At 35.7% G+C, this 41,282-nt stretch carries 34 protein-coding genes and 1 tRNA gene; 16 read left to right on the top strand and 19 right to left on the bottom strand.

What is annotated here, in order from left to right:
* Positions 1 to 260 (top strand): transposase (locus ACNQGX_RS16370; RefSeq protein WP_417978031.1); only part of this gene is annotated, 260 nt, incomplete at its 5' end.
* A gap of 37 nt (positions 261 to 297) precedes the next feature.
* Here the strand turns inward: ACNQGX_RS16370 and ACNQGX_RS16365 are convergent.
* Together ACNQGX_RS16365 and ACNQGX_RS16360 are read right to left on the bottom strand one after the other, a co-directional pair.
* Positions 298 to 423, bottom strand: a complete 126-nt coding sequence (locus tag ACNQGX_RS16365) for a hypothetical protein (protein WP_417978029.1) — start codon at positions 421 to 423, stop codon at positions 298 to 300.
* Positions 387 to 466 (bottom strand) — tRNA-Leu (locus ACNQGX_RS16360). The genes ACNQGX_RS16365 and ACNQGX_RS16360 overlap by 37 nt, the downstream gene beginning before the upstream one ends.
* A gap of 218 nt (positions 467 to 684) precedes the next feature.
* Here ACNQGX_RS16360 and ACNQGX_RS16355 point away from each other — a divergent pair.
* The 8 genes from ACNQGX_RS16355 (at position 685) to bioB (ending at position 8,948) form a co-directional block, all read left to right on the top strand.
* Complete coding sequence (locus tag ACNQGX_RS16355) at positions 685 to 1,626, top strand: ribose-phosphate pyrophosphokinase (RefSeq protein WP_417978027.1); 942 nt, start codon at positions 685 to 687, stop codon at positions 1,624 to 1,626.
* A 106-nt stretch (positions 1,627 to 1,732) separates the two neighbouring features.
* Positions 1,733 to 2,344, top strand: a complete 612-nt coding sequence (locus ACNQGX_RS16350; protein ID WP_417978025.1) for a 50S ribosomal protein L25/general stress protein Ctc — start codon at positions 1,733 to 1,735, stop codon at positions 2,342 to 2,344.
* A gap of 452 nt (positions 2,345 to 2,796) precedes the next feature.
* The gene (gene pth / locus ACNQGX_RS16345) at positions 2,797 to 3,363 is read left to right on the top strand and encodes an aminoacyl-tRNA hydrolase (protein ID WP_417978023.1); all 567 of its coding nucleotides are present in this window, start codon (positions 2,797 to 2,799) and stop codon (positions 3,361 to 3,363) included.
* A gap of 114 nt (positions 3,364 to 3,477) precedes the next feature.
* The gene (locus ACNQGX_RS16340; RefSeq protein WP_417978021.1) at positions 3,478 to 5,514 is read left to right on the top strand and encodes a T9SS type A sorting domain-containing protein; all 2,037 of its coding nucleotides are present in this window, start codon (positions 3,478 to 3,480) and stop codon (positions 5,512 to 5,514) included.
* Between the two features lie 99 nt (positions 5,515 to 5,613).
* The gene (locus ACNQGX_RS16335; protein WP_417978020.1) at positions 5,614 to 6,543 is read left to right on the top strand and encodes a bifunctional riboflavin kinase/FAD synthetase; all 930 of its coding nucleotides are present in this window, start codon (positions 5,614 to 5,616) and stop codon (positions 6,541 to 6,543) included.
* 117 nt (positions 6,544 to 6,660) lie between these two features.
* Complete coding sequence (locus ACNQGX_RS16330) at positions 6,661 to 7,110, top strand: hypothetical protein (RefSeq protein ID WP_131991085.1); 450 nt, start codon at positions 6,661 to 6,663, stop codon at positions 7,108 to 7,110.
* Positions 7,111 to 7,360: 250 nt separating this feature from the next.
* A complete protein-coding gene (locus ACNQGX_RS16325; RefSeq protein WP_417978018.1) occupies positions 7,361 to 7,696 on the top strand; it encodes a hypothetical protein in 336 nt (111 codons plus the stop codon).
* 166 nt (positions 7,697 to 7,862) lie between these two features.
* Positions 7,863 to 8,948, top strand: a complete 1,086-nt coding sequence (gene bioB, locus ACNQGX_RS16320; protein WP_417978016.1) for a biotin synthase BioB — start codon at positions 7,863 to 7,865, stop codon at positions 8,946 to 8,948.
* A 64-nt stretch (positions 8,949 to 9,012) separates the two neighbouring features.
* Here the strand turns inward: bioB and ACNQGX_RS16315 are convergent, their stop codons facing one another.
* Entirely contained in the window at positions 9,013 to 12,216 is a 3,204-nt protein-coding gene (locus tag ACNQGX_RS16315) for a T9SS sorting signal type C domain-containing protein (RefSeq protein WP_417978014.1), read from the bottom strand.
* 247 nt (positions 12,217 to 12,463) lie between these two features.
* Positions 12,464 to 16,498, bottom strand: coding sequence for a LamG-like jellyroll fold domain-containing protein (locus ACNQGX_RS16310; protein ID WP_417978012.1), 4,035 nt, complete (start codon positions 16,496 to 16,498; stop codon positions 12,464 to 12,466).
* Between the two features lie 395 nt (positions 16,499 to 16,893).
* On the opposite strand from ACNQGX_RS16310, the gene ACNQGX_RS16305 reads away from it, so the two are divergent.
* A complete protein-coding gene (locus ACNQGX_RS16305) occupies positions 16,894 to 17,361 on the top strand; it encodes a regulatory protein RecX (RefSeq protein WP_417978010.1) in 468 nt (155 codons plus the stop codon).
* A gap of 46 nt (positions 17,362 to 17,407) precedes the next feature.
* Here the strand turns inward: ACNQGX_RS16305 and ACNQGX_RS16300 are convergent, their stop codons facing one another.
* The 15 genes from ACNQGX_RS16300 to ACNQGX_RS16230 form a co-directional block, all read right to left on the bottom strand.
* The gene (locus ACNQGX_RS16300; protein ID WP_417978008.1) at positions 17,408 to 18,583 is read right to left on the bottom strand and encodes a beta-ketoacyl synthase N-terminal-like domain-containing protein; all 1,176 of its coding nucleotides are present in this window, start codon (positions 18,581 to 18,583) and stop codon (positions 17,408 to 17,410) included.
* Between the two features lie 134 nt (positions 18,584 to 18,717).
* Positions 18,718 to 19,989, bottom strand: coding sequence for an adenosylmethionine--8-amino-7-oxononanoate transaminase (bioA, locus tag ACNQGX_RS16295; protein WP_417978006.1), 1,272 nt, complete (start codon positions 19,987 to 19,989; stop codon positions 18,718 to 18,720).
* Between the two features lie 59 nt (positions 19,990 to 20,048).
* The gene (gene bioD / locus ACNQGX_RS16290) at positions 20,049 to 20,669 is read right to left on the bottom strand and encodes a dethiobiotin synthase (protein WP_417978004.1); all 621 of its coding nucleotides are present in this window, start codon (positions 20,667 to 20,669) and stop codon (positions 20,049 to 20,051) included.
* Positions 20,670 to 20,759: 90 nt separating this feature from the next.
* Positions 20,760 to 21,368 carry a hypothetical protein gene (locus ACNQGX_RS16285; protein ID WP_417978002.1) on the bottom strand — a complete coding sequence of 203 codons (609 nt, stop codon included), beginning with the start codon at positions 21,366 to 21,368 and terminating at the stop codon, positions 20,760 to 20,762.
* The gene (locus ACNQGX_RS16280) at positions 21,358 to 21,789 is read right to left on the bottom strand and encodes an RNA polymerase sigma factor (RefSeq protein WP_417978001.1); all 432 of its coding nucleotides are present in this window, start codon (positions 21,787 to 21,789) and stop codon (positions 21,358 to 21,360) included. Before ACNQGX_RS16280 ends, ACNQGX_RS16285 begins: the two co-directional genes overlap by 11 nt.
* Positions 21,790 to 21,868: 79 nt before the next feature.
* A complete protein-coding gene (locus ACNQGX_RS16275) occupies positions 21,869 to 22,732 on the bottom strand; it encodes a TraB/GumN family protein (RefSeq protein WP_417977999.1) in 864 nt (287 codons plus the stop codon).
* A gap of 61 nt (positions 22,733 to 22,793) precedes the next feature.
* Positions 22,794 to 22,988, bottom strand: a complete 195-nt coding sequence (locus ACNQGX_RS16270) for a hypothetical protein (RefSeq protein WP_417977997.1) — start codon at positions 22,986 to 22,988, stop codon at positions 22,794 to 22,796.
* 74 nt (positions 22,989 to 23,062) lie between these two features.
* On the bottom strand, positions 23,063 to 24,244 hold the full coding sequence (locus ACNQGX_RS16265; RefSeq protein WP_417977996.1) for an aminotransferase class I/II-fold pyridoxal phosphate-dependent enzyme: 1,182 nt from the start codon (positions 24,242 to 24,244) through the stop codon (positions 23,063 to 23,065).
* A gap of 123 nt (positions 24,245 to 24,367) precedes the next feature.
* Entirely contained in the window at positions 24,368 to 24,649 is a 282-nt protein-coding gene (locus ACNQGX_RS16260) for a FoF1 ATP synthase subunit delta/epsilon (RefSeq protein WP_131915684.1), read from the bottom strand.
* A gap of 160 nt (positions 24,650 to 24,809) precedes the next feature.
* Positions 24,810 to 26,321: a F0F1 ATP synthase subunit beta gene (gene atpD / locus ACNQGX_RS16255; RefSeq protein ID WP_035668832.1), complete on the bottom strand. Its 1,512-nt coding sequence runs from the start codon at positions 26,319 to 26,321 to the stop codon at positions 24,810 to 24,812.
* Between the two features lie 258 nt (positions 26,322 to 26,579).
* Complete coding sequence (locus tag ACNQGX_RS16250) at positions 26,580 to 28,037, bottom strand: G-D-S-L family lipolytic protein (RefSeq protein WP_417977994.1); 1,458 nt, start codon at positions 28,035 to 28,037, stop codon at positions 26,580 to 26,582.
* 95 nt (positions 28,038 to 28,132) lie between these two features.
* Complete coding sequence (locus ACNQGX_RS16245) at positions 28,133 to 31,003, bottom strand: TonB-dependent receptor domain-containing protein (protein WP_417977992.1); 2,871 nt, start codon at positions 31,001 to 31,003, stop codon at positions 28,133 to 28,135.
* A gap of 397 nt (positions 31,004 to 31,400) precedes the next feature.
* The gene (glmS, locus tag ACNQGX_RS16240; RefSeq protein WP_417977990.1) at positions 31,401 to 33,248 is read right to left on the bottom strand and encodes a glutamine--fructose-6-phosphate transaminase (isomerizing); all 1,848 of its coding nucleotides are present in this window, start codon (positions 33,246 to 33,248) and stop codon (positions 31,401 to 31,403) included.
* Positions 33,249 to 33,257: 9 nt separating this feature from the next.
* Positions 33,258 to 34,859, bottom strand: coding sequence for a DUF4270 domain-containing protein (locus ACNQGX_RS16235; protein WP_417977988.1), 1,602 nt, complete (start codon positions 34,857 to 34,859; stop codon positions 33,258 to 33,260).
* A 20-nt stretch (positions 34,860 to 34,879) separates the two neighbouring features.
* Positions 34,880 to 35,686, bottom strand: a complete 807-nt coding sequence (locus ACNQGX_RS16230; protein ID WP_417977987.1) for a glycogen/starch synthase — start codon at positions 35,684 to 35,686, stop codon at positions 34,880 to 34,882.
* 108 nt (positions 35,687 to 35,794) lie between these two features.
* Between ACNQGX_RS16230 and panC the strand changes: the two genes are divergently transcribed.
* The 6 genes from panC (at position 35,795) to ACNQGX_RS16200 (ending at position 40,960) form a co-directional block, all read left to right on the top strand.
* A complete protein-coding gene (gene panC / locus ACNQGX_RS16225) occupies positions 35,795 to 36,643 on the top strand; it encodes a pantoate--beta-alanine ligase (RefSeq protein WP_417977985.1) in 849 nt (282 codons plus the stop codon).
* 14 nt (positions 36,644 to 36,657) lie between these two features.
* Positions 36,658 to 37,008: an aspartate 1-decarboxylase gene (gene panD / locus ACNQGX_RS16220; protein WP_131991043.1), complete on the top strand. Its 351-nt coding sequence runs from the start codon at positions 36,658 to 36,660 to the stop codon at positions 37,006 to 37,008.
* Between the two features lie 301 nt (positions 37,009 to 37,309).
* Positions 37,310 to 38,458, top strand: coding sequence for an alpha/beta hydrolase (locus ACNQGX_RS16215; RefSeq protein WP_417977982.1), 1,149 nt, complete (start codon positions 37,310 to 37,312; stop codon positions 38,456 to 38,458).
* Positions 38,458 to 39,819, top strand: a complete 1,362-nt coding sequence (gene radA / locus ACNQGX_RS16210; RefSeq protein ID WP_417977980.1) for a DNA repair protein RadA — start codon at positions 38,458 to 38,460, stop codon at positions 39,817 to 39,819. Before ACNQGX_RS16215 ends, radA begins: the two co-directional genes overlap by 1 nt.
* A gap of 11 nt (positions 39,820 to 39,830) precedes the next feature.
* A complete protein-coding gene (locus tag ACNQGX_RS16205; RefSeq protein WP_417977978.1) occupies positions 39,831 to 40,436 on the top strand; it encodes a WG repeat-containing protein in 606 nt (201 codons plus the stop codon).
* Positions 40,436 to 40,960, top strand: a complete 525-nt coding sequence (locus ACNQGX_RS16200; protein WP_417977976.1) for a hypothetical protein — start codon at positions 40,436 to 40,438, stop codon at positions 40,958 to 40,960. Before ACNQGX_RS16205 ends, ACNQGX_RS16200 begins: the two co-directional genes overlap by 1 nt.
* Positions 40,961 to 41,282: the final 322 nt, after the last annotated feature.

Genomic DNA, 41,282 nt, shown 5'->3' with positions numbered 1-41,282 from the left:
ATAACAATGATAAACAGATTGCCATGACTAAATTGGCTCATTGGTACAGAAAAATTGAAGAATCTGGCTTTAAAAACTTCAACATCCTCCTCAATACCATAACTTTTAATTACCAATCAATTTTAAACTTTTTTGACAATCGAAGTACAAATGCATCGGCAGAATCTTTTAACGCCAAGATAAAAGCATTTAGAAGTCAATTTAGAGGTGTAAGAAAGATAGATTTCTTCTTATTCAGATTATCCAACCTTTTTGCGTAATCCCCAACTTTTGAACTTGATCCAAAACAAGTGTGAATTAATTATCAGGAATTCGTTGTGAATTAATTATCAGGAATTCGTTGTGAATTAAAACCAAAAAAACCGCTTCTTTCGAAGCGGTTTTTGTACCCGGAGCCGGAGTCGAACCGGCACGGTTTCCCACAGGTGTTTGAGACCAGCGCGTCTACCAATTCCGCCATCCGGGCTTAGCAGACATGAAATAACGACAGTTATCTCAACGCAATAAAAGATGTGATTGTGTTTAAATCAACCATCAATTCCTTTAACACGGTGCAAATGTAAAAAATAATATTAAATGTTCAACTAAAAATACTTAATTTTTTCCTTTCAGAGTTGAATAAATTTTATAAATTTGCACCTCGGTAAAATGAAACACACTAACTAACTACAAAACAACAAATTAATGTCACACCTAGAACCTGAAGCTAAAATTTTTGCTTGTTCACAAAGTGTCTATCTTGCAGAAAAAATTGCTGAGAAATACGGAATTCCGTTAGGAAAAGTTACCATGTCTAAATATAGCGATGGTGAATTTCAACCTTCTTACGAAGAGTCCATCAGAGGATTACGCGTTTTTATCGTTTGCTCCACTTTTCCGAATGCAGATAATTTGATGGAATTGTTATTAATGATTGACGCTGCAAAACGTGCTTCAGCAAGACACATTACCGCAGTAATTCCTTACTTTGGTTGGGCAAGACAAGATAGAAAAGACAAGCCAAGAGTTCCGATAGGAGCAAAATTGACAGCAAAATTGTTAGAAAGCGCTGGAGCAACAAGAATCATGACTATGGATTTGCATGCTGATCAAATTCAAGGATTCTTTGAAAAACCGGTAGACCATCTTTTTGCATCAACCATATTTTTGCCTTACGTTAAAAGTTTAGGCTTAGATAATTTGACAATCGCATCTCCAGACATGGGAGGTTCAAAAAGAGCGTATGCGTATTCTAAGTTTTTAGAATCGGATGTAGTGATTTGTTACAAACAAAGAAAAATTGCCAATATCATCGACACGATGGAATTAATTGGCGAGGTTAAAGGTAGAAATGTAATCTTAGTAGACGACATGATTGATACCGGAGGCACTTTGGCGAAAGCCGCAGATTTAATGATCGAAAAAGGAGCATTGAGCGTAAGAGCGATTTGTACCCACGCTATTTTATCTGGTGACGCTTACGAAAAAATAGAAAATTCTAAATTATTAGAATTAATAGTTACCGATTCTATTCCTCTAAAGAAAGAATCAAACAAAATAAGAGTGTTGAGTTGTGCACCACTTTTTGCTGAAGTTATGCACATGGTGCACCACAACAATTCCATTAGTGGAAAGTTCATAATGTAAGACATAAGTCGTAAAGTCAAATGTCTTAAAGTTATAAAGTCATGCCGATAGTCAAAAGCTAAAAGCCAAACAAGTAATATTATTTAATAACTATATTTTTTTTACAATGAAATCGATTACAATTAAAGGATCAGAAAGAGAAAGCGTGGGTAAAGTAGCAACTAAAGCCCTACGTAATGCTGGATTGGTTCCTTGCGTATTATACGGAGGAAATCAGGCAGTTCATTTCTCAGCAGAAGTTATGGCTTTCAAAAACTTGGTTTACACTCCAAACGCTCACACAGTTGAGATCGATCTTGGAAAAGGAAAATCATTTAACGCGATTTTACAAGACATTCAGGTTCACCCGGTGTCTGACAAGATTTTACATATTGACTTCTTTCAATTATTTGATGACAAAGAAATCACTATGGAAGTTCCTGTAAAAATCGTTGGTAACTCTAAAGGAGTTATGGCTGGTGGAGATTTACGTTTGAACACTCGTAAATTAAAAGTAAAAGCTTTACCGAAAAATCTTCCAGATTTTATCGAAGCTGACATTACTCCACTTGACATGGGTAACAAGTTATACGTTACTAAAGTGGCTTCTCCAAACTACAAAATCATGCACCCAGACAACACAGTTATTTGTCAAGTGAAGATTTCTCGTGCGGCTATGAAAGCGGCTCAAGAAGCAGCAAAAGCAGCAAAAGCTCCTGCAAAAGGAAAGAAAAAATAATATTTTTTCAATCATTCAAGAAAGCGTCAGTTACACAACTGGCGCTTTTTTTATGCATAGAAGCGAAAGATTAGGCATTCTACAAAATAGGTTTCCCGCTGTCATTCCAATCTTTTTTGAGTCGAAAAAAAATCGCCTCAAAAAAGGATTTTCCCTTCCATCGGGGCTAATTGGGTTTTACAGTTTTGTTCTTGAGATTATCGCAAGATTGGCAAAAAAACCACCCCGCCTTCCAGGCACCCCTCCAGAGGAGGGGAATACGCGCGACTTCCCCTCCTCTGGAGGGGTGCCTAACGGGCGGGGTGGCCTCTGCGCTACCCGCAAAACATTTTCCAACACACAAGTTTCCTTAATTAACAGATTAAGTCTATTTTTACAGCATGATAAAATGTCCCGACAGCTTATCGGGATTAAACATTTGAACAACAAAAACAGAAGACAATACGGATTGTATGAAGAAATTTTTAATAGTTGGACTCGGCAACATTGGCGCCGAATATGTAAACACACGTCACAACATCGGTTTTAAAATAGTTGATTTCTTGGCCCGAAAAGAAGGAGTCAACTTCGAAACCGTAAAACTGGGTTCGCTTGCCGAATATAAATTCAAAGGAAGAACCTTCTTACTGCTAAAACCAAATACCTATATGAATTTGAGCGGTAAAGCGGTACAATACTGGATGGATAAGGAAAATATCCCTTTGGAAAACATTCTGGTAATTACCGATGATTTGAATCTTTCTTTTGGAACCATCCGCATCAAACCAAAAGGCAGTGATGGCGGACACAACGGACTCAAAAACATCAATCTTATCCTGAATACGCAAAACTACACCCGGTTTCGTTTTGGCATAAGCGACGAATTCAAAAAAGGAAAACAAGTGGATTATGTTCTTGGAGACTGGGATGATGCTGAAAAAGCAGCACTTCCGGAACGACTGGAGTTGGCTTCCGAGATTATAAAATCATTTGGAACCGCAGGTTTAGAAAACACCATGACCGCATTTAATGGAAAATAAAACTGCAACATTCTTAGCCGTTAACAAATAGATTTTGAATTAACTTGTATTAGACGATAATAATAATTAATTTTAATGCATATTAATTGACCTAAAAATTGACAAACTTACAATATGAAAAAAATTACTTTTATTTTCTTACTATCCCTTTTTTTTTCAGTCAATTGTTCGTTTGCCCAAGTAAACAATACAACTGAGGTTATACTTTTTGGTAAAAAGCAAATCATTAAAAAAGGCTCTTTCATTCGATGCGCAACCACAGAATACGAAGAATATTTGAAGTCCAAAAATCCAAATAGATTATCTACAACCGAATTTGAACAATGGATAGCGCCAAAAATTACAATTGAAAAACAAAAAATAAAAAACACATCTAAAGGATTAAAACAAACTGCGATCATAACAATTCCTGTTGTAGTGCATATTATCCATAATGGGGACATCATAGGAGTTGATGAAAACATATTTGATCAACAAGTGACCTCCCAAATACAGGTACTGAATGAAGATTTTAGAAGAAAAATGAACACTCCAGGTTTTAATACTAATCCCGTCGGAGCCGATGTTGAAATTGAATTCGCTCTTGCAAAACGTGATCCTTACGGAGTTTTATCAAATGGAATAAACCGAGTAAACTTAGGACAGGAAAGCTGGTCAACTGACGGAATTAATAGTACTGTAAGACCTCAAACGCAATGGGATCCTGAAAAATATCTTAACATTTGGGTCGTCAAATTCACAACTAACGAACTTTTGGGATATGCACAATTTCCAAGTGCATCCGGCTTGCCAGGAATAAACGCAGATGAAGGCCCAGCTAATACTGATGGTGTAGTGATTGGTTATGCCTTTTTTGGTTCATCAAGCTACTTTCCCGGAGGGACATATGTAACAGATTACGACAAAGGAAGAACAACCTCACATGAAGTGGGACATTGGCTCGGATTAAGACATATCTGGGGAGATGGAGGGTGTGACGTAGATGATTTTTGCGAAGATACGCCTAATGCGGGGCATAAAAATGAAGGATGTCCAACAGGTGTTGATTCCTGCCCGACATCTCCAGGGTTAGATATGGTTGAAAATTACATGGACTATACTAATGATGCCTGCATGAACATATTTACAGCGAATCAAAAAACGCGTATGATAACCGTTATGAATAATTCAATTCGAAGAGTTTCATTAAAAACTTCTGATGCACTTGATCCTGGAGTAACTTTCGTCAATGACGCTACAGTGATGGTTGTAAATCTAAACATTGTTTCCTGCAGTAAAAACTTCACCCCTGTTATCAGAATTGTAAATAAAGGAAGCTCCGCATTGACGCAGGCTTCTATTAATTATGGCATTGACAATCAAAATTTACAAACTTATAATTGGACAGGTAATCTGGCTAATAATGAATCGCAAGACATTACTTTAAATAGTTTAACTACAACCGGAGGGAATCATAATTTCAGCAGTACAATAACCGGTACGAATGGAACAACGGATCAAAACATCTCTAACAATACCAGCACGGCGAATTTTGACATTACAAAAAACTACTCGTCTAATACAGTAAACTTCTCACTACAACTAGACCGCTTCGGCACAGAAACTACGTGGAAACTAACAAACACTGCAGGAACCATATTGCATGAAGGCGGACCTTATACTGATACCGTGGAGACCGCACCACTTCCCGACCCAATAAATAGCAGTTTTGATCTTGACAGTAATGATTGCTATACATTTACTATTTTAGACACTCAGGACGATGGAATCTGTTGTGATTATGGAAACGGATCTTACACCTTAAAAACACCTACAGGTGAAATTATCGCTTCTGGCGGGACTTTTGGAGGAACAGAATCAAAAGATTTCAGCATCAATTTACTATCAACCCATGAAGTCAAAAACTTAAATTCGGTTTATCTTTACCCAAATCCCACATCAAATATATTGAATATCGTTGTTGAAAATAAATCAGAGACTCCAGACACTTACAGCGTTATCAACAGTTCGGGTCAAATTATAAAATCTAAAAAAATCAAATCAGAAGATGATCTTCATATAAACGTCTCAAATTTAACACAAGGTATTTATTTTTTAAAATTATCGAAAAATAAATCCGAAACGACCACCATTCGATTTATTAAGAAATAAAAAATTATAAAATCAACTAAAAAAGGATTGAAGTTTTCAATCCTTTTTTAGTTATATCAATTGGATACCTTAAATTTGCACTTTCATAAAACACTTGCTTTGAAGATTTTTCATTCTATAAACGATTTTAGCTCCACAAAAAAAACGATTCTAACCTTAGGAACCTTTGACGGAGTACATATTGGTCATAAAAAAATTCTAAAAAAAATAACCAAAAATACGGAGAGCGAGAAATACGAAAGTTTAGTCCTTACTTTTTTCCCGCATCCCAGAATGGTGTTACAAGAACACTCTGATATAAAATTGCTCAACACCATAGATGAAAAAATCGAATTGCTCGAAAAAATCGGCATTGAAAACCTTGTCATCCATCCTTTTGACGAAGCGTTTTCGAGATTAACTGCCGAAGAATTTGTGAGTACCATTCTTGTTGATCGATTTCATATCCAAAAAATAATTATTGGTCACGACCATCGATTTGGAAGAAATCGAACAGCTAACATTGACGATCTTATCGCTTTTGGTAAAGAATATGATTTTGAAGTGGAACAAATATCAGTTCAGGAAATTAATGACATTTCCGTGAGCTCTACCAAAATCAGAAACGCCCTATTACAAGGAGATATGGCTTTGGCCAACAATTATTTAGGATACGATTACTTCCTAACCGGAATTATTGTCAAAGGAAAACAGTTAGGACGAACCATTGGTTTTCCAACGGCCAACTTAAAAATCGAAGAAAACTACAAACTGATTCCGCAAAACGGAGTTTATATTGTAAAAAGCATAATTAAGGGACAAGCCGTTTTTGGAATGATGAACATTGGATTCAATCCTACTGTTGGCGGACAAAATCAGTCTATTGAAATTCATTATTTTGATTTTAATGCTGATTTATACAATCAAAAAATCAGTGTTTCAATACTTCAGAGGATTCGTTCAGAACAGAAATTTGAATCTGTCGACCTCCTAAAAGAACAACTTGAGAAAGACAAAAAAACGGCACTCAGCTACTTGAATAAATTTTAATTCGGAACCAAAATCTTTTATATTTTTCATAAAACATTGCTATTTTTTCTGTAAATTTGATTGTAATATACCTTTTTTCTCATAAAGGTGTGATTTTTAAATTTTAAAACTAGCCGTATGAAACTACCGAAAGAATTATTAAACGGATTTATTATTTTCATTGGAATTGGACTTTATTTCTTATTAATGGAGGCTTTAGGTCTTGCCGATTTATATTATTTACGTCTGCTTAACGTACTGTTTGTGTTTTATGGGACCCAAAAAACTTTAAAATCAAATTTTGCCGAAGGTAAAATTATCTTGGTTTCTAATGCTGTTTCAGCATTGATCACATCACTCACAGGAATATTCTTAAGCACCATTGGACTGATAATTTATAGCTTTTCAAAAGGAGGTGATGCCTATGTAGGCTCATTGTCTAAAACCTTTTTATTTGGCGGAGACCCATCCGTGATGACCTATTCCATTTCCATATTATTTGAAGGAATCGTATCGGCCGTAATTGTTACATTCATGCTAATGTTATATTGGGACACCCGCTACGTTTCAGACAAACATCAAAATTGATCAAATCCATTTTACTTATAAGACCTTTCAAGAAGAAATGATTTATTCTGTTAAAACAGAACATAGAATAACTATTTCATCGAAAATACCTTCAAAATTATGTCCCGAAAAACGATAAATGAGATAATTAAAAAGTAATATATTTTTCGTACTGCAGCATTAGATTTCAAAAAAGAATATTGTTTTTCACTTCAAACATCTATTCTATTGCGTAGTGAAACTTGTTTTTTAATTATTAAAAAGGAATCTTATGAAACTACCGAAAGAATTATTAAACGGCGGAATTATTTTCATTGGAATTGGAGTGTATTTTTTACTCATGAATGTACTCGGCTATTCTAATTTATTTCATTTGCGTCTTTTGAACGTGTTTTTTGTTTTTTATGGCGTCAACAGAACAATCGAAATGAATCTCAATGAAGGTAAAAAAAACTTTGTTAACAATACCATCTCAGCAATGATTACTTCATTAATAGGAGTGTTTTTAAGTATCACAGGATTAGTGGCTTACAGCTACATGAACGGAGGAGATTCCTATGTAAAATCCTTGCCAAAGACTTTTTATTTGGCGGAAACCCATCAGTAAACACCTATTCCATCAGCTTGCTTTTTGAAGGAATAGCCTCTTCAGTAATTGTTACCATGTTACTGATGCTATATTGGAACAACCGTCATATAACTGATTAACTTAGCTATTGCATTGCTTCTTTAGAACAATTTAACTACTTTTGATCCATCAAAAAATCGCATCGATGAGTATTACAAAACACAATTGGACGAAAGACGAAATTATCGCAATATATAATAAACCTATGATGGATTTGCTTTTTGAAGCAGCTTCTATCCATAGAGAACACCATGATCCAAACGTGGTGCAGGTTTCAACCCTATTATCTATAAAAACTGGTGGATGTCCTGAGGATTGTGGCTATTGCCCACAAGCAGCCCGTTACCATACTGAAATTGAAGGCAATGATTTAATGTCAGTAAGCCAAGTAAAAGCACAAGCTTTACGCGCAAAATCAAGCGGATCCTCTCGTGTATGTATGGGAGCAGCTTGGAGAAACGTAAAAGATGGTCCTGAATTTGACCAAGTACTTGAAATGGTTCGTACCATAAACAAATTGGATATGGAAGTGTGCTGCACCCTTGGAATGATCACTGAAAACCAGGCACACCGGTTGGCAGAAGCAGGTTTATACGCATACAACCACAATTTAGACACCTCCGAAGAATATTATAAAGAAGTGATTTCAACACGCGGATTTGAAGACCGTTTGCAAACCATAAAGAATGTTCGTAAAACGAATGTTACTGTTTGTAGTGGCGGAATAATTGGGATGGGAGAAAGCATCGAAGACAGAGCAGGAATGCTTGTAGCACTTTCTACATTGAACCCACAACCAGAATCAGTACCCATAAATGCATTGGTTGCTGTTGAAGGAACCCCGATGGAAGAAGAAAAACCGGTAGAAATCTGGGAAATGATTCGAATGGTAGCCACTACCAGAATCATCATGCCGGAAACTCAAGTACGTTTATCAGCCGGAAGAATGAATATGAGCCGTGAAGGTCAAGCCATGTGTTTCTTTGCCGGTGCCAATTCTATTTTTGCTGGAGATAAACTGCTTACTACACCAAATCCTGATGTAAATGAAGACATGAAAATGTTCGAAATGTTAGGTTTAAATCCGCAAAAACCATTTACAAAGGTTTCCCAACCACAAACCGTTGAGGCTGAAGATTCTCAATTTGCACCATTAGGTGAAAAACCAAAATGGTCAAGACCAGGACATACCATTGACAGAAATCTTGAAGCATCTGGTAAAGAAAAATAACTATCTTTTCAGATTAACATACAAACCATCTGTTCAAACCAGATGGTTTTTTTATGCATTTACTTTAATAAACAATCTTTCTCACAACTGAACGACCATTTTGAAAAACTATATTAATCAATACTACTTGATGATTTGAAACCAAATTAAGTACCGAAAAATTAACATCGTTTATACTACTTCTTTTGTACATTTTTCTTCCTGACAAATCATATATGGTAACCTCATCAATCAATTCTTCAGTAGAATTTATTTGTAATTGTTTGTTTTTATGGAATACTGAAACTGATTCTTTTTCTTTTTGAAATTTATTCGCAGACAAAGTTCTATTAGCGTACCGCAATACAAATCTGTCATTGAAAGTCCCTATTTTAGTGGTAAAACTATAGGCCCCATCTTTCAGATTATGAATCACTTTAATCTCTTTGTCTTCAATAAAAACAGCTTGATCCACTAGCAATCCGTCAACGGCATCAATATTTATTGTAAAAACACCTTCAATAGCGGTACTGAAACCCAATGGCACGGTATCGGTTTCTTCAAAAGGCAGCGACCTCCCCTGAATTACTAAATTTTTATCTTGATTGACACTATAAAAATCAACGTATTCATTTCCGTCAAAACTTTCCCCATCAAAAGGACTATCATGCCCATTGGTAGCACCTGTTACATAACCAAGCAAGGTTTGCTTGAAAGCGCCACGGTCGTTCGACAAATTTAACCAAATGCGATGTTTTTCGATTACATTGACAGATTTTACTTTAGTGTTGCCTATTTTAAAAAATTGGGAATTATCTCCTGTTATGGCCCCAACACCCACTCGCATACTGTTATTAAACACAACTGTGGTAGAAAGAGGTGCAACTTTACTCGACACAAAGAATCCTTGCCCAGATGCAATTTTACCCGACGGTTTTTCACCACCACTTGGAGCTGCAACTGTTTCTACTCCGCCAACCCCATTATAAGAAGCATAATCATCGGAAGTATATTCATTGTCAGCAATAGCCGTATTGTGTGTCCAGAAATAAATGGTTCCATCCAGAACTCCTGCATTATCAGTCAGAAATTTATCTGCATCTAAAGCAGAAGGATATGGATTTCCTAAAAGATACGATTTATCCGGATTGACACCCGTAAGAGAGTGCCCTCCATTATTTGGAACACCTGCAAAAACGGCTGAAAAAGGGATTGCAGTAACTGGGTCATAATCTTGAGGTGCACGAATAAGAAATCCTTGACCAACAGTCATTGTTGTCGCTGATGATTCCTGTGCCCAATCATCTGTATCGGGATCAAAAGAATAAAACTTATCCCCTAGTGTGCTTGGAGAAACCTCACCTAAAGTATATCCCGCTGCTGGGGATGACCAATACGTATAATCGAATTTCCTAATCGGCTTGGTTGTTCGTTTATAAATTATATCCCCTGTGTTTACCGCAGCGTCATTTATTTGCACTAAGCTGGCATTGTTTTCAAATGTCAATGATCCTCCAGAAACAGTTACCGCATTCGTAATCGTCATTGTTTTACCCATCGAAATAATAACCGCTCCTGATTGTACTTTACAAGAACAACCCGACAAATCTACATTTTCGTTATAATCGCCATTAAATTCAATACTTTGATTGATGGTTGGCGTGCCATTTGTCCAAGTACCGACACCCCCAATAACATTCCATTTATTAGTCACAACAGGATTTATAACCACATTTGCCGAGGGCGAAGAAATACATGCCCCTAAAGTAGCTGTTATGGTGTAATTCCCTGTGGGTGCGATTATTGTAGCTCCTGATTGGCTAACTCCTGTATTTGGACTCACCGTATAAATATAAGAAGCATTATAGTTGGTTATGGTAAAACTTCCTGTTGCCACAGTACAATTGGGTTGCGTTACTGTCGCCTCAGGAGTTAGTAACAAAGGAAGAAAAGTCAGTTTTCGAGTTCTGGAATCGCTACTCACATTACAATCGGCACCCGATGAATCAAACGTGATATAAACTCTGTATTCTGCCGATTCAGCTGGCGTACCATTAGTAATATTTAACGTGGCAGTTGTAGCACCCGAAAAATGAGCCCCATCAACTACAGTATTCCACACCCCCGAAGTAACGGAACTCTTCCATTGGTACGAAACAACGTTTGATGGATAAGAAGTCAAAACCGTATAAGAATAATTAGTACCATTACAAAGCGTTACATCCATTACCGATTGGGATGGCGTTAGGGATAGCGATGTTATATTAGTTATTTCATTTACTGAAAGTGTAGCGACACTAGAAGCAACACTACAAGTACCATTTGAAACAACAACTTGGTATTGTGTGCCATTAGGAGACAATGATCCACCAACATTCTGAAGTCGGATTTCTCCTGTTGAAGGATATGTCACGTTCGCCTCTACGGGAATCGCAATAAAGCCAGCATCTACAGGTCTTTTACGCTGCCAAGTATAGGTCAGCCCAGTTCCCCCTGCAACCACTTTAAAACTGACAATACTTCCCTCACAATCTAACTGATTTATGGGTTGAGTTGTGATGGCTGGAAACGCATTGACTGTCACAGTAGCATTAGCAACAATAATTAAATTATCAGAAGCTCTTTTCATTGACACACTGTAAACACCTCCAGTAACGGGAATTGTTGTAGCTGTGAAAGTATAATTTGAACTACTACTATATGAAGTAGCTGCAAGTCCTGGGCCAGACCAAGAATAAGTAAATGTCCCGTTTGGTGGTGGAGTTGCATATAGATTTATAGAATTTCCAGCACAAACTGGAGAATTTGATGTAGCACGCCCCGTTCCTCCTAAAGCGATTAAATCATCAAATCCCAATAAACCTGCACCACCTTGACATGTTGCTAATAATACGCCGCCTATATATACCCTATCATTCCCTGTACAACCTCCGCCATTACCTCCACTAGGATTTAAAGTCCCTCCATTAATAAATACAATCGAAGAACCTTCAGAAAGATACAACCGTTTATTGGCAGTTGAAAAATCTAGAGTAGCATTATTAACAATTAGCTGAATAACACCACAAGCAGTAAGATTTAAATCATTGTCCATTATCAAAGAGATGGGATTTGTTCCGTTTCCAATATTTATAATCCCACCACATGAACTTAATGCACCGCTTCCACATGTTAAAGCGCTCGCATTTGTTGTAGTTGTGATTGTACACTGTGCTCCCACATTTCCAGAAAAAGCAAACAACAAAAACACAACAGCAAAAATAGTAGACTTTGGTAAAAGTATTTTCATATCTCGTTACGTATTATTCTTTAAAAAAACCTATATTTCATTGTAAAACAAGGCTCTAAAGCAAAAAAAGTAAACTAAAACAGAAGAATAAAATTAAGTCGATTAAGTACGTTTTTATCTGTTATATTGCTCATTTAGATACGTTTGTAAATTATACATTTAGAAACCGAGACGCCAAACTATAAATAGAAAAAATCCCAACTTGATTGAACAAGATGGGATTTTTTAGATTTCATTTTAATTCGTTTTAATAGATAATTTTCCTCGAGACCGTTTGACCGTTTTGTAAAACCACTTTTACAACTAAAGCTTGTTCACTTGAAGCTAAATTAGGTATTATATGCTCGTTATTTCCGATGCTTATCTTCTTATAGATTTGTTTCCCCAGTAGGTCAAAAATTAAAACTTTATCAATTGTTTCCTTTGGAGAATCAACTTTTATCTGACTATTTTTAACAGAAATCATAATTTGAGTATCCGCTGTTTCAAAATCCCCTGTTCCTAAAGTTTTATCTTTATAGTGCAGAACAAAACGATCGTTAAAAGTTCCCGCCACCGTTGAAAAACTATACGCTCCCAGTTTCAGATTTTTAATACTGTTCGTAATTTTATCCTCAATAAAAACATTCTTATTCGACAGTAAACCATCTACGGTATCAATACCTATTGAAAAAATACCAGCTATCGTAGAACTATACCCCAAAAGCACTTCGTCATTTTCATCAAAAGGCAAAGCTCTCCCCTGTATTGTTAAGCTTTTATCCTCATTAACACTATAAAAATCTACAAACTCATTTCCATCAAAACTCTGTCCATCAAAAGCATTATCATATCCATTAGTCGCATTTGTAACATAACCAACCAAAGTTTGCTTAAAAGCGCCCTGGTCATTGGTTAGATTAAGCCAAATACGATGTTTTTCAATACCGTTTGTCGTTTTAGAACTTTTATTTACTTTAAAAAACTGAGAATTATTTACTCCCAATGCTCCGCCAGAAACACGCATACTATTGTTGAAACTAGCATTACCCGCAGCTATACCTGTTGCAAAAAACGCTTGTCCTGCGGCAATTTTACCGCTTGGTTTATTGTCATTTGGATTTCCTGGTGTTGGATCACTAATCGCTTCTGCAGTTCCAGTTCCTCCAGTAAGATTATAAGAAGCATAATCATCTGATGAATAGGCATAAATTCCCGAACCTGGATTAGAAATGTTTCCTGCTAAATCAATATTTGTATTGTGTGTCCAAAAATAAAGAGTCCCATCTAAAATGAGATTATTAGCTGCTAAAAATAAGTCTGCATCTAAAGCCGAAGGATATGGATTCCCTATAAGATTCGAAGTCTCAGATCCTGTAAATGGAATTGCAATAGAAATACCTCCATTATTCGGAGTACCTTTGAAAGAAGCTTCATAAAGACCCGGCGGCATAGGCGCACCATAATTTTGGGGACCTCGAATGATATAACCTATTCCTTTTACCATCACAGTTGCTGGATTCTCTTGTTTCCAATCATCTGCATCTGCATCAAAAGAAAAATACTTATCCGAAAGTGTATTAGGAGAAACATCATACAAGGTTTGGAGCGAAACCGGAGAAGACCAATAGATATAATCAAATTTATCAATTGAAGTTGTTTGACGTTTATAAGTTATATTTCCTGAATTAGTTACATCATTAGTTTGCACTAAGCTGGCATTGTTCTCAAAGATTAATGTTCCTGTACCTAATACATCGAGTCCATTCTCTAATTTTAAGGTGTCTCCAGAACCAATTGTTACTGTAACTCCAGAATTTACCTGACAGGAACAGGCTGCTAGGCTACCACTGCCTGAATAATTATTGGCGAAAATTACTTTTTTAGAACTATCAGGAACACTAGACCATGTTCCGGTATAAGTTGCAATAGACGCCGAAACAGTTATCACATTCGAATTTACACTCGTACCACAAGTATTAAGGGCACGCAATCTTACATAATACGTTGCTCCTGGCGTTAATCCTGTAACATTATCCGAAACAACATTACCCAATAATTTATCTTGATATCCAGTTACAAAACTTGTAAAACCAGCATCCGTAGCCACATCCAATCTATACCCTGTAGCATTCGAAATAGCTGTCCAATTTACAGTAAAAGCTGTATCTGTACATAAAATTATAAATGTTGGTAATGTTGGAGCTACTGGGGTTGAAGACACAGTAACTGTTACTGGACTTGATGTTACAGCTGGTGTACAAGTACCACTTACTATTACATCATAACTGCCTGCATTGGCTACAAGCGGGCTAGTTAATGTAAGTGTAGCCGTTCCTTGTCCACTTATAACTCCTCCATCTACAACTGGTACGCTATCTTTTCTCCAAGAATAAGCTAATCCTGATCCTGTAGCAACTACTGTCATAGTTTGTATTCCACTTCCGGAGCAAGTTGCTGCTGGAGCTACTGGCTGTGTTGTAATTGCTGGTACTGTATTTATTGCGTTTACGGTCCAAGAACCACTTTGGGTACATCCCTTTAAAGAAGTTGTCAAATTATAAGTTCTAGGTGACAAACCTGTTAAGTTTTTAGTACTTGAAGTAAAACCAGCTGGTGTTGATGTCCAACTATACACATAAGGATCTGTCCAGACTGGAGAACTATTGAACGTCCCCGATGGCGCCACACTACCTACACTTGATACTGTTGTACCTGCTCCTTCATTAAAATTATAGCCTGCTAATAAGCCCGTTTGTGATGCGTCATAAACAATAAATCCAGAAGCCATGTTAGTAATTTCTGTAGGAGAAAGCGCTTTACTCCAAAATCCCAATTTAAAAACTTCGCCCGTTAACCCAACACCACCAACATCCATTACACCCCAACCAATTTTTGTAGTATAAGCACTAGACCCATAATTTGCTGTAAATGAACCACCACTTGCCACTTGAACACCATCCAGATAGAATAAGAGATTAGTTCCGTTTGCCACAACTGCGATGTGATGCCATGCATTATCCGAAGGATATAACGTTAAAGGCAAATCCACAGTTCCTCCTCCAGCAGTCCAACATCTTAAGTTATTACTTTCAAAGCCAAATTCAACCACATCGTTTTGACCAAACAAAGACATTCTATCAACATACTTAGTTTTATCAAATTTTATCCAGGCTTCTGCGGTAAAAGCACTTCTGTTAGAAAGCAAAGTAGTTCCAAAATCGATATAGTCATTATCGGCATTCAAAAATGTTAAAGAAGCCGGACTTAAAGGAGAATTTGTAATCGTAATGGCACCAGTAGTATCCGAAGGGCAAGTTACGGCTGTAGTCGTAGCAGTAGGAACAGGAGGTGTGCTCCAAGTATTTACCTGAACATTTCCGCTCATCGTAGCTGTACATCCTCCAGTATTTCTTGTTGCTAAAACAGTATAAGTACCCGTAGTATTGAAAATGCCAAAACTTATTGCACTCCCAGTAGCTCCTGCAATAGCAGAACCAACTGCAACACTACCTCTTAATAACTGATAACTAACTCCTGTTTCAGAATTCGCTAACCCTATTGGAGAGCCTGCGAGTGTACTGCAGAAACTCCCTCCTGCTCCTGTCATTGCATAAACAATTGGTAATGTACAAGGAGTCCAAGTATAAACCTGACCACTTTGTGGTTTAGTAGAAATATTGGTTGTAAAAGTTGAGGATTGGGCTGTTGGCGAAGCTGTTGAATTGTTTAATGTTAAGTATTTATCATTAGCATCATAAATACCTATAGAGGCAGACCCATTGTTTACTACTGATGCTCCTTGATTGTAAACATATTCAATCACATTTGTGGTCTCATACAACCATACTTGAAATGAAATGACATCCGCATTTGAATTATAATCCCATTCTTGTTGAGACCATTCTACTTTAAAAATTCTGTTAGGCGCTGTACCTGTAACAATATATCTCGGTATTACTCTATTTTGCAAATCATCCCACAAAGAGAACAAGAAAGGTTTTTGACCCGCAGCATTTGCTAATGAATTTAAAAATTGAGTGCCTGGAGCGCCAAAAGAAATAAAACCATTGCTAGACACTTTTATTTGCGTATAAGCTGTTGCCGCAAAAGTAAAAGAAAATGGCAAAGTTATGGCTGAAGATATTGCATCATCATCGTTTGTTCCCAATGATGTATCTGTGCCTGACAATGCATTATAGCTTCTTGTTGACGCGGAAAAACTATAAGTATCAGCACCTTGACCATAAGACAGTATGGGTAATAAAATAAATAAAGAAACTGAAAGTAAAATTTGTTTCATAAAGTGTGGCATTTGATAATTTAGCATTTAAAAAGAGGAAAAATCGTCAGTTTTAAAAGAGTTAGTTATTTTATAAGTTTAAATTTGTCTGTTTTTCTTGAAACAATTTATTAAAAAAATATTCTTTTGTTTTGTCTAATCTGCTGATTTACCACTTGTTTTACACGCAAATCGCGTGCGAAAATAAACATTATAAATTACTTTTGACGAAAATGAAAACAAATTTCATGAATATTGTTATTTACTGGTTAAGCCCGAGTTAAACACTGGGGCTCTGTGGTCAATTAGCGATCATAAAACCCCAAACATTAACCATAGATCACTAAAATCTGAAACCAATGTTCTATTTTTGCTTTTGAATAAGTGCCTTGACATGCTTTTCAAAAAATTACCTTATGAAAGAAGTTTTTTCCATAAAAGAAGCCACTAATAAGATCGAACATTTTTGCGCGTATCAGGAACGCTGTCATGAAGAAGTAGTTTCAAAATTACGGAGCATGAAAATGGAATCAGGAGAAATTGATGCCATTATTGTACATCTTATTGGTTCCAATTTTCTAAATGAAAGCCGTTTTGCCTGTAGTTTCGCAAGAGGAAAACACCGCATAAAGTTTTGGGGGAAAATAAGAATTGTAAATGAATTAAAATTTCGAAAAATTACTCAATACAATATTAATCTGGCACTCAAAGAAATCACACTCGAAGAATATACCGCAACATTTGATACGCTAGCCGAAAGAAATTGGGAAACCATCAAAGAAACCAACGAGCAAAAAAAACGAAAAAAATTTTGTGATTACTTATTACGCAAAGGGTATGAAAGTAATTTGGTTTATGAAAAACTTAAAGAATTTAAGACTTAAAGTACTTCAAACAAACTCTGATTTTCATCAAAAACCTTTTATATTTTTATACCGATAACAAAACACTTACCGCATTCCCTCCAAAACCAACGGCGTTAATCAGTACTTTTCTAATAGGTTTTGTTTGTATTTGTGCTTCCGCAAAAGGAACTCCGATAAACCTATTGTGTTGCATCATCAAAATAGCGAGTTCCATACTCAATATTCCCGATGCGCCAAAAGTGTGGCCTATTTTCCATTTATTGGTAGTCAAAAGCGGAAGTGATGCCCCAAAAATTTTCTCGACAGCTCTATATTCCGTCAAATCACCTTTTATGGTTCCCGGAGCATGCATCACAATAACATCCACTTCGGATAAATCGGTATTTTGCAACGCCATTTTCATTGATTTCTGAAAACAAGTCGCTTCCGCAGAAATAGAAATGTTATGTTCCAGAATTTCTGTAGCATATCCAATTCCTTCTATAAAAGCCAATGCATTTTCTTTTTTACCAATTTCGAGGCAACAAACTCCGGCGCCTTCACCAAGAACCATGGTGTTTTGTTTTTTGTCTAAATCAAGTGCACGATTCGGCCATTCGGCAAGCTCAGGCTGACAGTCTTTGTTATTCGAATAAATTTTTAAAGCGCGCATTTGGGCAATCGTAAAATCAGTTAATGGCGCTTCACTTCCACCAACTAAAAACTTATCCGCCATTCCCGCACGAAGCCAAGCCACTCCGTTTAATACCGCATGCAAAGCCGTAGAACACGTTATGGAATGTGAAATTTCAGGACCTGAACTCTGCAAATCATGGGCAACCCAAGAAGAAATATTTCCCAAAGTCGTCGTTGGAGAAGCCAGAGTTTGCGCTTTACCTGTTTCTAAATAGTCCTGATAATGTTTTTCGAATAAATCTGTTGCACCTCGAGACGAACCAATGTTAATTCCAAAAATATCTTTTGGAGTCCAACCCGCATTTTGCATTGCTTTTCGGGAAGCCACCATAGCATACAAAACCGATTTGTCTAAGGATTTATATTTGTTATCTGACTCTCGCAAGGCCTCAACAACGTCATCTAAATTAGTGTCCAGCTTAGCAACGTATGTTTTTTTATGGTCTAAATCATGCTCCGTAAAACAATGATTTTCATTGAGATAATTTTCCCAAATAGACTCAGGTGTATTTCCTAAAGGCGAAATGGAAGCAATGGCTGTTATAGAGATTGTTTGTTGTTGCAAGTGGATAATTTTTTATTTTGTTTCACGAAGATTTACAAAGAAAGCTCGAAGATGCGCTACGTTTTACTATTGTTAAAGAAAATTTTTAATCCTATTTCTTTGTGAATCTTTGTGTAATCACTTTGGAGGCAAAATTAAACTATTTCTAAAGCATTTTCGACAACTTGATATACTTTTTGTAATTGCTCATCGGTAATAATATATGGAGGCAGAATGTACACAATATTTCCTACTGGACGCAGAATTACTCCGTTTTCGATAAAAAATTCATAGAGTTTATTGCGCAATGTTCCATAGTAACTGGCAGAACTTTCGGTTTTTATTTCTAATGCAAAAATAACACCCAGCACTCGTGTTGTGACTACTTTTGGATGATTTTTAACACGCTTCTGAAAATCCAAATGACTTTGATTGACACGGACTATATTCGCTTGCATTTCATTGGTTTGCAATAACTCTAAACTGGCCAAAGCCGCCGCACAGCCCGTTGGATTTGCTGTAAAAGTATGTCCGTGAAACAAGGCTTTATTGATATCATCGTTATAAAAAGCGTCAAATATGTCTTGTGTAAAAGTGGTAATCGCCATGGGAATAGTTCCTCCGGTCAACGCTTTGGACAAACACATCATATCTGGTTTTTCTACCAGATAATCCGTTGCAAAAGTTTTACCCGTTTTTCCAAAACCGGTCATCACTTCATCTGCAATAGTAAGGACATTATTCTCTTGACAAATTCGCATCAATATATCTAACGATTCCGACTCATACATCACCATTCCTGCGGCCCCTTGAACCAATGGTTCAAAAATAAAACCAGCGCAGTTATTATCTTTTATTACTTTACTCAGCGCATCGTAACTTTCCTGCTCCAGTCCTTTAACCGGAACCGGAATCCGAACCACATCAATGAACATCCCTTGAAAAGCTTGGGTGTAAAAAGAAATTCCGCTCGCTGCCATAGCCGCAAAAGTATCTCCGTGAAAAGCATTTTCGAAAGCGATTATTGTCGTTTTCTTTTCTCCTTTATTGAAAAAATACTGCAAAGCGACTTTAATCGCGACTTCAACAGCCGTAGAACCATTATCAGAAAAGAATATTTTTTGTTGGTTTTTTGGTAAAATTCCCATCAACTTCTCTGCTACCAAAATAGCAGGTTCATGTGTAAATCCACCAAACAATACATGCTCTAATGTTGTGAGTTGTTTGTAAATGGCATCGGCAATAAATTTATTGGAATGTCCGTAAGGATTGACCCACCACGAGGCGATTGCATCAATATATTCTCTGTTATTTTCGTCCCAAAGCAGTGCATCTTTCCCTTTTTTAATAGCAATTGGTAACGCTGCGGTTTTGTGTTGTGTATACGGATGCCAAAGATATTGACTGTCTCTTTCAGTTAAGTTCATTTTAATTTTAGATTAACGATTGCTGATTTCAGATTTTTTGAAATTGATTTTTGAAATTGCTATTGCAATTGCAAAAGATCTTCTCGAAACAAATCGGCATATTCTTTTATTACATTTTGATCAAAATAAGGTTCTTGCACGATTCTTCCAATGCATTTCAAACCTGTTTTATTCAAAATAATTAATTCCGTTGATTTGTTTTCTTCACCTGAAAAAACAATTCCTCCAATAGTAATTTTTCGATTCTGCAAAGCTTCAACCGTCAATAAGGTATGATTAATACTTCCCAAATAATGGCGGGAAACTACGATCACTTTATAATCCGGTTGAATCAAATCAATCACACAATCATTCGCGTTTAACGGAACAAAAACACCTCCCGCACCTTCAACGACCAAATGATTCTCTGTTTTAGGTTCGATAATTTTATTTAAATCAATAGTAATACCGTCCAATTCAGCAGCGAGATGTGGACTTGCAGCAATATTCAAAGCATAACTATTGGAATGAACTACCGTCTTTTCATTAGATAAAAAACATTTGATTTTATGACTATCCGAATTTTCTAAATCGCCGGCTTGGATGGGTTTCCAGTAATCAGCTTCCAAAGCTTCTGTTATAATGGCTGATGCAATGGTTTTACCTACATCGGTTCCAATTCCTGTGATGAATAGTTTCATAAATTGATTTTAACCGCAAAGTTCGCAAAGTATTCACAAAGTTCACTATGATTGTAAAACAAAAAAACAACCCGAAAGTTGCTTTTTTATTTATTCTTCTTTTAGTTCATCTAATACTTTCCTGATTTCTTTGGCATACTTTCCATAAAAATGATGTATCCACCATTCGAGAGCTAACCCCATAAATAAAATTGAAAATATAATAATTGAAAATGTAGTTGCCAAAAAGGGAGTGCTGCTAAGTCCTTTAGTAACAAAATCTGGCGTTTCATAATACATGAATCCCAATAAAAACAATATAAGAAACGGGATTAAAGCAAATCCGAAGGTTTTATACAATTCCATATTCAGCCGAATGTCAAAATAGGTTTCATATAAACTGTCCTTAGTACTTAATGTGGTTTTGCCCAATCTTCTGTAAAACAAATATAATTTTACCAAATAATAAATACAAACCGCCACAAACATGGAAAACAGCAAATAAAATGGCACAAATGCATTGGCAGGAATGCTATAGAAAAAAGGAACAAATCCGATGAGTATAATAGAAACTATTTGATAGAAAAATTCATTTCTCAAATTCTTTTTGATTTTTTCCAAAGGCATATTAGCCGAATTTATTTTGTCTAAATTGGTTGGAAGCACGACATCCTCTGATTTGTCATTGTTCCATGCTGATTGTATATCGTTAAAATCCATATCCTTGTTTTTCTATAATTTCTTTTAATTTATTTTTTGTCCTATTTAATTTCACTCTTGCATTGCCTTCGGAAATCCCCATATTGTCTCCAATTTCTTTATGTGAATAGCCTTCCAGGTGGTAAAAGACAAGTGCTTTTTCGATTTTCTCCAATTTATTTATAGCACGATAGAAATGGTCGAGTTGTGATTCTTTTATTTCCGAATCACCCAACTCGTCTTTAATATCGTCTGAAGAGAGTGCGTGATTATCGACTTTTCGTTTCTCCTTTTTAAAGAAAACAATTGCCGTATTGACCGCCACACGATACATCCAGGTAGAGAATTGACTTTCGCATCTAAAAGTGTCATACGATTTCCAGAGTTGACAGACTATTTCCTGAAACAGATCCTGTTGATCGTCCCGATTGTCCATATACATCTTGGAAACTTTGTACAAAATCCCTTTATGTTTCTCAATTCACGCTAAAAATTCTTGTTCTTTTACCTTCAAAATACAATTAGTTCAATACAGGTTTTACAGTATAGCCAGCTTTTTTCAACAAATTAATTACTCCCAATTCTCCACCTAAATGGGCAGCGCCAACAGCAAAGAAAACGCTTTCTTTTTGCATCATTCCAGGTATTTGCTGAACCCAATTTGCATTTCTTTCATCAAGTAAGTATTTTTTTGCTTTTGCATTCATTACTTTTTCATCAGCATTGCTTTTATACATGGCATCGATGTCTTCATTTTTATAATCTATTACTAATTGTGCCGTTTCCTCTTTAGTTGAATATTGAAGCATATCAATCAATTCTGAATTTGAAAATGCTTTATCTATTGACTCTAATTGAGACTTAAACGTTTCAAAACCTGAGATTCCGATATTTTTTTTGGTCGCCATCTCCATAAAAATACTTTCGTATTGTTTCAAATCATCACATCCAAAACTTCTAACCGAAATTAAACTCATTACCGTCATCATGCTAAAAGCATCCACTTGTTTTGCTGTTACTTTTGCATTTTTTATTAATATTTCGTCTAATTTAGTTAATTCTTCTGAACTTAAAGTTGCGCTTAGAGGCTTTTTGCCCATTGCCATTTGTTCGGCATATTTTACTTCGTTTGGGTCTGACAAATTCACCTCTAAAACTAATTTATCCGACGTTTCAAATGCTTTTTTTGTTTTTTCAGAAAGAAAATAATCTCCTGAACAAATCATATGAATGGTTCCGTACACATAAGATGGTTTTGATAATCCTTTTCCTGATACTTCCCACAAAAGAGAATTTTCTAGTTTTGGAGATTTTTTTTGCGCTTGAGTTGTTACACTAAAAACAATTGCGATTACTGCTACTAATGATTTGACTAGATTTTTCATTTTGTTGGTTGATTAAGTTGATGATTATTTTGATGATTATTTTGATGATTGAAACTTCTTGTTATTGGTTATTGTATTGTTCTCTTTTTAAAGAAGCGAAAGTCGCTATAAGCAAACAACCGATAATAATAAAAAGATGAGGATACGGTTTACCATATTCATAATGGTTTACCAAAGAATAGGTTACTTGTACTGACGTTAAAAAAAGTAGTACATCACAGATGATTTTTTTCGCTGAAGTTGTTTTCGTTTTCATAATGGTTTTGTTTATTTGATTACGACTCGTAAGTAATCAGAAAAATAAAACGTTACAAAAAAATTTAAACTTTTTTACAGAAGTGAGTAAATACAATGCATCACAGCCGAAATTTCTTCAGGCGAATTATAACTGTGGAGACAAAATCGCAGACGTTCTTGACCTTCTGGAACTGTTGGAGACAAAATTGCTTTCACATCAAATCCTTTTTCCTGCAGTTGGTTGGCGATTGTTTTTACTTTTTCATTTCCTGGAATTATAGCCGACTGTATAGCCGATTTGCTTCGAACAAAAATCTGCTTTAATCCTAACATATTCTTTTCCTGATTGAAATGAATGATGTTTTCTCGAAGTATTTCTATGTTTTTTCTCTCTTTGTCTAAATAATTATAAGCAACTAAAATCGTTGCAACGGAATGTGGCGAAAGTCCCGTAGTATAAATAAAACTTCGGGCGAAATTGACCAAGTAGCTTCTCAATGCAAAAGAACCTAAAATCGCGGCTCCATGACATCCCAATCCTTTTCCAAAAGTCATGATTCGGGCAAAAACGTGGTCTTGCAATCCCAGCATTTGAACGAATCCTTCCCCTTTTGAACCAAAAACTCCCAAAGCATGCGCTTCATCAACAACTAAATGACAATGGTGTTTATCTGAAATTTGAACTAATTCTTCTAGATTAGGACAATCTCCGTCCATTGAGAAGACACTTTCGGTAACGATATAAATTTCGTTTAGCACAGTGCCTCGTCCCTCGACTGCGCTCGGGATGACACGCTCGGCGTGACAACGTAAAATCAATCTTTCTAAATCCTCAAAATCATTATGACTGAATTTATACGCTTTGGCATTTGACAGTTGAATTCCGTCCCGAATAGAGGCATGACACAACTCATCGTATAAAATTAAATCCCCTTTTTGTGGAACTGAACTAAAAAAGCCAACATTGGCATCATAACCCGAATTGAAAATTAAAGCCGTTTCTGATTGATGGAACTTAGCAATAAAATCTTCTGTTTCTTGATACAGTTTATGATTTCCAGATAATAATCGGGATCCTGTAGCTCCGTTTTGAATGATTTTATTGTTAATTAAATACTCATGCGTTTCATTAAAAATAATTTCCGATTGAGACAAACCCAAGTAATCATTGGAAGAAAAATCAATCATTTTACTTGGCAAAGGCAATCGTCGTAAAGCATTATTCTGCTTTCGAGTTTCAAGTTTAGCGGATAGAGAAGATGGAAATCGTTTCATAGTTAACAAAAATACTAAAGTTAAATAAATTTAGCCCAGATAGTTCTGGAAAGCAGAAAATAGCTCCAAAAAAAAAGCCAAACATTACTGTTTGGCTTTTCCATTTTATTAATCGAAATTACTTTAGTCAGCTAAAATAATAACTTTATTGTCTTTCATTTCAATTGTCCCTGAATTGATAGCCAGCGTATAATTTTGAGCATCTAACTTCGTGAATTTACCTGCCACTTCTTTTGCAAAAGTAAAAGAAGAAGCTGTAATTTTCACGACACCTTTTCCTAAAATAGAAACGATTGGTGCGTGGTTATTCAAAATTTGAAAGCTTCCATCAACCCCTGGCAATGTAACCGAAGTCACTTCTGCTGAAAATAATTTTGCTTCTGGTGATACTATTTCTAATAACATAATTTTTGAGTTAGAAGTTAGGAGTTAGAAGTTAGGAGTTAGAAGTTGGGAGTTAGAAGTCGGGAGTTAGAAGTTGAAATCCTCGTAAAAGAATTTTAATCTAAAACATAAAATCTACTGCACCAAACTTTTAACCTATAACCTATAACCTATAACTTTATTAAGCTTCCGCTAACATTTTTTCTCCAGCTTCGATAGCTTCTTCGATAGTACCTTTAAGGTTAAAAGCTGATTCTGGCAAGTGATCTAATTCACCGTCAATAATCATGTTAAATCCTTTGATGGTATCTTTAATGTCAACTAATACCCCTTTTAATCCTGTAAATTGCTCAGCAACGTGGAAAGGTTGAGATAAGAAACGTTGTACACGACGCGCTCTTGAAACGGCTAATTTATCATCTTCTGATAACTCTTCCATACCAAGGATTGCGATGATATCTTGTAATTGTTTGTATTTTTGTAAAATCTCTTTCACTCTTTGAGCACAGTCATAATGCTCATCACCTAAAATTTGAGGAGTAAGGATTCTTGAAGTTGAATCCAATGGATCCACCGCAGGATAAATACCTAACTCAGCAATTTTACGAGACAATACCGTTGTTGCATCTAAGTGAGCAAAAGTTGTAGCCGGAGCCGGATCCGTTAAATCATCCGCAGGAACGTAAACCGCTTGTACAGATGTAATAGAACCTTTGTTTGTTGATGTAATACGCTCTTGCATCGCACCCATTTCAGTAGCCAATGTTGGTTGGTACCCTACTGCAGATGGCATACGACCTAAAAGTGCCGAAACCTCAGAACCTGCTTGTGTAAAACGGAAGATATTATCCACGAAGAACAATACATCTTTACCTTGATCAGTTCCTGCACCATCACGGAAATACTCTGCAATAGATAGTCCAGAAAGTGCCACACGAGCACGAGCTCCTGGAGGCTCATTCATTTGACCGAAAACGAAAGTAGCTTTAGACTCTCTCATTCCTGGCATATCCACTTTAGATAAATCCCATCCTCCATTTTCCATAGAGTGCATGAACTCATCCCCGTATTTTATAATTCCTGACTCTAACATCTCACGAAGTAAGTCATTTCCTTCACGTGTTCTTTCTCCTACTCCTGCGAATACTGAAAGTCCACCGTGACCTTTTGCGATATTGTTAATCAACTCTTGAATCAATACTGTTTTACCAACACCTGCACCACCGAACAATCCAATTTTACCCCCTTTTGAGTAAGGCTCAATTAAATCGATTACTTTAATACCTGTGAATAAAACTTCAGAAGAAGTTGATAAATCTTCGAATTTTGGTGCTTGTCTGTGAATAGACATCCCGTTTTCTCCTGTTTTTGGCAAGTTTCCTAAACCATCAATGGCATCTCCAATTACGTTGAACAAACGACCGTAAACATCGGCTCCAATTGGCATTTGGATAGGGTTTCCTGTTCCAACTACTTCATAACCTCTACTCAAGCCATCTGTTGAGTCCATCGAAATGGTACGAACTGTATTTTCACCAATGTGAGATTGCACTTCAAGTACTAATAAAGTACCATCTTTTTTTGTGATTTCTAATGAATCATAAATTTTTGGAAGTTCAACATCCTTACCGTTGAAAACAACGTCAACTACTGGGCCAATGATCTGGGCAACTTTTCCTATTACTTTAGACATTACTTATGTATTTATTAAATAGCTATTTAGGTTTATGAAACAGAACCAATCGAAACTTATCGATTAGACACTTTTTTCAGTGCGCAAAGATAATTTTTTAAAATATAAAATCAATAATTTTTTTTATAAAAAACAGGATAATTTTAACGGATTGTCTCAAACCCGTTCATAAACAAACAAAAACGCTAGATTTTAATGAAATAAAAAACCACCGCGTCATCAAACGGGTGGCTTTTTACTTAAAACAATATCATTAAATTAAAGTGTGCTTGGAAATAAAATTCTATAGTTACTTAGATCTACTCCCTTTAAATTTGACCCATAAGTCGTATTAATAGCCTCAATAAATTTATTTGCAATCAACGCATATCCTCTTGGACTAGGGTGAACACCGTCAAGGGAAAAACCACCACCTGTAACAAAAGCAGCTGTTACCGTAAATCCATTTCCTGAAATCCCACCATTTACAAGTTGATTCATTATCGCTTTGGTATCTACAAATGCCAATCCTTTTGCATCAGCCACTGCTTTAATCGTTAAATTGTAAGCATCCGTTGCTGTTACAATTTCAGATAACTCATTTTTTGACAAAACCCATTTATCAGATAATGGGGCTGCCGTTCCGTTTCCTCCAGCCAAATGAACTTGGGCGCTAACTCCACCAGAACTTAAAAGAATATAATCCATTGCGGTAGCTTGTCTCATTTTTATCAACCCTGGATTCACCATAGTTATATCAGTTAAATATTCATCTACAATCACGACAGGATTTTGACCTACAATAAAATTAATTGTTCTTTGTAATCTTTCCGCTTCTGTTATAATATTCAAATTTTTTGCAGCCATTAGACCACCATTATACGCAGCATACCCGCTATTTAATGCTGCTACTTGTGCTGCAGCCAAGGGTACTGCGTTATATTTAACAGTTGTAAAATAAGGAAGGTTGCTTACATAAGGAAGATTAGCCACAACTCCCTTAGCTCCTTTTTCTGTTAATTTTGTAATCAATGTTGAATAGACAAAATCAAACGTAGCTGCTGGAGTAATATCATCTCCATTAACTGGATCTTGAGATTTAGGAACACCTCCCGCAAGCGCATAACCCAAAACATCATTTCCACCAATCCATAAAGAGAAAAAAGTAGGCAACTGTGTTGCCACATCAGCCAACACCGTAGTCGTCGCTGAAGAAGCAAAACGAGCAAAATACGGATTTGCCGTTTTCAGAGGAACTCCTGCAACAGCACCGTAATTTGGGGCTATTAAATGAAAACTCTTAGCTCCCGGAATCCCCATATTATTAAATGTCCCTGTCAAACGAGTTGTTATTTCAGTTGTCGGCCTTCCCGAAACAGGCACTGGCCCACTACCGTTGAAATACAACCTTGGACTAGCCGCCACATTACCCATAAACAAAAAACCTCCAATATTATCAGCCATAAGCGGAGTGGTAAACGCTCCTCCACCCACTAATGCAAATTGTTGCGCCAAAACATTTGGATAAGCACCTTCCTGACCTTTAACAAACAAAGCTCCATCACTATAACCCGCAGCAAAGGAATCCCCCAATGCAACATATTTAGCAAAATCGGCCGAACCCGCCGTTAGAGGCAATCCATCGGATGAATCTGGAACCGTTGTAATTTCATCATTGTTATCACAAGCCACAAAGGTTAACGAAACCAATAAAAGCCATTTAAAATTTTTTATCATAGTAGTATATTTTTGAAATTATCTCTCTCCTTCCCTCCTTTTCAGAAAGAGGAAAGAAAAAAGCAAATACTTTTGTTTTATTTATATAACTTTAATTACGGATTGATTGTCCAAGAAGCAAAATACTGTTGTCCTATTAATCCAGCACCTAATACTTGAGTATATTCCTTTCCACCAATATTTGAAGCTCCTAATTTTAGTGTTGATTTTAGTTTTGGTATATTATAATTGATTTGAGCATCAATTACCGTAGCAGCATCAATCATTCCATCTGCCATTGTAGACTGCCATAGATATTCATTATTCCATCTTCCACTTATGTTAAATCCAAAATTATTGAACAACTTTTCATTTCCTAATGACGCCTTCACTCTGTGTTTAGGAGTATTGAAACCAGCTTCAAAACTTGGATCTTTAGCCTGGTCGAATTTAAATTCAGCATAATTATAATTAACGCCCACCTCAAAATCGTTATATACTTTCTTAGAAAGACCAAGTCCAAAACCAAGTGATTTGATTTCCACATCAGTATTCGTATACAATTGGTACACACGATAATCACCCCCTTTAAGAGCGGCTAACGTTTGAAATCCTGGATCTGCAGGATTAACAGCTGGATTAGGAGAGTCTTGCGTTGTACCGTAATAAGGAGCCACGACATTTAAATTCCCAATAAAATCGTTATAAATATTATAATACCCATTAATATCAATAGACACATCATTCACAAACGAACGATAGCCTAATTCAAATGCTTTAACCTGTTCTGGCTTTACATAATCTACATTCGTTTTTCTCAACAATGCCGCATTTCCAGTTGCACTAAACTGACCTACTGATGTTGCTGTATAAGAATTATTATAAGCTCTTAAGCCATTCATAACTACTGTATTAGAACCTAATACAGATTGCCCAAAAGCAGAAATCGTACCACTTCCATCAATATCATTTCCTCTCACTTCTGAAAATCTTGTTAAATTATCCGGAGCCGAACCAAGCAACAAAGCACTTCCAACATTAAAACCAATGTATTGGTCTTGTGTAGATGGATTTCTAAAACCTGTCTGGAAAGATCCTCTAAAATTATGCCTTCTACTTTCTCCTCCAGTATACACTAGAGAAAGCCTTGGAGAAATGTTACCATCGAAATTTTTTGACTTATCATAACGAACTGAACCCGTGAACTTCAATCTGTCGTCTATGAATTTTTTTGACAACTGAGTGTACGCCCCATAATCATTATAGAATATAGGACCATCTTTATCCGTATATATTCTACCATGAGAATTCAGTTGATATTGCCTATAAGAACCTCCTACTTGTATTTCAGCAAACTTCACAAGATCTTTAAAATTATAATTCGCATCCGAATGGTATATCTTAGAATTGTCTACCAATTTTGATCCCGTAAGAACGCTTGGCTCAGCAATAACAGTATTAAATGCATTTTTAAACTGTGGAGAACCCGGCAAAAAACGCGATCCATTTGGCGCAGTTGGTTTCGCAGGATCCACATAAGACATCAACACTGTTCCTCCTATTAAGCCTGTTGGCGAAATATTATAATCCGCAAAATTTCTGGCTCCTGCATGTGCTTGTTCAGGAAATTGACCCGCCAAAGTTGCCTGAGCATAAGCAGTTGCATAATCCGTAAACCAGTTTTTATCCGCTTTCCACATTCTATTAATATTAATTCCCGTAAAAAGCATATCATACGATCTCCCCCCATCTTCACTAGTAGTATAACCTCTTATAAAGAAATTCTTCCCTTTTATCTCTAACTTATGCTGTTGCATGAAAAAATCATTCAGATAATACCTATTCGCTCCTTGATAAACAGCATTTCCAAAACCAAATTTACTTTGCCAAATAACTTCTATATTTTCGTTTCCAAAAGGCCTGTAGTGAAGTGAAAAATCAATTTTAGTGTTACTTGCTTTATTATCCGTCAGATCTACTTCATTATAACCTGTTCTTGAAATTTTATCACTAGGCAAAGTTGGAGCCGATATTACCGTCGCAACCTCATCTCCATACACATTGATTCCGTCATAACCATAATGACTTCTAGTCTTTCCAGGAGTAAGCTTGTCATCATAGTTTGTCGCATACCAATCTGTACCTTTCATATAAGTAAAATTAACCTTACCTGCTAATTTAGGACTAAACGCATGTGCCATTCTAACTCCATAATCAATATAGTCATTGTTCCCTGCCGCTTTTTGACTAGTTTGTCCAAACTTTGCATAAGCTGTAATTCCTTGACTTGTAAATGGACTTTTACTATTCATAAACAAAATACCATTAAAAGCGTTTGCTCCATATAAAGCAGATGATGCTCCCGGCAACAACTCAACACTCTGAACATCAATTTCAGAAACACCAATCATATTTCCTAACACAAAATTTAATAATGGCGAAGAGTTATCCATTCCATCAACCAACTGCATAAAACGTGTATTGGCAACCGTAGCAAAACCACGTGTATTTATTGATTTAAAAGACAAACTACTTGTATTCATTTGAACTTCTTTCAAATTCTCTAAACCATCATAAAAAGTTGGAGATGCCGATTTTTTAATATCAGCTATACCCATTCTTTCAATTGTCACTGGCGATTCTAACACTCTCTCTGGAGTTCTTGAAGCCGAAACTACTATCTCGTTTAGTTTAGTCTCTTCATCCTGAAGCTTTACAACTAACTTCTGAGTATTAGAAGAAACACTAATCTTTTGAGAACTATACCCTACACTCGTAACCTCAATTGTAAAAGGCGGTTTTCTAGACGATTGTAAAGTAAAAGAACCATCAAAATCGGTAATCGCACCTGAAGTGTCTCCAACGATTTTAATATTGGCTCCAGGAATAGGTTGGTTGTTACTATCTGTAACAATACCTGAAATTGAATTCTGAGCAAAAGTCAGGCTGCAAAAAAACAATGACAAAAAAAGTAAATACACTCTCATTGGGTTATAATTTGTTGGTTTATGAAGCCAAAGTACAAATATTTTTGATATTAATAAAAAAGCCCCTTAAAAATTTCATATTTATCAGTTATTTTGCCTCATTTACACTTATTCTACATTTATTTTTTATTACTATATGTTGAAAATTATGTAATAATAACAGAATATCATTATGCATGCATATAAAAAATACATATATCACAAAATAATTATTAAATTTTAGATATTTGATAAAAGTGACAAAAGAGCTAAAATTTATCATTTTTTTCACCTTTATCAGGCATTTAAAACAAACCACTATCAAAAAAAATACTTATTCAAAAAAAAAGCCTCGAAAGAAAATCTTTCGAGGCTTTTTTTAAAATAGTATGATGTAAAATCTGTTTCGTAAATAAATTTATTCTACGGTTACTGATTTTGCTAAATTACGAGGTTGATCTACATTGCAACCACGCATAACAGCAATATGATAAGACAAAAGCTGTAACGGAATAGTGGTAATCAATGGCGATAAAGCATCTGAGGTTTCAGGAATTTCAATAACATAATCAGCTAATTCACGTACTTGTGTATCTCCTTTAGTCACTACAGCAATAATTTTTCCACTTCTTGATTTAATTTCCTGAATATTACTTACAATCTTGTCGTAGTGCCCTTGTTTTGGAGCAATAACAACTACAGGCATATGTTCATCAATTAATGCAATTGGCCCGTGCTTCATTTCTGCAGCCGGATATCCTTCCGCATGAATATAAGATATCTCTTTAAGTTTTAGCGCTCCTTCAAGAGCTACAGGAAAATTATATCCTCTTCCTAAATAAAGACAATTTGGAGCATCTTTAAAAACAGAAGCAATTTCTTTTGCTTTCTCATTTGTTTCTAAAGCTTCTTTTACTTTCTCAGGGATAATTTCCAATTCTTGTAAATAAGTATGAAAATCACTATTTGACAACGTTCCTTTGGCTTTTGCTAAACGCAAAGCAATCATTGTTAACACCGTAATTTGTGTCGTAAAAGCTTTAGTCGAAGCAACACCTATTTCTGGTCCGGCGTGGGTATAAGCACCTGCATGTGTCTCTCTTGAAATAGAAGAACCCACTACATTACAAACACCAAACACAAAGGCACCATGTTCTTTGGCCAATTTTATCGCAGCCATAGTATCTGCCGTCTCTCCAGATTGAGAGATAGCAATAACTACATCTTTACTATTTATGATTGGGTTTCTATATCTAAACTCCGAAGCATACTCTACTTCTACCGGAATACGTGTAAACTCTTCAAAAACGTACTCCGCAACTAAACCTGCGTGCCATGAAGTTCCACAAGCCACTATAATAATTCTGTCGGCATTAAGGAATTTTTCTAAATTATCCTCAACTCCTGCCATTTGAATAATACCTTCATTAGCATGGAGTCTTCCACGATACGTATCTTTAATAACACTTGGTTGCTCATAGATTTCTTTAAGCATAAAATGATCGTAACCACCTTTTTCAATTTGCTCTAAGTTCATTTGAAGTTCCTGAATATAAGGATCAACTAAAGAATCATCTTTAATTTTTCTAATTTTCATGGCTTTATGCAATCTGATATTTGCCATTTCGCCATCTTCAAGATAGATCGCATTTGAAGTGTATTCTATAAAAGGCGAAGCATCTGATGCGATGAAATATTCTCCTTCTCCTACACCTATTGCCAATGGACTTCCTAATCTGGCAGCAACAATTTCGTTTGGATTTTTTTTATCAAAAACCGCAATCGCATAAGCTCCCACCACTTGATTCAGCGCCACCTGAACTGCCTTTCCCAGTTTTAAATTGTCCTTTGTCTGTACCTCTTCGATAAGATTTACCAACACCTCAGTATCAGTATCAGAATGAAAAACATATCCTCTTTTTATCAATTCAGCTTTCAATGGCGCATAATTCTCAATAATACCATTGTGAATTATCGCTAAATCTCCTGAATTTGAAAGATGAGGATGTGAATTAACATCGTTTGGCACACCATGGGTAGCCCAACGAGTATGCCCAATTCCTATAGTTCCGTTTGTTGTAATTTCTTTAGAAGCTTTCTCTTCAAGATCCGAAACCTTACCTTTTGTTTTACAAAGTTTTAGATTTTCACCGTCATATAACATCACACCGGCGCTATCATAACCTCTATATTCGAGTCTCTTTAATCCTTTTATTACAATAGGATAAGCCTCTCTATAACCGATATATCCAACGATTCCACACATAATCTTGCTTTAATTAGGTTTTGTATAATAAATTTCAAGTTTCAATCTCTTATCATTAGGAACTGTAGATTTCCCTCCATGTAAAATAGTTCCCAAAGGATTCATAACAGATCCTTTTGGCGCCCCGGAAATAAATGCGTTCGGAGTTCTCAACTGATGAGAAGCTATTGCAGTAATATCTTCAGTAACTACAAGCCCTAATTTAACATTGGTCGAATCCGCGTATTTCACAAGATTCCTTATTTGATTTGTAATCCTGATTTTATACGTCACTCCTTTTTTGGTTGTTGCATCTTTAGTTAAATTACCATCAAAAATAAATTTTGATTTCTTTGCATTAACGCTATTTGTGGTCAAATCCATATAATAATCGACTATAGGTCGGTTATTATTAAAATCATAAATATAAATTCTTTGTGGCTCATAGCTACTGGCCATAGCAGCAGCGTCTATATGAAAGACAAGATTCGCTTCATTAATCAACCACCCACTATTTCTAATCGCTTCTAACTGACCCGGAGTATTAAAAAGACTTATCACAGCCACAGATCCTTCACCACCTTTTAAGTACAACTTATCATCACCTTCAGTTGTATTTCCAGTATTTGGCAAAGCATTATAAGCAAGTCCACTACCTGCAAAATCAGTATTCAACAAACTCACGGCGTTTCCTTTCATATCAAGAACTATCGTTTTTTTAACTCGTGTAATTGTAGTCACACCACCAGTTGTTGTAGACAAATCCTCATTATATTTTACAGTAATTTTTCCTGCTTTAAAATTCAACATCGCTAAATTTCCAGCACTACTTCCTGATTTTTCCATTTTAAAATAAAGTCCTCGGAAATACTCTTTGAAAACATCATTTGAAGCCAATTTCCCGGCAGCTACAGCATCAATTATTCTTGTTTTGAAATAGCCTTTATTCAGATTCAACTGCATTCCCGGAGGTGTTCTTGTAGTCGTAACTACTTTTGTAATCGAGTCTGTTACGGTCACAACATGTTCTGCAGGATTAAAGAAAAATTTATCGTTTTGAGCTAAATTTGAATCATCATTTAAACGATTTGTTTTTTTAACATTGTCAAATTCAGCATTTTGATCTGTAAAATATTTTTGAGGCTGTAGAAATCCACCTACAGGATCTGCATCTCTCATATAATAACCCGATTCATAAACACTTAGTTTCATCTCAGCCTTATCCGGACCATAAATCGAATCTAGTGTATACTCATGACTACCATCCGTTTTTGTAACTGTTTTTGATGCATCATAATAATATGGAATCGTCAAAACAACACTTTCAACATAAGGCCTTGTGCTTACAGTGGTAACCTCATCTGCTAAAGTTAATTGAGTTCCAAAATTGGCCGTTGTTTCACCAAAATTTGTACTATTATAAATCCCCAAAGGATTTACTTCAAGATTATTGGATTGTATTGGCCCTGTTTTTTGATTGTAAGCTAAAACATCGTACGTTTCTTTTTTGAGGTCAAAATTGTTTTCACCAATTAAATCACCTCCTATTTCATTATAATCTTTATCACAGGAATATAAAAAAACAACACTCGCAACTACCAGAATTTTCTTAAAAAAAGAATTATTGTACATATTTATTAAAAAAGTTTAATTTAAAGAACCTCGTTTCTATAGAAATTAGTATACGCTTCTGCGAATGCATCTTTCGGTGCGAAAGGTAAAAAAGGTTTTCCTGAAGATTCTATATATTTTGTTAAACTTGAAGACAGGTTTTCGGAAGCGATAATTACCGCATCGGAATGTTTAATGGTAGTCTTAATAATATTTTCGTAGTTTGGAACTTCCAAATCAGAAATTGCCTCATCAGGAATACCGTCAAATTTCACTTTATTAATCATCTCCACATCTAAAGTGCCTTCAAAAGACTGACCGTAAACCGAAGTAACAATCTTTGTTTCTGAAAACAACGCTTCGTTTTTATAAAAATGCTTCATATAAACGGGCAACATAGCAGCCATCCATCCATGAACGTGAATAATATCAGGAACCCAATTGAGTTTTTTCACGGTTTCAACAACTCCTTTTGCAAAGAATATGGCACGCTCATCATTATCAGGATACATTACACCTTCTTCATCAGCAAATGTGGCTTTCCTTTTGAAATACTCATCATTATCGATAAAGTAAACTTGTATTCTTTCTTTTGGTATGGAAGCCACCTTTATAATCAAAGGCATATCCAAGTCGTTTACTACCAAATTCATCCCCGAAAGTCTAATTACTTCGTGCAATTGATGTCTTCTCTCGTTAATATTTCCATACCTTGGCATAAAAATTCTTATCTGTCCACCTTGATCGTTAATCATTTTCGGCACGTCGTAAGACATTAAAGAGACCTCATTTTCAGCGAGATAAGGCACCACTTCAGATGATACATATAATATCCTCTTATCTTTCATATTGTAATTTACTTAATTTATTGGCAATAAAAACCACGCAAAATTACAAAATTTTATGCAGTTATTAACTAAAATAGTAAGTTTGCATTTAATTTTAATAATACCGCCATGCATATTTTCTACGGAAAAGCATCTTTAATCGACTATTTGAAATCTATAAAAACCGTCCAGTCCACTATTGGATTTGTTCCCACCATGGGCGCTTTACATCAAGGTCATTTGGCATTAATGCAAAAATCATTACTGGAAAATGAAAATACTGTCGTGAGTATTTTTGTAAATCCAACACAGTTTAACAATCCTGAAGATTTAGCAAAATACCCAAGAACATTGGAAGAAGACGTAAGAAAACTTACTGCTTTAAATCCAAATATAATTCTATACGCCCCATCTGTTGAAGACATTTATGACGGAAAACCACTTTCTCAATCTTTCGATTTTGATGGACTTGAAAACCAAATGGAAGGCAAATTCAGACCCGGACATTTTAATGGCGTAGGCACCATTGTAAAACGTCTTTTTGAAATAGTGGAACCAACAAACGCGTATTTTGGCGAAAAAGATTTTCAACAATTACAAATTGTCAAAAAAATGGTTGCCAAAAACCACTTAAAAGTAAACGTAATTGGTTGTCCCATTTATAGAGAATCTAATAATCTTGCCATGAGCTCCAGAAATGAACGTTTATCAACCGAAGAAAGAGACGAAGCGGCTATTATTTACAAAACACTAACCGCGGCAAAAGAAAAATTTGCAGCCAATAGTACTGCAACTATTTCAGAATGGGTTCAAAAATCATTCAACAAGAACACGCGCTTCACATTAGAATATTTCGTAATTGCTGATGAGGCAACACTTTTACCTAGTACCAGAAAAAATAAAAATAAAAAATACCGTGCTTTCATTGCGGTACTAGTCAACAATATTCGATTGATTGACACCATTTCATTAAATTAATTTACTTTTGTAACATGCAAATTCAAGTCGTAAAATCAAAAATACACCGAGTAAAAGTAACTGGAGCCGATTTAAATTATATCGGAAGCATTACCATAGACGAAGCTTTACTGGAAGCCTCCAATATCATTGAAGGAGAAAGAGTATTCATCGTAAACATCAACAATGGCGAACGCTTTGACACCTATGCTATCAAAGGTGAAAAAAATTCAGGCATCATAACCCTAAATGGTCCAGCAGCCAGAAAAGTACAAAAAGACGATATTATCATCATTATTTCGTATGCCATCCTAGAATTTGAAGAAGCCAAAACTTTCAAGCCTTGGATTATTTTCCCTAACGAAAATGACAATTCTTTGACCTAATTCTTCAGAGAAAAAATACGTAGTGATGTACTTTTTGAAAAAGATAAACTCTTTTTTTATCACTCAAAGTAAAAATATTTAATTCCATAAGCTACTGACTATCTGATTTTACAACTAAAAATCAGATAGTCAGTTGTTTTTATTGTTTGTCGCAATTTGAAGGTACTAAATCCTATTTATTTCCCTAAAAAGCAAGTGCATTTCTAGCGCCTTAACTTTTCTTGTTTTTTAAATAAAAGTAAATAAAGTATTATATTGCTGTCTTATTTAGATGTACTTTAATTTCTAAACGCTCCAAATTATGAAACAACTATTACTATTCTTGTTTTTCTCCATTACTGCATTTTCACAAAAAACCACCATACCATTCGATTCAAATGCGTTGGGCGAAAGCCGGGAAATTACAATTGGCTTACCGCCTTCTTTCGAAAAAAACCCAAATAAAAAGTACCCGATACTTATTTTACTCGATGGCGATTACTTATTTGACCCATTTTACGGCGCTTTGAACTACGGTGCCTACTGGGATGATTTGCCAGAAATGATTGTCGTTGGCATAAGCCAAAACAAAAATAACGAACGCATTGACGACAGCACTTATGATGAAGCGGATGGAGTTCCTTCAGGAAAAGGGGCGAAATTCTTCGAGTTTATTGGCGCCGAATTACTTCCGTACATCGAAAAAAAATACCCAGTTGCACCATTCCGAATTATTGCAGGACACGACACTACAGCAGGATTTTTAAACTTTTTTCTATATAAAGACAATCCTATATTCAATGGATATATTTCATTGAGTCCGGAACTGGCTCCTGAAATGGAAAACCGCATTCCAGAAAAACTTTCAAATTTAAAACAACCTGTTTTTTATTATCAATCCAATGGAGATGGAGACATAAAAAAAATTCAAGAGTCTATAAAAAAACTAGACGAAAACATAAAACAGGTTACTAATCCTGCATTAAATTACAAGTTCGATAATTTTAAGGGCGCATCACACTATTCGCTTGTATTGTATTCGATTCCAAATGCCTTATACCAATTTTTTGATGCCTACAAACCTATTTCATCTACTGAATACAGTGAAAAAATTGCTGTGCTTCAATCCGGTTATGTGGATTATTTGACCAATAAATATGCTGTTTTGTCCAAAAGTTTAGGTTTAAAAATCCCTATTCGTGTAAACGATTTCAAAGCCATTGAAGCAGCAATTCTAAAAAATAAAGCCTATCCTGAATTGGATAAATTAGCAGAAATTGCCAACAAAAATTACCCAAAATCAATGCTTGCCGATTATGAATTGGGACTAATGTATGAAAAAATGGGCGACCCGAAAAAAGCCGCGAAACGCTATCAAAGTGGATCCCAATTAGAGGAAATTGGAGATCTGACAAAAAACATGATGATGGAAAAATACGATGACATGATAAGCCAAACACCAAAAAAATAATGTCAAAAGTAAAAACAACTTTTTTTTGCCAAAACTGTGGCGCACAATATGCAAAATGGCAAGGACAATGCAATTCTTGTAAAGAATGGAATACCATTGCGGAGGAAATTATCCAAAAACAAGAAAAAACAGCTTGGAAAAGCGAAACTACTTCCAGCAGTAAAGCACCAAAACCATTACGAATAAACGAAATTGATTCTGCTCAGGAAATCCGAATGGACACCACCGATGGCGAACTTAATCGCGTGTTGGGAGGCGGAATAGTTCCCGGCTCCTTGATTCTTTTGGGCGGTGAACCCGGCATTGGAAAAAGCACCCTTTTACTTCAAATTTCTTTAAAATTACCATATAAAACTTTATATGTTTCGGGCGAAGAAAGTCAGAAACAAATAAAAATGCGTGCCGAAAGAATCACGCCCAGCGGCGACAATTGCTATATTCTTACGGAAACCAAAACACAAAATATATTCAAGCAAATTGAAGCTATTGAACCGGAAATTGTGATTATCGATTCCATTCAAACATTGCATACGGATTATATTGAATCCACTCCCGGAAGTATTTCACAAATCCGTGAAACCACAGCCGAGTTGATCAAATTTGCCAAAGAAACCAATATTCCGGTGATTCTAATTGGTCATATTACCAAAGATGGAAACATAGCAGGACCAAAAATTCTGGAGCACATGGTCGACACGGTTTTACAATTTGAAGGCGACCGAAATCACGTCTATCGCATTTTACGTTCGTTAAAAAACCGTTTCGGTTCTACTGCTGAAATAGGAATTTATGAAATGCTGGGCAATGGTTTGCGCGAAGTTTCGAATCCTTCGGAAATATTGATTTCACATAAAGATGAGGAATTATCGGGAACCGCAATTGCCTCCACATTAGAAGGCATGCGCCCTTTGATGATTGAAATACAAGCCTTGGTAAGTACTGCCGTTTATGGAACACCGCAACGCAGCACCACGGGTTATAATGCCAAAAGACTCAATATGATTCTGGCCGTTTTAGAGAAAAGAGCCGGTTTCAGGCTTGGCGCCAAAGACGTTTTCCTAAACATAACCGGAGGAATTTCGGTAGATGATCCGGCGATAGATTTGGCTGTTGTTGCCGCCATTTTATCATCGAATGAAGATATTGCAGTCAATAAAGATTTTTGCTTTGCAGGCGAAGTCGGCCTTTCAGGCGAAATACGTCCGGTTAACCGCGTGGACCAACGCATTCAGGAAGCCGAAAAATTAGGTTTTTCGACCATTTTTGTATCCAAATACAATAAAATTGCGTTGAAAAACACCGGAATAAAAATTCGATTGGTGGCCAAAATTGAAGATGTGGCGAGTGAATTGTTTGGGTAAAATTTAATATTATGAAATACATTTGTCTTTTTTTGATATTCATCATTTATACTTCCGTTTTTGCACAGAAAGAAAAATTACGGCTTCATACAAAAGAATATGATGATTATACTAATGAGTATTATTATTTAAACAAGAAAAACGACACTGTTATTAAACTCAATCGAGGAGAGTTTACTTGGATTTACAATGATTCTATCCAATATTTCTTTACTGGATTTGACACCAAATTAAAAAAATTTGTTGGAAGAGATTTAAAAAATAAATTCCTTTTTCAGTTGTGTGTTGGGCCAGAATTTGACATTGATTTTCTACAGGAAAATAGAATTCGAATAACCGATTCAACTGAATTGATTGGTTTTGCAAATGAGAAAGGGAAAATTATAATTGAACCACAATTTTATATTGTTACAAGGTTTTCTAACGGTTACGCTATCTTTGGAAAAGAATGTAAAAAAGAATATTGGGAAAAAGAAAAACACGATGACTGCAATCATTACTCGATAATTTGTAGAATTCACGGCGTGATTGACAAGAAAGGAAAAATTATTGAGGAAGGCAATCTCACATTTGAAGAATTAATCAAAAAGTACAATTGGAAACCTGAATTTGATTAATGAAACCCTACTCGGAAATATTACAAATCGTCAATACCTTTCATGAACTTGGAGAAACTATCGAGTCCGCCCAATTTTTAATTGAAGAATATGGTCTAGAAAACCCAAATTTCAAAGGCTTCGAATTAAGGGAAAAAGCCAAGCCGGAATTTATCCTGATGACAACCGAAGGCGTTTTAGGCGAACCCCAAATCATCCGAATTCCTGAAAACACATTCGAATATCCACTGGAATTAATGCTCAATCTTCTGGCGCATGAAATGATTCACGTAAGTCAAAAAACGAAAGAAAACTTGATTGAAGACAAAAATGAAAGGGAATGGCAAGCGTATTATGAAATGCTTTTTCATAAAAAATTCCCTCAAATTCCTGAGCTTTCTGATTTTCACAAACGCTTCTTCGCAAAAAAAGCGTTGGAATACTACAACAGAATGGGCGAAGGTTCAGAACTTCAATTAAAATACGTCAATCAAAAACTGGAAATAGACAATCTGCTGTCTTTTATAGATGCAAAAACTAAATAATACTTTTTGACAGTCCGTTATTTGTACAGGTCAAACGCATTAAAATAAGTTGAAGTTTAAACCACATAAAAACATAGTGTTTATTCCTGCAAAAATAAATTTCGACGATGATAAGAGTTCACAATAGAAAAAAAAGTATTGGCTTTTTTTCTATGTCACCTAAATTTCGACTGTTCGGAACAGATTTAAATCAAAAATTAAATTAATTTCTATGTTTCTCCTATGTTTGCGAAGTTATCGATTTTAATTATTAAAGTCCATAAATTTGAATAATGAAGTGAAAAGGAATGAGAGAACATATGTCCCTAAATAGTTCAAAGAA

The sequence above is a fragment of the Flavobacterium glycogeni genome (assembly GCF_048286775.1).
GTDB lineage: Bacteria > Bacteroidota > Bacteroidia > Flavobacteriales > Flavobacteriaceae > Flavobacterium.
This window is presented reverse-complemented; position numbering and strand designations above follow the sequence as displayed.

Bases quoted from the DNA above. Each gene is read 5' to 3' on its own strand.
- ACNQGX_RS16315 (WP_417978014.1), bottom strand. From the start codon at position 12,216: ATGAAAATACTTTTACCAAAGTCTACTATTTTTGCTGTTGTGTTTTTG.
- ACNQGX_RS16330 (WP_131991085.1), top strand. From the start codon at position 6,661: ATGAAACTACCGAAAGAATTATTAAACGGATTTATTATTTTCATTGGA.
- panC (WP_417977985.1), top strand. From the start codon at position 35,795: ATGCATATTTTCTACGGAAAAGCATCTTTAATCGACTATTTGAAATCT.
- ACNQGX_RS16310 (WP_417978012.1), bottom strand. From the start codon at position 16,498: ATGAAACAAATTTTACTTTCAGTTTCTTTATTTATTTTATTACCCATA.
- ACNQGX_RS16200 (WP_417977976.1), top strand. From the start codon at position 40,436: ATGAAACCCTACTCGGAAATATTACAAATCGTCAATACCTTTCATGAA.
- ACNQGX_RS16285 (WP_417978002.1), bottom strand. From the start codon at position 21,368: ATGGATTTTAACGATATACAATCAGCATGGAACAATGACAAATCAGAG.
- glmS (WP_417977990.1), bottom strand. From the start codon at position 33,248: ATGTGTGGAATCGTTGGATATATCGGTTATAGAGAGGCTTATCCTATT.
- ACNQGX_RS16250 (WP_417977994.1), bottom strand. From the start codon at position 28,037: ATGATAAAAAATTTTAAATGGCTTTTATTGGTTTCGTTAACCTTTGTG.
- ACNQGX_RS16305 (WP_417978010.1), top strand. From the start codon at position 16,894: ATGAAAGAAGTTTTTTCCATAAAAGAAGCCACTAATAAGATCGAACAT.
- ACNQGX_RS16245 (WP_417977992.1), bottom strand. From the start codon at position 31,003: ATGAGAGTGTATTTACTTTTTTTGTCATTGTTTTTTTGCAGCCTGACT.
- bioA (WP_417978006.1), bottom strand. From the start codon at position 19,989: ATGAACTTAACTGAAAGAGACAGTCAATATCTTTGGCATCCGTATACA.
- bioB (WP_417978016.1), top strand. From the start codon at position 7,863: ATGAGTATTACAAAACACAATTGGACGAAAGACGAAATTATCGCAATA.
- ACNQGX_RS16265 (WP_417977996.1), bottom strand. From the start codon at position 24,244: ATGAAACGATTTCCATCTTCTCTATCCGCTAAACTTGAAACTCGAAAG.
- ACNQGX_RS16340 (WP_417978021.1), top strand. From the start codon at position 3,478: ATGAAAAAAATTACTTTTATTTTCTTACTATCCCTTTTTTTTTCAGTC.
- ACNQGX_RS16235 (WP_417977988.1), bottom strand. From the start codon at position 34,859: ATGTACAATAATTCTTTTTTTAAGAAAATTCTGGTAGTTGCGAGTGTT.
- ACNQGX_RS16280 (WP_417978001.1), bottom strand. From the start codon at position 21,789: ATGTATATGGACAATCGGGACGATCAACAGGATCTGTTTCAGGAAATA.
- atpD (WP_035668832.1), bottom strand. From the start codon at position 26,321: ATGTCTAAAGTAATAGGAAAAGTTGCCCAGATCATTGGCCCAGTAGTT.
- ACNQGX_RS16230 (WP_417977987.1), bottom strand. From the start codon at position 35,686: ATGAAAGATAAGAGGATATTATATGTATCATCTGAAGTGGTGCCTTAT.
- ACNQGX_RS16205 (WP_417977978.1), top strand. From the start codon at position 39,831: ATGAAATACATTTGTCTTTTTTTGATATTCATCATTTATACTTCCGTT.
- ACNQGX_RS16325 (WP_417978018.1), top strand. From the start codon at position 7,361: ATGAAACTACCGAAAGAATTATTAAACGGCGGAATTATTTTCATTGGA.
- radA (WP_417977980.1), top strand. From the start codon at position 38,458: ATGTCAAAAGTAAAAACAACTTTTTTTTGCCAAAACTGTGGCGCACAA.
- ACNQGX_RS16215 (WP_417977982.1), top strand. From the start codon at position 37,310: ATGAAACAACTATTACTATTCTTGTTTTTCTCCATTACTGCATTTTCA.
- ACNQGX_RS16260 (WP_131915684.1), bottom strand. From the start codon at position 24,649: ATGTTATTAGAAATAGTATCACCAGAAGCAAAATTATTTTCAGCAGAA.
- ACNQGX_RS16270 (WP_417977997.1), bottom strand. From the start codon at position 22,988: ATGAAAACGAAAACAACTTCAGCGAAAAAAATCATCTGTGATGTACTA.
- ACNQGX_RS16350 (WP_417978025.1), top strand. From the start codon at position 1,733: ATGAAATCGATTACAATTAAAGGATCAGAAAGAGAAAGCGTGGGTAAA.
- pth (WP_417978023.1), top strand. From the start codon at position 2,797: ATGAAGAAATTTTTAATAGTTGGACTCGGCAACATTGGCGCCGAATAT.
- ACNQGX_RS16355 (WP_417978027.1), top strand. From the start codon at position 685: ATGTCACACCTAGAACCTGAAGCTAAAATTTTTGCTTGTTCACAAAGT.
- panD (WP_131991043.1), top strand. From the start codon at position 36,658: ATGCAAATTCAAGTCGTAAAATCAAAAATACACCGAGTAAAAGTAACT.
- ACNQGX_RS16275 (WP_417977999.1), bottom strand. From the start codon at position 22,732: ATGAAAAATCTAGTCAAATCATTAGTAGCAGTAATCGCAATTGTTTTT.
- bioD (WP_417978004.1), bottom strand. From the start codon at position 20,669: ATGAAACTATTCATCACAGGAATTGGAACCGATGTAGGTAAAACCATT.